Below are 57,671 nucleotides of genomic sequence, written 5' to 3'. Positions count from 1 at the left end.
ATAACAACATTTTTTTGCAAATAAGCAGACATAAGACCCGCCACACCTAAAGCACTGTCCGGTCGAAATGCTAACGGATCCAGAAAATCATCATCTAAACGGCGATAAATTACGTCTACTTTTTGACGCCCACGAATCGTTTTGACAAAAACTTGATCATTTTCTACAAATAAATCCCGATTTGTAACCAGTGGTACATCCATTTCACGTGCTAAAAAAGCATGCTCATAATAAGCACTGTTAAAACGTCCCGGTGTTAGTACCACAATAAAAGGTCTGTCCGCAGGTGAATTCTCCTGCAATATTTCTTTTAAAAGTTTTGGATAATGCTCAATTCCCTGTAAATTATTGGTTGCACATAGCTCTGGCATCAATTCTTGGCTAATTTTTCGGCTTTCGATCATATAAGATACGCCAGAAGGTGTTCTTAAATTATCCTCCAATACAAAAAATTCTCCTTCACCATCACGGATAATATCAATTCCACTAATTTGTGAATAAATTTTACCTTTCAGAGAATGTTTAAGCATATGTGGCTGAAAAGCATCATTCCCCATAATTTGCTCTTCGGGAATGAGCTGTTCTTTCAAAATATGTTGTCCATGATAAATATCATCTAAAAAGTAATTTAAAGCTTTAACACGCTGTGCACAGCCCGAAGCTATTTTCTCCCATTGTTTTTTTTCAATCACCCTTGGAATTAAATCAAAAGGAATTGTTCGCTCTGCACCTTCTTTATCACCATATACGTTAAAAGTAATGCCGTGATAAAGAAAATGTTGCTTCGCTTGAGCATTCAATTCTTTTAATTCATCTAAAGTACGGATACTCAACCATTGCTCAATTTTTTTAGAAGCCGCACCATTTGATGTTACATCGTCAAGCATCTCATTAAAAAACTGTGATTTTAGCTGCTCAAATAGGTTGGTTTGTACGGAAATATGTTCTAAAAAAGAGGTTGGGTTAATGATCGCCTTAGTCGTCTGCTCTTGTATAAAAAAATCATTATCTATATGTAATTCATGCTCTTGTTCTGACATAACCACCTCGTCTTATCATTTATCTATATTTCATTTTTAAATAAGCAATTTCAGTGCCATTTATATATCTTTAATATTTTTACGGTGCTTTGTTATAACTTTCTTCCTCTAAATCTTAACATTGATTGTAAAAGGACCTATAAACCGAATCTGACAAACTTGCTAAATGTGTAAAGATTTTTTATTGTGTTGACACCAAAGCAGTTGGATATAGATGTATTACGCTTATGTCTGTAATAGAAAAAGAAACTTCAAATAGTTTATATCGCCAATGGCAGATTTTATCTCGCCTCCCTACCGGTAAATGGATCGGGACGCGGGAGTTACAGGAAATGCTTGAACGTGAAGGTATTGATATCAGTTTAAGGACTATTCAGCGTGATTTAAACCAAATTGCTCAGCGCTTTCCAATAGAAAGTAATAAGGCTGTACCTCAAGGCTGGCGGTGGCAATCCGACGCACCTATTCAGAGCTTACCGCACATGACCAGCTCTCAGGCTGTAACATTTATGATGGTTGAGGAGCATCTTAAACACTTACTTCCACCAAGTCTGCTTGATGAGATGGGGCCTTGGTTTGATTTGGCTAAACGCAGTCTCTCTACACAAAATAATGTTAGGCAATGGATTAACCGAGTACGCATCGTACCTGCCAGCCAACCTCTTATTCCGCCTGTAGTGGACCGAAATGCTCAACAAGCAATTTATGAAGGTCTACTCCAAGACAAACAAATAGAATGTATTTATCGGGCACGAGTCAATCAGGGAGAAGACAAAACCTATATTTTAAATCCTTTGGCTTTGGTACAAAAAGGTGCGGTAATTTATTTAATTTGCACACGACATGACAAAACTGAAGTTCAAACGTTTGCCTTGCACCGTTTTAAATCAGCAAAAGTCTTAGATAGTCGAGCACTGCATCCTGTCAATTTTGATATTGATCATTATATCGATTCAGGCGCTTTAGGCTTTAGAGTGGACTACAAGCAGCCAACTGAGTCAATTCAACTCACATTAACGATGACAGAGCAAACTGCTAGAACTTTCTATGAAAGTCAGTTAAGTAAAGACCAAACTATAGTTCCACTTGAAGAAAATATTGTAGAAGTTACCGCTACCGTACCTTTTACATCTCAACTGGTGTGGTGGTTACGTAGTTTTGGCAAGAAATTACTACATATCGAGCCTATACAAGTACACAATGCTGTACGAGAAATTGAATCCGAGAGTAAATAGATATAAAAAAGAGAACCATAAGGTTCTCTTTAGATTTTGAATTATAATTTTCTTAATTTTATATTGGCTCTTATATTTATACTTGTTTTCAGATCAATGTGTTCTCCCCCTACAAAACTGACCTGCTCTTTCTTTTGCGCTATTTTGAACATAAGCATTGGCATGCCATTTCATCTCTATTGTAGCGAATTGATTTCATTGTCATGGTTAAAGCCCTCTTGTTTGAACGTGAATTTAATATAACTGGCTGCTTGAAATATGTGAAATAAGAAAAAAAGGAAGCGAAATCTATTTTCTTCCTTAGGAAGTTTTCATATATTTTTGAACAGAAAATAAAAAAGCCCAGTCTTAACTGGGCTTTTTTGCATTTAAAAGATTAAGCTGTTTTCTTAATCATATTATTTTTACGAATTGTGATCATTACAAGTTGAACAGCTGCTGGTGTAACACCAGGAATACGACTTGCTTGAGCTAATGTTTCCGGAAGAACCGTTTTTAATTTCTGGGTAATTTCACGAGATAAACCAGACACTACATCATAATTAAAATCGGTAGGAATTTTGGTCTCTTCAAGACGCTTTAACTGAGCCACATCTTCATGCTGACGGTTAATATAACCTTCGTATTTCACAGCAATTTCGATTTGCTCACCCACGTGCTCCGAAACTTCAGAACCAGTAAGTTCGGCAATTTGACCAAAGTTAATATTAGGGCGTTTAAGCAAATCAATTGCACTACATTCTTTACTTAAGTCAGCACCTGTCATCTCAACGAATTTTTTACCCATAGGGTTATTTGGTGCCGCCCACAAATGTTGTAAACGAGAAGTTTCACGCTCAACCGCTTCCATTTTTTCACAATAAGCAGCCCAACGCACATCATCAACTAAACCAAGTTCACGACCAACAGTCGTTAAACGTTGATCCGCATTGTCTTCACGCAACATCAAACGGTATTCAGCACGTGAGGTAAACATACGGTATGGTTCTTTAGTACCTAAAGTAATGAGGTCATCAACCAATACACCCATGTAAGCTTGGTCACGCTTAGGTGTCCACTCTTCTTGTTCCCACGCACGGCGCGCAGCGTTTAAGCCAGCAAGTAAACCTTGGGCACCTGCTTCTTCGTAACCTGTTGTACCGTTAATTTGGCCAGCAAAATATAACCCGTTAATAGCTTTAGTTTCGAGAGTGAATTTCAAAGCTTGTGGATTGAAATAATCGTATTCAATCGCATAGCCTGGACGCAAAATATGGGCATTTTCCATACCACGAATAGAACGAACCAGCTCGAACTGAACATCAAATGGAAGCGAAGTCGAAATACCATTTGGATAAAGCTCGTGTGTATCTAAACCTTCTGGTTCCAAAAATACTTGATGCGAGTCTTTATCAGCGAAACGGTGAATTTTATCTTCGATTGATGGGCAGTAACGTGGTCCTACACCTTCAATAACACCGGTATACATTGGTGAACGATCTAAACCACCACGAATAATCTCATGGGTTTTTTCATTGGTATGCGTGATATAACAATTTACTTGTTCAGGGTGCATAGAAGCATCACCCATGAACGACATAACCGGAGATGGGAAATCACCCGGCTGCGGAATCATGACTGAAAAATCAACCGAACGTGCATCAATACGTGGTGGTGTACCCGTTTTTAAACGGCCTACAGGTAAATTTAATTCACGTAAACGCTGAGCAAGTGCAATTGAAGGAGGATCACCCGCACGACCACCACTTGATTTTTGTAAACCAACGTGGATTACACCACCCAAGAATGTACCCGTAGTTAACACAACAGTTTTAGCATCAAAGCGAATACCCATTTGGGTAACAACACCTTTAACCGTATCACCTTCAACAATCAGGTCATCAGCCGCTTGCTGGAAAATATCAAGATTTGCTTGATTTTCCAAAGTATCGCGGATGGCAGCTTTATAGCGAACGCGGTCAGCCTGAGCACGTGTTGCACGTACTGCCGCACCTTTACGTGAATTTAAAATACGGAACTGAATACCACCTTTATCGGCAGCTAAAGCCATTGCTCCGCCAAGCGCATCAATTTCACGTACTAAATGTGACTTACCAATACCACCGATTGCTGGGTTACAACTCATTTGACCCAAAGTCTCAATGTTATGGGTCAAAAGCAAAGTCTGTCGTCCCATACGCGCAGCAGCAAGGGCCGCTTCCGTACCTGCGTGACCGCCACCGATAACGATAACATCATAAACTTTAGGGTAGTGCATGAGTACAAAACACCAGAAAAAAAAAGACGGAACATTATAGCAAAATTATCTGTCTATTGATGTACATAATTACAAAATCGTCTTCACATAATTTACGGTACGCCACATGATTTGACATTTTGTTTCATGAACTCAATACAAAGTGAATGTTATTAAAACAAATTCATCTTAGAATAAAAAACGTACAGCACTTCTATAACTTTAAAATTAACGCGACAAGAAGGAATACAAAATGAAAACGACTATGTTAAAAATCTTAACCGCATCTCTACTTTGTTTTTCAGGCGTAACGTTGACCCACGCTGCGACCAATCATACTGCTAAATCGACTCATATGGCTAAATCAAGCAAAACAGCTCATCATGCTGCTGAGTCAGGCAAATCAGAGATGCAAAAACAGCTGAGAGCTTGTACTAAAAAAAGTCAGGGTGAATGGGTAGCTTACAACCATAACGGCGTAATCTTTAATGGTACTTGCCAACCAAATGAAAATGGTAAGTTACAATTTAAGGCCCCTGCTCCTTAATCTGTTTCGACATGAGGTATAGAAGAAGCAATTTATTTGCCGCTAGCCTCCTCAGTATTTTTAAAGTCGGTCCATTAAAGATGGGCCGCTTTCTTTTTTAAAACTGTCTAGTCAGCTACAATGCGCCTTTAAATAAATTTTTAGGTCCTTTTCGTGAAGTGGTTACAAATACACATTACCGTTGATCAAGCACAAGTTGAGTTCACAGAAACACTTTTAATGTCTCTAGGTGCGGTAAGCGTAACTCTGGATGATGCTGAAGATCAGGCTTTATTAGAACCATTACCAGGTGAAACACCTTTATGGAATAAAGTGATTGTGACAGGCATTTATCAACAAGACGAACAAGACCCTATTGATGTCGACACTTTAGAAGCTTTCTTAAAAGCTCAACTTCCAGACGCTCCTATCCGTCATGAAGAACTTGAAGATCAAGTATGGGAACGCGCTTGGATGGACTATTACGAGCCAATTCAAATTGGGGAAAAGTTCTGGATCGTACCTGAATGGCTAGAGCCACCAGAAGCTGATGCAACTAATATTAAGCTAGACCCAGGTCTTGCGTTTGGTACAGGTAACCACGCAAGTACTTTCTTATGCTTACAATGGCTAGGTAAAACTGACGTTAAAGATAAGATCGTCATTGATTATGGTTGTGGTTCAGGCATTTTAGGTGTAGCCGCTTTATTATTAGGCGCTAAAAAAGTATATGCCACTGATATTGACCCTCAGGCTGTTTTAGCAACAAAACAAAATGCTGAACTTAATGGCGTATTAGATCGACTATATGTAGGTCTTCCTGAAGAATTCGATCAAGAGTTTAAACCTCAACAGACAGATGTTTTAGTTGCAAATATTTTAGCGGGTCCACTAATGGCACTTGCGCCGGAGTTTGCAAATTTACTTAAATCTGACGGTGAGTTCGCACTTGCAGGTGTAATTGAAGAGCAAGTTGCTGATGTTTCACGTGTTTATTCTGAATTTTTTGATATATTAGATGTCGAAAAACGCGAAGAAAATTGGTGTCGCATTTCAGGAAAACGCAAATAATAAATTGAGAATATTTTAACTCATGAATGAAAAACAAACCCGCTGCCCTAAATGCTTAACAGTCTATAAAGTGTCTCTTACTCAATTAACTGTTGCTCAGGGTATGGTTTGTTGCCCTAAATGTGATTCGAGCTTTAATGCACTCACCCATCTGATTGATATTGAACAGCCTGTCATGGTTAACTCATCTACATTAGTCAACGGTTCAATGCAAAATAGATATATGACACATTCTCACGTGTTAGATATCTTTGATCAAAAAGTTGAGAATTCAAATATTGATCTTTTAACCTATCTCAACAACTTAAATTATTTTCACAACGAACCTATTAACGCTCTACCAAATCTTAATTTAGCTGAACAAGCATCTTCACAAGAACAAGACAATAATAAAAAGCATAGCTGGTTGTACTACACGCTCTGGAGCTCTGCCAACCTTATTTTAATTTTAGTCTTCACTTTTCAAATTCTCTGGTTTAACCCTAAGCTCATGCATGCAAGCCCAACCGTCAGCCATGCATTTAATTATGTATGTGGAATACTGCACTGCAATAAGTCAGCTGAACAATATCAACTTATTTATATAGAAAAGTTAAAACTCCGCAAAGTTGACACAAGTCATACGCAATTTTCAGGCATATTGCTTAATCAGAATGATAAAAGTATTGAACTTCCAAACCTAAAGTTGAGTTTTGCAACAGAGTCAAACAAAACAGAAGAAATTATATTGACGCCTCAACAATATCTTGTTGAAAACTTACGAGGTATTCAGCGCATTCCCTCGAATACCCCTTTCCGATTCCAATTTGAGCTAAACAGAAGCAAAAAAAGCCTACTAAATTATCGATTAGAAATTGTCCACCCCTAAAATGTAAAAAAAGTGAAAAAAAAATAAAAAAAAATGCAGTTAATTTGCTCACTTTTTCCTAGACAATGGTATGATACGCGCCACGAAAGCTTTGACTCATATACTCCTCGCTCTCAATCCAAAAAAAATACTGTTAAGCATGTGTGCTTTTCTACATTAAGCACATAGCCTAACTTTTTTTGTTTTTGAGGGAGCTGTAACAAATATTTAACTATTGTTACGCTTATTTTTTATTCAATACGAAGAAATATGGCAAGCTAATTGTTCTTATGTTTTAGAGTCACTGTTTTAGGATCTAAAACAGGACTCCGTATTTTTAGACCACATTTATATACTACTTTATCCAAGCTAGTATTTGATTTTCGGATTAACTCGCATGAATAGCAAATCTCCTATTTTTACTGCACAATCTGATGTTGCTCTTCGCATCCACGTGGATCGCGCAGTTCGTCATTATTTTGCACAATTGCAAGGTGAGCAGCCATCTCAGGTATATGACATGGTGCTAGCAGAAATGGAGAAACCTCTTTTATCTGTAGTTCTTGAATATACACGTGGTAATCAGACCCGTGCTGCAGAGATTCTTGGACTCAACCGTGGCACTTTACGCAAAAAGTTAAAAGCTCACGGTTTGATGAGTGAATAAATGATAAAATGCTCACGACGTCGTGGGCATTTTTTTATGCTTATTGGTTTTAATCCGTAGACTTGAAATTGTTGAATTAAACATCATGACTATTAAACGTGCTTTGATTTCTGTATCTGACAAGACAGGAATTGTCGAATTTGCTCAAAACCTTGCAGCTTTAGGGGTAGAACTATTATCTACAGGCGGCACATACAAGTTGCTTAAAGATAATAATATCGCTGTGGTTGAAGTATCTGAACATACTGGCTTCCCTGAAATGATGGATGGTCGTGTTAAGACATTACATCCAAAAATTCATGGCGGTATTCTCGCTCGTCGCGGTTTAGACGAAGCAGTAATGGAAGAACACAACATTGATCCGATTGATCTTGTTGTTGTGAACCTTTATCCATTCGCTGCAACAGTTGCAAAACCTAACTGTTCACTTGCTGATGCTATCGAAAATATCGACATCGGCGGTCCAACAATGGTTCGTGCTGCTGCTAAAAACCACGCTTCTGTCGGTATTGTGGTAAATGCTTCAGATTACGATACAGTTATTACTGAATTAAAAGCTGCTGGTTCACTTTCTTATGAAACACGCTTCGATTTAGCGGTTAAAGCATTTGAACATACAGCTCAATATGACGGCATGATCGCTTCTTACCTAGGCGCTCGCGTTGGTAAGACCGAAGGCGAAGCTGATTTATTCCCTCGTACGTTCAATACTCAATTGAACAAAGCACAAGATTTACGTTACGGTGAAAACCCACATCAATCTGCTGCATTTTACGTTGAAGCAAATGCAAAAGAAGCGTCAGTTTCTACGGCAAAACAGTTACAAGGCAAAGAATTGTCTTATAACAACATTGCAGATACAGATGCTGCACTTGAATGTGTGAAATCATTTGCAAAACCTGCTTGTGTGATTGTAAAACACGCTAATCCTTGTGGTGTTGCTGTTTCTTTAGACGGCATTAAAGCTGCTTATGATTTAGCTTATGCGACTGACCCAGAATCTGCTTTCGGCGGTATTATTGCATTTAACCGTGAGTTAGATGTTGCAACTGCTCAAGCAATTGTAGAGCGTCAATTCGTTGAAGTAATTATTGCTCCAAGTATTGCTGATGGCGTGCTTGAAGTTACTGGCGCTAAGAAAAACGTACGTGTTTTAGTTTGTGGCGAATTACCTGCGATTGACGCACGTACACCACAACTTGACTACAAACGCGTTAATGGCGGTTTATTAGTTCAAGATCAAGACTTAGGTATGATTACTAAAGATGATCTTAAAGTAGTAACCAAATGCGCACCAACTGAACAAGAAATTGATGACCTCATCTTTGCTTGGAAAGTTGCGAAATATGTAAAATCAAATGCAATTGTTTATGCGAAAAACCGCCAAACTATTGGTGTAGGTGCAGGTCAAATGAGCCGTGTTAACTCAGCTCGTATTGCTGCCATTAAAGCTGAACATGCTGGTTTGGTTGTTGAAGGCGCTGTAATGGCATCTGATGCATTCTTCCCGTTCCGTGACGGTATTGATAATGCTGCTAAAGCTGGCATTAAATGCATTATTCAACCAGGTGGCTCTATGCGTGATGAGGAAGTTATTGCAGCAGCTGATGAAGCTGGTATTGCGATGGTCTTCACTGGTATGCGCCACTTCCGCCACTAATTTAAATTTAGTCCTCCCTAACCCTCCTTTCATTCAGGAGGGTTTTCCACAATAATGGAGCTAACTCTCCACCTTGAGGGATATGAGGGGGATGAAAAAGGATTAAAGTTAAGGAACAAATTAAAAATGAATATTTTAGTTTTAGGTAGTGGTGGTCGTGAACATGCTTTAGCATGGAAAATTGCGCAAGATACCAATGTTACTCAAGTTTTGGTTGCACCAGGTAATGCTGGAACTGCAACAGAAGACAAATGTCTTAACGTTCAGCTTGATATTTTAGACAACCCAGCAATCATTGCTTTTGCTAAAGAAAATAATGTTGATCTTATTATTGTTGGTCCAGAAGCACCATTAGTTAATGGTGTGGTAGATGCTGCACGTGAAGCAGGTTTAAAAATTTGGGGACCTACTCAATATGCAGCACAGCTTGAAGGCTCAAAAGCATTTGCTAAACACTTTTTAAAGCGTCACAACATTCCTACTGCTTTCTATGACGTTTTCACTGAAGTAGATGCAGCTAAAGCTTATGTTGAAAAAAATGGTGCACCAATTGTAATTAAAGCTGACGGCCTTGCTGCTGGTAAAGGTGTAATCGTTGCAATGACCAACGAAGAAGCTTTTGCAGCAATTGATGACATGCTTGCGGGCAACAAATTTGGTGATGCTGGTTCACGCGTAGTGATTGAACAGTTCCTTGCAGGTGAAGAAGCCTCTTTCATTTGTATGATTGATGGTAAAAATATTTTACCAATGGCAACTTCACAAGATCACAAGCGTATTTTTGAAGGCGATCAAGGTCCTAACACTGGCGGTATGGGCGCATACTCTCCTGCTCCAGTTGTAACTTCTGACATTTTTGAACGTGTTATGTCTGAAATCATGCACCCAACCGTAGAAGGTATGGCTGCTGACGGACATGTTTACACTGGTTTCTTATATGCTGGCCTAATGATTGATGAGCAAGGTCAACCACGTGTGATCGAGTTTAACTGTCGTTTTGGTGACCCTGAAACCCAACCGATCATGATGCGTTTAAAATCATCTCTTGTTGAATTGGTAGAAGCTGGTATTGCTGGTAAGTTACCAAAAGAAGCTGAATGGGATGAACGCAAGTCAATCGGTATTGTACTCGCAGCAGAAGGCTATCCAGATAGTGTACGCAAAGGCGATGTAATTTCAGGTATCGGACAATCACCTGAAGATACTAAAATTTTCCATGCAGGCACTGCAACTCGTGAAGATGGTCACATCGTGACTTCTGGTGGTCGAGTTCTTTGTGTAACAGCATTAGGCGACAGCGTTCTGGAAGCACAAATTAACGCGCTAGAAGTATGCGGACAAGTTAACTTTACGGGTATGCAATACCGTAGCGACATTGGCTACCGCGCAATCGCACGTGAAAAAGCTTAAAAACTTCACAAGTTTAAAACTTTAATGAAAAGCCTCTATATAGAGGCTTTTCTATCATGTGACACAATATAAGCAAATCGTATAAATCTTTATTATATTTCTAAAGATATCAATAAATAAAAAAGAAGCCCCCTATATCAAGCACACTTTTATTGATATGATTAGCACAACGTTGGAACTGTCAATAAACACTGCTGTTTTAATAATTTTCATAGTGACTTGCTCTACACATTATGACTGTAGAGAGTTTTTAATGTTCTAAGTTTATGAACACTCGTTTGGCTAATGTTTGGGGATTAACTGTTTGGGGAAACAGTTTTTGTTTATAAAACAATTACCCTCTCTTACCGCCAAAATATGCAAGCAAATTATGAAACCCCACCAAAAGATACCAGAGTTTAAACCAGTTGTAATTCCAACTCCTCCCATTTCATATAGATATAGATCAATACTTATTTTTCTATATCTCCTCAATCAGGACTTTTTTAAATGAAAAAGCTGATCAGTCTTTTTTTAAGTATGTCAGTAGTGCTATTGGCAGCATGTGGTAAACAAGAAAGTGCTCCACAAACAAACCAAAACAATGATAGCTCCCAAGTACAAACGGTAGTAATTGCCTCTACAGGTTCAGATGCTGATATTTGGCGTTATATCGCAACGTTGCCTGAAACCCAAGCTGCTGGCTTAAAGTTAGAAGTGAAAAACTTCACAGACTATGTTTCTATGAATGCTGCCATTGCAAACAAAGAAGTAGATCTGAACGCTTTCCAATCTTATGCTTATCTTGTTGCATTTAATAAATCAAACCAAGATAAAATTGCACCAGTTTCTACCACATATCTTGAGCCAATGGGTATCTATTCGAGTAAACACAAAAAAGTTGATGAGCTCGCAGAGGGCGCAATTATTGCAATCCCAAATGATGCTGCCAACGAAGCTCGTGCTTTACTTTTATTACAAACAGCTGGCTTAATCAAACTTAAAGCTGATTTTAACCCAGCTCAAGGCAGTCCAAACGATATCATCGAAAATAGTAAAAAGATCGATATCAAACCAATCCAAATGGCAACTGCATTACGTATTAAAGACGAAGTTGATGCCGTTGTATTAGGTAACACCTTAGCAATGGAAGGTGGTTTGAACGTACTCAAAGATTCTATTTTCTATGAGCCTGTTGATCAAAGCACACGACTTAATGTCAACGTTCTTGCAACTGCTGATTCACGTAAAAATGATGCAGTTTTGCAAAAAGTTGGTCAGCTATATCACAGTGCAGCAGCTAAAAAATATGTAACAGAGCGTTTTGGTGGAACAAAAGTTGACGTAGATCAACCAATCAGCTATCTCTCAGAAGCTAAATAGTAATATAATAGCGGAAACGTGAAACAGGCAAATTCTCTTTGCCTGTTTTTTCTTTCCAGCATAGCTTCTGACGATATGATTCAATTTAAAAACATTTCAAAGCACTATCAGCTCAAAAGTCAAACCATACGCGCACTCGACCAAATCAATTTAGAGATTCCAGAGGGCAGTATTTTTGGCATCATTGGCTATAGTGGTGCAGGTAAAAGTACCTTAATCCGCCTGATCAACCTACTTGAGCGACCAACAGAAGGTCAAATCATTATTAATCAGAAAGATTTCACCGCTTTGGATGCACGCTCATTACGTCAGGAACGTGCAAGTATTGGCATGATTTTTCAGCACTTCAATCTGCTACAAACCAAGACGGTTGCTGAAAATATCGAAATGCCAATGCGACTACTGAATTACAATAAAGTAGAACGTGAAAAGCGCTTAAATGAGTTATTAGAGTTCATTGATCTTAAGCATAAAAAAGATGCTTATCCAGATGAACTTTCTGGCGGACAAAAGCAACGTGTCGGTATTGCCCGTGCTTTGGCAAATCATCCAAAGATTCTTTTATGTGATGAAGCAACCTCTGCCCTAGACCCGCAAACCACCAAGTCAGTTTTAGAACTACTCAAGAAAATTAATCAAGAGCAAAAAATCACGATTGTTATGGTGACCCATGAAATGGATGTCATTGAAACTATTTGTGATCATGTGGCTGTGATGGAAGCAGGTAAAGTCATTGAACAAGGTTCAACGATTGATATCTTTAGTAAACCTCAACATCCAACCACTAAAAACTTCATTCAAACTGTTTTACATCAACAGTTGCCTGTGAATATTTTAAATCAGCTCGAAAACCAACATCATCATAGTATTTACTGTTTACAGTTTTTAGGGCGTTCTGCTCAAGAACCTGTAATTCAGTCACTGATTAAAAAATTCGATATTAGCTTAAATATTTTATTTGCCAACATGACTGAAATTAATGGCACAGTCATTGGTCAAATGTTTGTGCAGCTTTTAGGTGATCCTCAGCTAATTAAACAAGCTATTGAGTTTTTGGAACAAAATGAAGTAGGTGTAGTTCAATCAGGAGATCAAGTATGAGAGATTTAATCGTACAGTGGTTAACTGAACTTACTCAACCTTTCTGGCACAGTTCCCTTTCTATTGATCAGTTCGTAACAGCTTTGCAAGAAACCTTTCATATGGTTTTCTTTGCACTTTTGTTTGGCGGAATTTGGGGATTTATTCAGGGAATTATGTTATTAGTTACCCGTCCAGAAGGCATTTTACCCAATAAAGTGATTTATCATTTACTTAATCCAATTGTAAATGCTTTACGTTCTCTTCCTTTTATTATTTTACTCATTGCAGTGATTCCTCTTACTAAGCTATTAGTAGGTACTTCAATTGGTACGTGGGCAGCTATTGTTCCATTGACTATTTACGTTGGCCCTTACATGGGACGTCTGATTGAAACTTCATTGCTTGAAGTAAATGAAGGGATTATTGAATCTGCTCAAGCGATGGGTGCTACACCTTGGCAAATTATCTCTCGCTTTATTTTGCCTGAAGCACGTAGCTCACTCATTTTAAACCTTACCACAGCGACAATCAGTCTTATTGGTGCAACCGCCATGGCGGGTGCAGTTGGCGCAGGTGGTATTGGTGATTTAGCGATTTCTTATGGTTATCAACGTTTTGATACTAGCGTTGTGATTTTAACAGTCATTATCCTATTGCTATTAGTACAGATTGTACAAACGCTAGGAAACTGGCTCGCCAAGCTCCGTTAAATCATCCATACAAAAAAGCTCTCGTTTAGGGGGCTTTTTTGTTTTATATCACCCTGTTCTTAAAGACAGTTGAGAGCATGGCTCAATACCATTTTCTGGTATGATCAGAATTAGTCATTATTCATTTACTCTTTGGATTTAGTTTCAGGATAAAACAATGCGTTATAGAATTCATTTTATTGATGTGCAGAATGCCCTCCAAAACTATATCTGGATTTTAGAAGATACTGAAACCCAAGAAGCTGTTGCAATCGACCCAACAGAAGCGGAACTGGTAACTCAATTTTGTCAGAACAATCAGTTAAATTTAAAACAAATTTGGCTTACTCATTGGCATAAAGACCATATTGGGGGCGTTGCTGATTTAACGGCTGCCCAAAATATTACTGTGTATGGCCCACGCGATGAGCTCACAAAAATTCCGGGAATTACTCACCCCTTACAACATGACGATCATCTAAAATTTAATGATTTAAAAGTAGAGATTATTGCAACCCCAGGTCATACCTTAGGGCATATTGTCTATTTTATTGAAGAATTAGAAGCTGTATTTTGCGGTGATACCTTATTTGCAATGGGATGTGGTCGATTGTTTGAAGGTACGGCTGAACAAATGTATCACTCATTGAGTCGTTTAGCAGCATTACCAACCCATACAAAAGTATATTGCACGCACGAATATACGCTTTCAAATGCCGAATTTGCCTTAACGGTAGAACCGCATAACCATGCCTTATCAGAACGAGCTGAAGAAGTCCGTGAGCTACGTAAACAAGGATTAATCACCCTACCAAGCACGATTGAACTTGAATTAGCAACCAACCCCTTTCTTCGCGCAGAAAGTGTTGAAGACTTCGCCCACCTGCGTGCTCTTAAAGATAATTTCTAAAATTAAGCTTTTAAAGAAGATACAGGTTCATTTTTAAGAACTGTATCTTTTTGCTTATTACCTGTTGCCTGTAATTATTTTTTACATTTACTCTATTTTTTATTTGTTCATTATTTTAAAAATATCATTGAATTTTTATTTTTTAAAAACCACCACACAAACAGCTCTTTAAATAAAAAGTTATTATTTTTTAGTTACATAACAGACTCATAATTTTATAAAAATGAAATCTTTTATTTCTTTATCTTACTTTTTTTACAAGTTGCAAAATAAAAAAAAGTTTTTCCCCTTTAAAAAATCTAATTAAAACCCTATTAATAAATAAGATGTAATGCCACGGATAGAAGGAGTTCTCACGTGAAAAAGGTTGTTAAAGCTAAAAATTTGATTGCGTTTCGTATTTGGTTAGAAAAGTTAGGGTATTCAGTTAAAAATCTTGCTGACGGGAAAGGTTTTACTTTTAGTTTTAAAAAAGAATATGGTTTGGTGACCTGTGAGTTAGCAGGTAATTCATTAGCTATGCAATTAGGTGAAGAGTTTGAGGATCACTTAAAAGCATAATTTTTCACGACTCGATTTTAATTACAGTAATGTCTTTGTTGAAAGAAAAGTAATGTTGCAGAACTTTAGAATGGCTTAATTAAAATATATTTTTAGTTATTAAAAAAATCTGTAGCAGGGCTACTCTCCCAAATTGCCCTTAGCTACAGATTTTTTTGTAAGGTTAATCTGCTTTAGGGTTCTTTAATGCTTTATCAAGAAGATCTTTATCTAAAGCTTTATCCCAACGTGCCACAACAATTGTTGCACATGCATTACCCACTAGATTTGTTAAAGCACGGCACTCAGACATAAAGCGGTCAATGCCAAGAATTAAAGCCATACCCGCGACAGGAACAGCTGGTACAACCGATAAAGTTGCAGCTAGAGTAATAAAGCCTGCACCAGTCACCCCTGCTGCCCCTTTAGAACTTACCATTGCGACTAAAAGCAATGCAATTTGCTCACTAATTGATAAATCTACATTACAAGCTTGCGCAATAAACAGAGCCGCCATAGTCATATAGATATTCGTACCATCAAGGTTAAATGAATAACCTGTTGGAATGACCAAACCTACAACTGATTTTTCACAACCTGCTTTTTGCATTTTGTCCATTAAAGATGGCAAAGCTGCTTCAGAAGAACTTGTTCCTAAAACCAACCAAAGTTCATCTTTGATATAACGAATTAAATGAATAATTGAAAAACCGTTATAACGAGCTACTGCACCTAAAATTACTAGAATAAATAATACAGCAGTAATGTAGAACGTCATGATTAACAGTAATAAATTACCAATTGATTCGATTCCATACGCACCGATCGTAAAAGCCATTGCACCAAAAGCACCGATTGGGGCAAGCTTCATTAACATACCAACCAAGTAGAAAACTGGAGCTGTTAAGTTATTTAAGAAATCGGTAATTGGACGTGCTCGGTCACCCAAAGCAGCCAAAGAAATACCAAATAGCACCGCTACAAATAACACCTGTAAAATCTCGCCACCAGCCAGAGGACTGACCAATGTTTGCGGGATAATATTCATGAAGAAGTCGGTAATATTTGTTGCGTGCGCCTTTTCAACATAAGTATTTACTTTGTCGTTGACTAAGGTAGCTGGATCAATGTTAAGGCCTTTACCCGGTTGGATAATATTTGCCACAATCATACCAACTACAAGAGCCAAGCTTGAAAAGGTTAAAAAGTAGAGCATAGCCTTACCAGTTACACGGCCAACACGGCTCATGTTTGTCATACTGGCAATGCCTGTAACAACAGTTAAAAAGATGACGGGAGCGATAATCATTTTAACGATCTTGATGAATGCATCACCAAGTGGTTTTAAACTTTCGCCAAGTTCTGGGTAAAAATGACCAATTAAAATGCCCAAAATAATTGCAAAAATGACCTGTACATACAAAATTTGGTGAAATTTCTGTTTTTTCTGTACTGCTTCTTGGTCAAGGGTATTGAAATCCATTATCTAAATACCTTTTCGATGGGGATAAAAAAATAAAATATAAAGCAAGCACCACAAGCTGCTTTAACAAGGAAAAGCCATTGTAAAGAATAAAAAACACCCTGTGTCATAAATTTAAAAAATGTTAAATTCAAAAATCATGCGTTAAATTGTATAGAATACATTTTATTTTTAGGCTTTAAATATCATAAAAATAGTTAATTTTTTAAATAAGCTATTATTTATATTAAAATTTTACAACATAAAAAGTGATAAAACCCACCATAGGTGCTTGTGTATCCACCCCAAGCCAATCATTTAGTAAATAAATGATTTTGTGTAAAACATATGAATTATAAATTATGAAAATTTATTTTAAAAATAATAAGAAAAACTGATATATGATTTCTTAATAAGAAACCGCCTCTATTTCTTGTTAAATATTTAGCCTAATAGGCCGCTATAAATTAATTAAAATTGGGATGAGCCTTAAATAACCGCTCTAATAAAATATGGACATAGTCCAAGCATAAGGTGCGGTCAGTGAATAAGATTCTAAACAGCATTGGAGCAATAACGGCTTCGATAATTTCTTGATTCGATATGGTTGATTCATGACGTAGTCTTGCTCGAGCTTGAATAATATCGAGTTGCTGAATAATTAAGGTTTCGCATTGTCGGGCATTTGAAGATTCAGCTGCATATAAAACATCACGTAGTAAGACCTGTCCTACTTCAGAAGAATACTCTTCAAAATACTGTTCGACCCATGCGGTAACATCAAGTTGAAATGAACCTAAATCTTTTGGCTCCATATCGGGTTTGAGTTCATTTAGAGCAACGTCTGAAAATAATTGATTAATGTCTCCCCAACGGCGATAAATTGTTGAAGGTGTTACTCCTGCCTCCTGAGCAATCATGGGTATGGTGATTTGGCTTTGCTCCAATGTTTTTTGAAGCTCTTTGACTGCTTGATGTACCGCAGTTTGAATTCTTTCACTACGGCCGCCTGGTCGCAACCCAGTAACAACTTTTGCCATTAATCAGCTCTACTTCAATAAAAAATAATTAAAATATTATTTGCATACACAAAATACACTAAAGCTAAGGATTTGCTTTAGTGTAAAAATAATGTATAAAAGCTAAATATTCGCTTTTATGTTATTCATCTTATATGAACAATTCAAGTTCGAAACGGTCTAGATCTGTTTTTCGGTTAGATTCAAGAGTCGCGTTGACCTTAAACACGATCACGCTCATGACATTTATGGCCGCGTCCAGCTCACCGACTCCTCTATATCGCTTGTATCAGCAAGCATGGCAATTTTCGCCTGTTACATTAACCTTAATTTTTGCGACCTACGCGTTTACCTTACTTGCCTCTTTACTCATTATTGGCTCTTTATCTGATTATATTGGACGTCGACCTGTCATTCTTTCGGCAATTTTTCTGCAAATCGTTTCAATGAGCTTTTTCCTTTTTGCCTCAGATGTTTCTATGCTATTTATTGCTCGTGGGCTGCAAGGCATCGCGACCGGACTTGCTGTTTCTGCCATAGGAGCCGCAATTTTAGATTTCAGCAAGCATCAAGGATCCCTGATTAATAGTATTGCTCCAATGGTCGGTATGGCAGCTGGCATCTTTATTACATGTACTATTTTGCAATTCTCAGCTCAACCTTTGCAGCTCGTTTTTGAGCTTTTATGTGTTCTATTTGCATTTCAGCTCATTTTAAGTTTTTTTAATCCTGAAACTGCGCAAAAAAGATCGGGTGCACTTGCTTCTTTAAAACCCAACATGGCTATTCCTCATCAAGCAAGAAGTGCTTTATTAAGCATTAGCCCTATTAACATTGCACTTTGGATGGTCAGTGGTTTTTTCTTATCACTTATGCCCTCTTTACTCGCAAAGATTTTTCAAACCTCTTCTGCATGGCTAAACGGAATTATGTTTATGGCGCTTGCACTTTCAGGTGCAGCCGGCATATTAACCCTAAGAAAATCTACAAATTTTCGTATTTTGCTCACGGGTACCTTATCCATTATTATTGGGGCAACCGTTTTATTTTTAGCGATTAATTTTACAAGTGCAGTGGTTTTATTTTTAGGCTCTATTATTACTGGAGTGGGTTTTGGTACCGCTTTTATGGGAGCAATTCGCACAGTCATGCCGCTTGCGTTACCAGAAGAACGTGCAGGTCTTATGGCCGCATTTTTTGTTGAAAGCTATTTGGCTTTTAGTATTCCGGCAATTCTTGCAGGTTATTTTGTGGGTAAAATTGGACTTATGAACAGTGCTAATATTTATATGAGTTTAATTATTGGCCTTGCTCTGATTGCCCTTGTGATGATTTTTAAAAATATTAAAAGCAAATAATGATTTGTAAAAAAGTCAGCCTCAAATGAAGCTGACTTAAACAATTTAAAACAAATAATACTTAAATAAATAATTTAGCTTCTGATTGCTACATTCATATCTATTCAAATTCGTTAGACTATTTTTAATATCAAGATTCACTCGCAAGATGGGTTTAGATGCGAAATAAGTAAAAGGCTCAAAAGTACGTTTGAGTTATCATTATAAAATATAAGGAAATTTATCATGAATAATTTCATTTTAACAACTTTTGATTGGGTTCCAGAATTACCACGAGGTTTTGTAAGAGATATAAGGATAAGATGGGCATTAGAAGAGGCAAAAATGCCCTATAAAATAAATAGCGTATCTTTTTATGAGCGAGGAGCTGATCATTTTGCTCACCAACCTTTTGGGCAAGTTCCTTGGTTAACAGATGGTGATATTTCAATTTTTGAAAGTGGCGCTATCTTATTTTATCTGGGTGAACGTAGTCGTGTACTTTTACCTACAGATCCGAAACAGCGTAATGAAGTTATAGAATGGTTATTTGCAGCACTTAATTCAGTAGAAATGGCGAGCCTTCCTTGGGCTTTATTAAGATTTTCTAATGCTCAGACAGATACTCCCGCACACAAACAATTTGATGCCTTTCTTCAGTCTCGCCTTCAACATATGGAGTCATTTCTTGCAGAGCGCGAATGGCTAGCTCAGTCATTTTCTATTGCCGATATTGTTATGGCTGACGTATTACGCTTGGTGAATAAATTTGATGGGTTGACAGAATTTCCCCATTGTCTCGCATATGTTCAGAGAGCGACTATACGCCCTTCTTTTCAAAAAGCGCATGCTGACCAAATGGCTCATTTTGCAGCGGCAGATGCCAAGAAGAATGCTTAAACATGTCATTTAAGCATTCTACATTTATTAAGCTAAAACTTAAGATTTACTGATCACGCCAAGGTTTTAAAAACCGCTTTACATACTTTTTAAAAGGCCAAGTAAACTGTTTTACAAAACTATTTGGGATTTTATAGCCAACCGTTCCATATACACTTGCCAAATGACTTGGCATATAGACCGTTTTAAAAATAACATCATAGAGTGGGATAAAAGCAGCATAATTTTTATCAATCGCTGGTTTTTCTGAAGAATGATGCCAATGGTGGAATTCTGGTGTTGCAATAATCCAGCGTAAATATGGAAAGCGAAAACGCACATTGGAATGAATAAAAATAGCGTGAAACGAAATAAAAACTAAATAAGCAAAAACAGCTGAAGTATGAAAACCTAATAGGAAAATTGGTAAAGTCGCAATAAAGCGAGTCATCAGTACTTCTATGACATGTAAACGAGAAGATGCTAACCAATCCATATATTCAGTCGAATGATGAATCGCATGAAAGCGCCATAAGAAATTAACTTCATGCATGGCGCGATGCAACCAATACACCGTAAAATCAACCACAATCAGTAGCTCAATAAATTGCAGCCAAATTGGTTGAGCTTGTACATAAGGTACAATCGGGTTATCAGGCAGGTGCGTAATCCAATATTGAATTGGCATAACCGTTAAAAAGCTGAATAGTTGAATCCCAACATGGCTGACCATGAAATATTTCATATCGGTCACCCAGCCAACTCTTAATATTTTTTGTTCAGGATTTTTAGCAAAAAAGCCTTCAAGCGGAATAAAGACAAACGCTAAAATGAATAAGGTCAGTACAAAATAATCGATACCTGCATAAAACGGTACACTTGGTAAAACGGGTGCTTCAATTACACCGCAACCCAAAACTGCTGCCACAAGTGAAAAACATAGCCCGTAGAACCCATATCGGTTTTGACGAACAATCGCGCTAAATGCACCAAAGCCAGCACTAATCACAATGCTTGTAATCAGGCCATAATAGAAAAGATTATAGTGCTTTGCGTAAAGAGGACGAAGTTCTGGTGTCGTTAATACACTGGGAAATAAAAAACATAAAGCACCAAATAAACAAAGTAAGCTGAGTGACATTGAAATAAAGGCGCTGATTTTCCCTAAACCTGCGTTAAGTTCTAAATTTTCAAATTTTGCTCTTAATTGATCGGTCATAATTCGTATCAACAGTTCTTATTGTGTATGCCGCGAATGCTATCAAAATTTAATAATAAATTGGAAAGAACTTTAACTTCTCAGATCAGATCCATTAACCTGAAAATTAAATTTTAAATATAACTTTCAACACAGATGTTAATGGTTTTATAGAACTTCAAATATTTGGCCAACAGATTTAATCAACCATTTTCTGGCAATAATATCATCGCTACGATTAAACCAATTTAAACTCACCTTAAATGAGTCCATCGAGAAAGGTAATTCAAACATTTGGACATTACCATGAGCTAGATAATGTCGAGCTGCTCTTGACGGTAATGTCACCAACATATCTGAACTCTGCAAAACGCCTTGTAAAACACTAAAATGAGGAACTTCTAAACGGATGCGTCGCTTCAAATCCATTGTTTTTAAATATTGCTCAACTTGGATATGCCCTGTCGATGATTTAATGGCAACATGATCTTCTTGCAAATATTGCTCTAAAGTAAGCTTAGTCTGTAGCCTTGGGTGGTCTGCTCTAGCAATACATACATATCTTTCTTCAAATAGTGTACGTGTTTCTATTTTCGGCATTATTGTCTGCGTACTATTAAAGACAGCCAGATCTAAAAAACCATCAATGAGCCACTGCTCAACCTTATCTGATCGAATCTCTTCAATTTCAATTTGAATATGTGGGGCTGCTTTTTGTAAAAAAGCCATAAGGCTAGGCAAAAGACAAATTTCCCCTGCGTCAGATAGTCCAATTCTGAACGTTTTATTCGAGTTTTCAGGGTGAAATTCATGTGCTTGAGCAATCGCCGATTCAATATTAAAAATCGCTTGATGGAAAATTGGATAGAGTTCATGAGCGACTTTTGTTGGCTCCACTCCTCCTCGACTTCGGGTAAATAACTCATCATTTAACTGACGGCGTAAACGGTTCAAATTATAAGTGACCGAAGGCTGGCTTAAATTTAATTTATCGGCAGCTTTACTAATATGACGAGACTCATAAATACAAACAAAAACTTTAATCAAACCTAAATCCATGGTCTTGATCCTTAAAATACTCTAAACAAAGACTTTAGCTTCTTTATTTAGAGTTTAGTTTGTTTTATCGGAATAAAAAATGCTTAACACTTATGGGGATATGCTTGAATTGAGTAGTACTCGTTTAGTTTTACTGCAAATACTTATGGCGATAACACTCAATGTGGCAAGTACACAAGGAATGGCTAGAGCAATAAAATTATATTCAATTGGTAAATGCAGACTTAAAAGCCAACCACACAAAATCGGTCCCAAAATAGCGCCAATACGCCCTACGCCTAAAGCCATACCAATGCCAGTACTGCGAATTGGGGAAGGATAAAACTGCGCCATATAAGCCAGTAATAAAATTTGCCCTCCAATAGAAGCCGCACCTGCAACAGCAATGCAGAGATATAAAATCACCATAGGTAACGCATAGCTTAATAAGTAAAGTGAAATTGCACCCGCTAAGAACAGCGAACAAATGACTTTACCTAAATGAAAACGATCAGCAAAGAAACCACCTCCAATCGCACCAAGCATTCCGCCTAAATTTAACGCCAGTAAAAATACCAAACTGGTTGATAGGTCGTAGCCTGCTTCTACCATTAACTTTGGTATCCAATTACCTAGGGCATACACCATAAGTAAAGCCATAAAAACACTGAGCCAAAAGAAGACGGTAACCAGAGCACGATTTTCGGTAAACAAGGCAACCAAAGGACGAGCAGCAACTTGTTGGTTTTCCTGATGTAAAACAATATTGGTCTGGACACTTATATTTTGTTCCGGAGCTAACTGTTGAAGTAAATGTCGTACCTCATCCCACTTCTTCTGGCGAATTAAATAATCAATCGATTCAGGTAAATACTTCCAAATAATCGGTAATAGAACCAACGGAATGCCTGCCAAAATAAACATGATTTGCCAACCAAAATTAGGCACCAACCACATGCCTAAAAGTGCCGAGCCCATACCACCAATGGCGTAACCACTAAACATCAGTGAAACTAAGGTAGATCTTAACTTTTTGGGGGCATATTCTGTCATTAGGGCAATAACGTTGGGCATTACACCACCTAAACCTAAGCCCGCAATGAAACGGTAAATTGCAAACGCTTTTGGACTATCGGCAAGACCGCATAACACAGTAAAACCACTAAAAATCATGATGCATAACATAATAAGGCGTTTACGACTAAAGCCATAAGATTCTAATTTGTCCGCTAAACTTCCAAACAGCATTGCACCAAACATCATGCCAAACAGTGCAACACTACCTAAAAGCCCAGCAGTCATACTATCTAACTGCCAGTGCTGCATGAGCTTAGGCAATGCAACACCGTAAATGACCAGATCATATCCATCAAAAATAATAATAAGTGCACTCAGCAAAATCACTCGCCAATGCAATGGCGTTAACTTTGCCTCATCAATCAATTGATTTGCATTTAGTTTTTCCATAATTGCTTTCCTTAGCAAATTGTTTATAAAGCATCACATGATTTAAATAGTTGCGATTCCTAGCTGTTTTAATTGTTGCTGTGCATCCGTAACATCTTGCTCTAAATCGTGTTGCCACAACCAGTCAAAACGATGTTCAAGGTGCTCGCCAATTTCTGCAAACGTTGAGTACTGAGTTGAATAGCACTCATAAATTTCGCCAGACTCACGAGAGGTTTGTTGAACACGGCAAGCTCGTTTTAAACGCAGCTTTTCATAAATTGAAGACACATCGGTTAGCTGATCTACTTGTAAGTTTTTTGTCGCCAGTAAGGCAGCAAGGATTAAAGCATCTTCGAGACCTTGCCCTGCTCCAGCACCTTGATGAGGTAACATAGCATGTGCGGCATCACCCATAAGAATCACGTGACCCGAGGCACTTTGATAAGTCGAAAGCTCCTCAATTTCATGTAAGGCCCAAATGGTAGGCTCTTCAATTAAACCGAGTAATGTTTGGCAGCTTTCGCTCCAGTCTGAAAAATCGGAAAGCATTTGAGCTTTATCGACAGGGCGTGTCCATGGTGTATCTGTTGGTAGTACCGTATCTTCACGATTTGAGCAAAAGGCAACAATATTGATTTGCTCACCCTTACGAATTGGGAACGTCAAAATATGCTTATCTTTGCCCAATAACATTTGTGGAATATCAGCTAAGTCTGTATCACCATCTATTTGCTGCAAAGCTGCTTTAAATGAAGCATGTGAAATGATGCCACGATATGCCCAAGTTCCTGAAAAGCGTGGATGAACAGGCGGCAAAGCATGGGTAGCTAAAACATGTTGGCGAGCAACAGAGCGAATACCATCAGCCCCAATCAAATAATCACATTCGTGCCGACTACCATCACTAAAATGCAAAATCACCACATCATCATGTTCTTCAATCGCCTCAAGGCGTTTAGAAAAGTGGACATTTTGCGTAGGCATGTGAGGAATAATGGCATCTAGAAAGTCTGCACGATGAACAGAAGACTGCCCTACACCTGCCGCTACCGATGCAGATAAATATTCATCGGTATAACCATTTCGCCATTGAAACCAAACATCTTGAAATGGTGCAGATACCTTATCTGCAATTGCGTGATATTCATTGGCTAAACCTAGCAGTTCGATCGCTTTAACTGCATTGGCACCAAAAGAAATCCCTGCCCCAATTTCAGAAAACTGAGGTGCAGATTCAAACATTTGGACATCTAAATGAGCGTGTTTACTTAAATTACTTGCCAATGCCAGACCAGCAATACCGCCACCAACCACGGCAATTCGAATATGTGTATTCATGTGTTTTATCCTTAAACATCATTGTTGTTTTCACATATTCATTTTTGAGAAGTTGGCTTATAAAGTCCAATTAGTATTTTTTTCGTTCAATTATTTAAAAATTAAATAATAGCCAGTTGGACGAGCCTCTATAAAGCTTAAAGGCCGTCCATGCTAATAAATGATCGTTAATAAACTTTATGGTGTGCCTGGCGGGGTTCCAATAGCATATTTCATTGGAGCTTCATAAGTCGTTTCAGCAACTGGTGAAACACGCCAAATCGTATTGCCCACGTCATCTGCAACTAACACGGCACCTGAAAAATCAACTGCTACACCTACAGGGCGCCCATAAGCTTTGCCTTTGTCACTTAAAAAGCCTGTTAAAACATCTTGTGGAGGACCAGATGGTTGACCACTTCTAAATGGAACATAAACTACTTTATAACCACTGTGCGGTTTACGGTTCCATGAACCATGCTGACCAATGAATGCGCCACCACGATATTGTGGCATGAGTTCAGCTGCATAGAATGCAAGACCTAAAGAGGCTGTGTGATTACCTAGTGCATAGTCAGGTTTAAGTGCACGTGCGACCAGTTCAGGATTTTGTGGTTTTACTCGTACATCTACATGTTGACCATAGTAGCTATAAGGCCAGCCATAAAAAGCACCGTCTTGAACCGACGTCATATAGTCAGGTACTAAATCACTGCCAATTTCATCGCGCTCATTAACAACCGTCCAAAGTTTGCCGCTTTGAGGTTGCCAAGCCATACCATTTGGATTACGCAGTCCCGTTGCAAATGGGCGTGACTGACCACTTGCAATATCAAACTCCATAATTTGTGCGCGACCTTTTTCTTTTTCCATACCATTTTCAGCAACATTACTGTTAGAACCGACAGTAATGTACAGCTTACTCCCTGCTGGGTTAGCGATCACATTTTTGGTCCAGTGGTGATTTAAAGGACCACCCGGTAAGTCCAATACTTTGGTTCCACTTGCTGTAATTTGAGTTTCGCCCTCTTGATAAGGAAAACGCACAAGTGCATCTGTATTGGCGATATATAAATTATTACCTACTAATGCCATACCAAACGGTGAGTTCAAATCTTTGAGAAATACCGTTTTCTGATCGGCAATCCCGTCTCCATTGGTGTCTCGAAGCAAACTAATACGATTGGCACTCGGATGAGATGATCCTGCACGCTTCATCACAAAAGTCATAATTTTACCCTTAATCCCTTTACCGTCTTCTGGTTTAGGTGGGGCATCTGTTTCAGCAACCAATACATCACCATTGGGTAACACATAAAGCCAACGCGGATGTTCAAGCCCTTTTGCAAATGCTTTTACTTTCAAACCTTCTGCTGGTGTTGGCATAACACCACTCGGCCAGCCTTCTGCTGGTGCTATATTTACGATTGGAAATAAACTTGATTTAGGTTCGGGCAATTTTGGTTCAGGTCCATAGCTCTCGGTTATAGGAGATTGAGAGGATGAAGCACATCCAGCTAATGTAATTAAAACCGTAGTGCCGAAAATTGGCAGTAAAAAACGTGTAAGCATGGTTTATCTCCATTTATTTTTTGTCGTCATGGAAATAGCGTAATTTATGTTTGCAATTAAACAAGCAACTTTAATGGAGTCTTTTGTTTATGGCTTGAAAAAAACCTTCTTTATCTTTTGGCGAAATCATCACTGATATAACTTCTCCATTTTTCATATAATAAATTTTGAGTCGATCTAATGAGAGCGCTGGAGATGAAAGTGGATTATGAGTAGGTTGTATTTGAGTAATATCTTTAATATTAATTTTCCATCGGAATACCAAGCTCTTAATAATTAATGTGTCGTTTTCTACTACGTAATAAGTGTTAAAAATTGGAAGCCAAATGATAAAAATAATTAAACTATAAATAATGAGATGCGGAAAATTTGAAGCTAAAGAATAATGATGATTTGCTTCATAAATTTTCATAATGATATTGGCAGTAATAACAATAAATATTAATAAAAGCCACCAATCAATTTTTGATCTAAATTTCAAAAGTTATCTTCCTTTCTTCATTTCATTGATAAAATTTATCTTCTATTACATAATTTTTTATTCTAAAGCAAAACTCACCGCCTCTTTTGCATGAATGGTAGTCGTATCAAATAAAGGAACCGAGAATTTAAGCTCACCAATCAACATACAAATTTCGGTACAACCCAAGATAATTCCTTCTGCTCCATCAGTTATGAGCGCCTCTACAATAGTCTCATATTTTTGCTGTGATTCTGGATTGATCACACCTAAACAAAGTTCTTCATAAATAATACGATGTACTATCTTTCTGTCGGCTTCATTTGGAATCATCACGTCAATTCCATGCTCCTGTAATCGAGCCTTATAAAAATCTTGCTCCATTGTAAAAGCTGTTCCCAAGAGTGCGACTTTACTAATGTCTTGACTCACAATTTCTTTTGCTGTGGCATCAGCAATGTGTATAAAAGGAACTGTAATAGCATCCTCAATCTGCGGTGCAATTTTATGCATGGTGTTCGTACACACCAAAATACAATCTGCCCCTGCTTTTTCTAAATTTAGCGCCTGCTCAGCTAAATATGCGCCAGCTTCTTGCCATAAGCCTTTCGCTTGCAACGCTGCGATTTCTTCAAAATCAACACTATTAATAATGACCTTAGCAGAATGTAATTTTCCTAATTTACCGTGAACCATTTTATTAATTTGTTGATAATAAAGCGCTGTAGATTCCCAACTCATTCCGCCTAATAAACCAATTGTTTTCATTATTTAAACTTCCTATTTATTCAAATGTAATCTATATCTCTTATGAGTAAAGCGCAGCTAGAATAAAATTGCTTTCTTAATACTAAAATTTGTGGAGTCCAGAGAAACTTCTAACTTCAATAGATCTAATAAAGGGTCTTTCTAAAAGAAAAAACTAACCTCTAAACGTCAATCTAAAAACATAAGAATTCACGCAAACTTCACGACCAGCTCTTTAATTTAATCTTATAAAGTTGGCTCGGATATAGACATGAAAATTATAACCACAGCCCTAGGGCTGATTACCTTGGTAGGTTTAACAGCGTGTAAAAGTGTGCCTAGCTATTCAGGTGACTATGCTAAAGCTGAACAAAAGATTACTGGAATAACATTAAATGACGAGCAGGCATTAGATATCGGTAATCGTTTTGTTGCCGCATTTAATACACTTGGCACCCCTTCTTTTGTAAGCAATGCTGGCAATCTCTACGCTGATCAGCTCTATATCAACGATACACTCTCGCAGTTCTCTCAAAAGAAAGATCTCATTAAGCATTTTGAAGGCATGAATGCTCGAGTAAGTAATGTCACTGTAAAACTCATTAGTGCAACTCACCATCAAGATACAGCCTACATCCATTGGTACATGACCTATGACTTTAAAATGCTAGGCCGCTCAAAAACAATGGCTTCTTATGGAATGAGTCAAATTAAAATTAATGAACAGCAAAAAATTATTTTCCAGCAAGATTATTGGGATCCGGCGAATGGCCTTTACCGTTCTTTACCAATCTTTGGAGGAGTCTATAAATGGATATTACCGTTCAAAAAAGTCGAGTCTTAATATTTCTGGGAATTTTGATCGTATCTCAAGCTAACGCGGCTGAACTGAAAAAATGTAGTTCAGCACCTTTGATGGTCACGAGTAAGAAAGTGGGAAATGTCAGTTACTTTGCTGAAGATTGCTTAAAAAATTGGCAGAGTCAAAGCATCAAAATGGACTTTAGCTATAACCGCGATATTCCCGAGTGGGCATTTAAGCGCGCAGCAACCCATTATTTGAAAAAGAATATTAGTGGATTTGATGCAAAATCTCCGCTTAATCATATTAATGAACTTTATAGACCCATCAAAAATGGAGACTTATATAGTTTGTATTACCAGCACGAAAATCAAAAACTAGAACTAAAATTAAACCAGAAGCTACTCGGTTCTTTAAGCAATCCGAATGCAAATCAATATTTTAAAATCTGGTTTGGTAGCGAACCATTTAATGCTAAATTAAAACAACAATTATTAAATTAATGGCTTAATAAAATCTTATGGGTAATCATTTTATCCTCATGGTTGAGGACCATTTTGAACTTGCAGCAACAGTCTGCGAATTTCTTGAAGTGCATGGTTATATCATCGATCATGCGCGTAATTTAGATGCTGCACGGACTTTTCTCAAATCGCAGCATTATCATCTTTTGCTGCTCGATATAAACTTACCGGACGGCTCAGGTTATGACCTATGCAACTGGCTACGCACCGAACAAGGCGTTGATATTCCTGTCCTTATGCTGACAGCAAGAGATACTTTAGATGACAAGATTAAAGGTTTTACCGCTGGAACAGATGATTATTTAGTAAAACCCTTTGATTTTAATGAATTAGTGATGCGGATTCGTGCATTAATTAAAAGAGCAGCTGGCGAAGTCACTCATCATAAAATTCAGATTCATGATTTAATTCTTGATAGCGCAACCCAAACAGTTATTCGTGCCGGAAATAATATCGAATTGCCGCCTATTCAATTTAAATTATTAAAAATTTTGATGCGTCAGTCGCCAAAAGTGGTGACCAAACAAGAACTGATGATGGAGTTATGGGGCGATGAAGAACCAGAAAGTGATGCATTACGCAGTCATATCTATAATTTAAGAAAAATGGTTGATAAACCTTTTGACCCTAAGCTATTACATACAGTGGCAGGCGTCGGTTTAAAAATTGCTGTAGAAAGTTCTGCAAGTTAACTCAAATAGACCACAACAATTAAACCTGTTGCCTGTTCTAAGTCCAACTCAGGATGAGTAGCTAAATAGTACTGCCGATCAAACAACTCCACTCGCCATCCTAATTGTTTGCAAAGCTTTTGCACCAATTGCAAGCCAATACCATGGCCTTTAACTTTTAAAGAAAGCTGAGAGTCGCTGAGCTCTTGAACCTTAACATCGTTAGGTAGAGAAATTCCAATTCCATTATCCGCAATAATCAGGCTGTTTTTTTGTTGAATAATGTCGATTTCTGAGCCTTGAGAATAATTCAGCGCATTACGTAAAATATTGCTTAAAACCATTTTAGTCATAGAGGGATATAACCAGCGCGGCTGTTCAGAAAGGTCGGGTTGAATATGAATATGTATCCCCTTACTCTCACTCACTGCTTGTAAACTTTCGACTAGATCCTTCACAATTCTAGATAAAAAATTCTTTTCAGACGGTAAGCTTTTTACTGTATTACGTGCAATCGCCAGTAAGGTATCAACTAATAACTGCATATCCTCAATCGTATTATGAAGACGAACTAAGGCTTTATCATCTCCATATCTCGCCTGACAAAGTTGCACATTACCTTTCAAAATGGTTAACGGAGTACGTAGCTCATGGCTCACATCTCCCGTAAACTCCCTTTCACGTCGAATAAAATCACTTAAAACTTGATGATATTTTTCCAAAGCTTGTTTGAGATATTCTGCTTCCATGTTGCCATTGGTATTAATATCTCTAAAAGGAGATGCTTGGGTATCTTGATGTGCCCAATCGATATTTTCCAAAGCATTTGCCAAGCGTGTAATTGGGGAAAAATAGCGTCTGGCTTTTCGATTTGACCACCATAAGAAGCTATATAGCACAGACAAACTAAACATGAGCGGAGCCAGCCCAAATAGCCAGATCAGCTTATTGACATTGCTCTCGCCAAATACCAACAGAACATGTTGACCATTATGCTCACCATAGACTGTCATTCGCTCTTTACCATCAACGAATACTCGGTGCACCCCACTTTCTAAACGCATGCCTCGAAAAGGTTGAGGTGCAATCTCTGTATTCCACCGATATCCATATAAATTTTTCGTATCCGGTAAATCTGCATTTGGGTCACGTTCTATGCGTAACCAGTAATGCTCCATTTCTTGCTCTAAAGCGGTTTTAAGTAAAGAGCCTTTAATGACCCATGCACTACAAGCCAACCCGACCACGATCGATAATGCAATCAGGCCAATCTGCAACCAATAATATCGATTGAACATTTTGGCTAATGGATGACTAGATTTGCCATCATGTCGAGTTCTTATCATATCTTTATCGCCGAGGTAGGCTCTAGAAATTACAATGATCTCTTTCTAAATAAAAAGTGACCAATTACCCATTCTTGTCCTTGCTCAAAACCAAACAGCTCAGCACAAGCCATGAAGAAAATACGCCAACGTTGCCACCAAATATTGGCATCTTTTCCATAGATTTTTTTAAACAGAGGCTTCAATTCAACTTCTTGATTATCCATATTATCAAGCCAAGCATTTGCGGTTCTCATATAGTGCTCACCCGACCACTGCCACTGTTGAGCCAATTCTAAATGCTCTTGAAAATGCAAAAAAGTTGACGTCGCAGGCATTAAACCGCCAGTAAAGAAATACTTGGACATCCAATCATAATCTGATTTTACTTCAAAAGGATAATGTAAAAAGCGATGGCAAAAAATATGACACCAAAGTAGCCCATCTGCCTTTAACCATCCCTGAATTTTCTCAAAAAGACGTTGATAGTTACGAACGTGTTCAAACATTTCAACCGATACAACCCGATCAAATTGATCTTGGTCTAATTCGAGCACATTCACATCACATGTGAGCACTTCAAGATTCGTTAAACCCTTCAACTTTGCTTGCCCAAGAATATGCTTTTTCTGGGTTGCAGAGTTTGAAACAGCAGTAATCTGTGAGCGCGGATAGTTTTCTGCCATCCATAATGTTAGAGAACCCCATCCACAGCCTAGCTCTAAAATGTGTTGACCGTTTTTAAGTTGTGCTCTTTCACAGTAAAGCTGAAGTGCGAGCTCCTCTGCTTGATCTAAAGTTGTTGTTTTAGTCGGAAAATAGCAAGCACTATATTTGAGTCTTTTTCCAAGCACTGCCTGAAAAAACTCAGTCGGCAATTCATAGTGCTGCTCATTTGCTTTGTCTGTTTCAACGGCGATTTCGCTCCGTTTCAGCATATTAAGCACATCCATATAGCGCTGTGCCCCTTGTTCAGGGTCATAACGCCCTTCTTGAATTAAGCGTTTTTTGCTTAAAGCACGAATTGCTGCCCGAATTGCATGATCTGGAATCACACCACTTTCAACAATTTTTAAAGACTGATGAACAATAAAATCCATATGCGCACCTATTTTTTGGGTTTTCGCGGAATAAACATTGATGTTTTTTGTTGATAATCAAGATAATTTTGGCCGCGGCTTTTAATTGCTTGTTTTTCACTAAATGGAATACCCGTGACGTAGTATAAAAATAGCCACATCAGTAACGGATAAATCCACAATAAATACTGGCCCGCAGCTAAACCAATGATTGGATAGGCAAACCAGTGTAACCATTCAAAAAAATAATTTGGGTGACGTGAGTAACGCCATAAACCCTGATCCATCGTTTTGCCATGATGTTCCGGATTTAATTTAAATCGGTATAACTGCTGATCAGCGAGCTGCTCTCCAATAAAGGCAATCACCATGATGACAGCAGCAATCACTAAAGCGATTTTATATCCACCACTCCATTCAATTGCTTCTACATTGAGTAGCGTCCACATCGGAAAAAAGAACAAAAGCACCAAAAGAGTTTGAAAAATAATAAATAATAAAAAGCCAAAGTGCTGGAACTTACCCATCGACTTACGCATGTTCGCGTAACGACCATCTTCTTTTTGTTCGGATTGATAACGTCTTAACAAATGCCAAAATAATCTTAAAAACCATAAGCCGCTAAAAATGCCGATAAAAAGTCTTACTTCAACTGGAGCAACTGAAATGAGTAATGAAGACACAATAATGTTCAGTGCCAGACAGAAACTCCATGCGGCATCTACAATTCCAGCTCGACCATTTACTGTGGCAAGTAGCCAGCTCAGCAACATGATCATTAAATCTAGAATCAGTAAATTCCAAAACATGAGCAGTCTCCTTGCTTGATGTGTTTGAGTTAGTAACTGGTACTTTCAAACAACAAGTGAACATTGCTTATCACACCTTCTTTGAAACCACCCTCGCAATAACATAAATAGAAATCCCACATGCGAATGAAGTTTTCATCAAAACCCAGAGCCAATACTTCCTCTCGTGCGATTAAAAACCGTGCTCGCCAGTGATGAATTGTTTTTGCATAACTTAAACCGATGTCATTTAAATGCTTTAGCCTTAAACCACTTTCAGAGGCGGTTTGAGTCAATACGCTCACGCTAGGAATAAAGCTACCAGGGAAAATATAACGCTTAATATAATCGACTGTATTTAATGCTTTTTTATAACGGAAATCTTCAATGGTGATGGCTTGAATAAATGCTAAACCTTTCGGTTTTAACAGCGCTTTACACTGATCAAAATATGTTGATAAATATTGTGCACCTACGGCCTCAACCATTTCAATTGAAACCAACTTATCGAACTTCCCTTCGAGCAAGCGGTAGTCTTTTAATTGCACATCAATTCGATGTGCCAACCCAGCTTCACTTACGCGAGTAACGGCTTCATCGTATTGAGCTTGTGAAATGGTAATGGTGGTCACTCTACAGCCGTAATGTTGGGCTGCATAAATTGCAAAACCACCCCACCCACTTCCAATTTCAACCAAATGATCCATCGGTTTTAAATCTAACTTTTTACAGATGAGCTCTTTTTTAAAATCAGATGCGTCTTCGAGTGACATGTTTTCACTTTCAAAAACAGCACTCGAATACATTAACGACGGATCTAAAAATAATTCAAAAAAGTCATTACTTAAGTCATAGTGCTCAGCAATATTTTTACGGCTCCCGCTTATAGAATTTTTTCTATTTTTATACCAACCCTTCAGAAAAAACTGGCTCGCCTGTGCAATAACATTCTGGTTAAACTGGTCTAATACATCTCGATTACGTGCCAATATCTGAACCAACTCTACAAGTTGTTCGCTGCTCCAATCACCACGGATATAGCCTTCAGCTGCTCCTAAAACACCATTTTTTAAAATGAGATCCATCAGCAAAGGATTGCGAACTTCAATCACAGCATGTAAGTCTGAAACCTCGCCAACCGTACCACTCCATGCACCCTGAAAAGTGATCTGTCCATGACGTAGTTTGAGAAGACTCTTAAGCAGTAACGGTAGTGAGTCATCTTCACCATAAAGAAATGTTTTTATCATGTCTTATCTACCTTGATCTTTTTAGGATGACGATAAAATGGAACTTTTTTTCGCCACAACTTAAATGCCTCTAAATATATTGAAAACAACATTTTAAAAGGGGCTAGGCTGTTCATAAGAGCATATCGATACTGCTGTGAAGGAAATGTGATGGGCACAAGTTCAAACCGCATAGTTGCATCAAACACTTGTTTTTGCTCTTCAAAGAGCTGCATCTGAATGACATTTTGTTGGTCTGAAAAACTAAATCGCCAGCGGTAAGTCAACTGCATGGGCATAAACGGCGAGACGTGAAATGATTTTTCAAAGTTAAAATCAAAACTCTGATAACCGCCCACATTACTTTGTTGTTTTGTGCAGTCGTGTATATAAACTTTTCGTTCATTCCAAGGAGTGTTGGTGATTTCACTTACAATAAATATAGGTTTCCCAGTTTTACCTAAAACAAAATAAAAGACCACAGAGTTAAACCTAAAACCGAGACAACGAGGTAAAGCCAACACTCTGATTTGCCACTCTGGCCTAAAATGTGAGTTACTATTTTCCAATATCGCTTTCTCTACTTTCTCCCTTATAGAACCGCGATACATATTTAAAAAATCATTTTTAGATAGTTTTAGTACATTCCAATGATTGGTTGACCAAAGTGGGCAATCTTTTGCAATCTCATTTAATTGATCTGGATCGAACCATAAGTAATTTAAGGTCGATGTGAATTGATGCTGTTTGGGGCTATAGCGTCGGTGACGAATAAGTGTAGGAGCTATAGCAAGTTTATTTAATAACATTTGAAAAGCTCCTTATCTATTTTTATAAATGTAGAAGTTGCTCTACAACACGTGCTGCACTACGGGCACCATCTTCATGGAAACCCCATCCCCAGTACGCTCCACAAAACGAAGTCCGATTTTGTCCGTTAATTTCTTGCCAACGTGATTGAGTTTGAATCGCTTTTGTATCAAATACAGGATGACGATATTGGCGTTCAACCAAGATGTCTTCGGCTTTAATTTGCATATTCGGATTTAAAGTAGAAAAAACTTGAGTATTACAGGATAAATTCTGCAAATTATTCATCCAGTAGGTAAAACCATAATGTATGTCGGACTCATTGCTTTGAACTTGCGATGTTGGGGTTACACGTACATGCCAACTTGCCCATTGCAAACGGCTTTTAGGCATAATTGAAGTGTCACGGTGAACTACCATTCGATTATCTTGATAGCTAAATTGACTTAATATTTCTCGTTCAAGCGAAGAACTATCTTTTAATAGACTTAAACTGTCATCGGCATGGCTTGCGAAAATCACCCAGTCATATTGTGTTTGCCCCTCAGTCGTTTCGATAAACGCAGTTTCATATGAACGGCTCACACTTTTTACTTCTGCAAGTTTCCACTCAATGGATGGACAGTTTTGTTGAATAGCATGTATATAACTTGCTGAACCGTGTTTAACCGTTTGCCATTGCGGCCGCTCTTTTAGCTGTAGCATGCGGTGATGCTGAAAAAAGCTCACGACAAATCGATATGGAATCTGACCTACCTGCTCAACTGGAGCCGACCATAATGCCCCGCACATCGGATAAAGATGCTCATAGCGGAACTCATGGCTATATTTGTGTAGGTCCAAATATTCTTCAATAGATAAATTAGGGTCAAAATCTGCTACATCAATATTTTTATTATCATCATAAAAACGCAGCAAATCTGAGAGCATTTGTAGAAATTTACGGTTTAGAAAGTTCTGAGGACGGGCAAAGAGCGACCATTTTTTTGAGGGGTTATATTGAAGCCCACTGACCAGATTATTCACCGAAAAACTCATGTCGCTGCTTTGAGTTTCAACTCCCAATTTTTTAAGCATGTCGGTAAATAACGGATAGTTGTAGTCATTAAACACAATAAAACCACTATCTACCGAAACTTTAGAACCCTCTATATCCAACTCATGAGTGTCAGTATGACCACCAAAATAGTTATTTTTTTCATATACGGTAACTTGATGTTGTTCTGACAATTTCCATGCAGCATAAAGTCCCGATATACCCGAACCCACAATGGCAATTTTCATAACACTTCCCCATTTTCAATTTTTTCTATCGGTAGATCTTTAATCTTTTTATATTGATAAACCTTCGCTGGTACTGGCTTTAGTGCCCACACCAAACCAAATAAAGACATCAGTTTGAGCACATAAAAGGTGATATCAATCTGCCACCAATAAAAACCTTGACGCACACTACCCGCATAAAAGTGATGGTTGTTGTGCCAGCCTTCACCTAGGGTGATTACAGAAAGTAGGAAGTTATTACGACTATCATCTGGGGTATTAAACTCTCGTGAACCATAACGATGTGCGAGTGAATTAATACATAAAGTTGCATGTGTTAACAGAACGGTAGAAATCACAAATCCCCACACCAAAAGCTGTAAGCCATTGGTTCTCAGCTCAGGTAAATGTTGCGCAAGCCACGAACCAAAACCATAAATTGCCAAAGCTGTAAAAATCACAATAGGCAAACTAAATCGGTCAAGCCAAATCAGCTCAGGATATTTCAACCAGTCTTTAATCACTTTTTTACGAGTGGCAAAATTTTGCTCATTTAAAAACCAGCCTACATGGGAATACCAAAAGCCTGCTTTAGCTGAATGTGGGTCCTGATCGGTGTCGGTAAAGTGATGGTGATAACGGTGATGCGCTGCCCACCATAACGGTCCACGCTGTGCACTCATGGTTCCGATCAGTATAAAAATGAACTGGACAATACGTGATGTTTGAAAAGTTTTATGTGAAAGATAGCGGTGAAAAAAAGCAGTAATTGCAAACATGCGAAGAAAGTAAAACCCCAGCATGAAGACAACTGCAAACCAAGATACGCCCACCCAAAACACAGCTAAACAAGCGATATGCAATAAAATAAAAGGAATTATTCTTAACCATTGAATTTTCTTTTCAATGACATATTCGCCAGAAGTACCCACTTGCGCATTTTCTGAATCTGACCAGCTATCGATCCAGCGCAGAAAAAATTTAGACATTGATTCTTCCTGATCTAAAGCATTTCTTTTGGTTCTAATTTAGAAAATGCGCAATGAATTTTATGTGAAGTTCATACGATTACGAGATAAATATAAGAATATATATAACCAGCAACTTCACTATTTAGACTGTGTTGTCTTAACAAGTTTAGAAACATCGTAGCCATAGCTTTTTGCGATTTGCAGATAAGACTGATATGTCGCCTCATCAATTTGGGGACTACGAGAAAGAATCCATAAATATTTCTGGCTTGGGCCGCCCACTAAAGCGACCTGATAATCTTGGTCAACTCTTAAAACCCAATAATCGCCTTTGGTAAAAGGAATCCATCTTAGGCCAGAAGGCAAAAAGCTCACTTTTAATTTACTGTTGCCCTCATTTTGCGAATAGGCCACACCTTCAGATGAAATCATTTTGCCGTCTTTGTTGGTACAACTATTTAAAACACCAACGGTTTTGTCCGCGTTAATGGAATAGTTTGCAGTTGTATGGGCTACACAATTACGCTGAAAAAACATAGGTAAATGCGCAATCTCATACCACTTACCTGCGTATTTATTAATATCAATAGATTCAACAGCCACTGGTTTCGTATTTGTGTCGGCAAAGGTGCTCAAAGGAAGCATTAAGCTAACCGCTGCAAGACTGCTGCTGATGACAAGTGACTTAAATAATAATTTCATGACGACCCTCTTCTATTTATTTCATATGTTTAAACATACGCCAGAGGGTTGTGAACAAAGTGTGAATTTTAAAAATTAAGGAACATGAATAAGGATTTAATTGTATTTCTTTGGAGCATCGGCAATTGGAAAATCAAGCTCAAAACATACACCTTCGAACGTGTTATAAACTCGATATGAACCATGATGTAGATCCATAATTGAAGCGACAATCGATAACCCCAATCCACCTGTCTGGTTCTCATCACTTCGACTTGAGTGGCATTGGTAAAATCTTTCAAAGACATATTCGAGTTGATGATCTGCAATTGAAACACCTCCCGTTACCACAGTTAGGCTGACCCATTGCGTATGCTCAATCATCTTATGTTTAGTTGCGATATAAATAGTTCGGTTATTGCCACCGTGAACCAACGCATTTAAAACAAGGTTGTAGACTGCTCTTTGAAATAACTCCGGATCTGCAAATAACTTTTGAGCTTCTAGGTTAAGACTAAAATGACACTCTTGTTCCTCGGCTTGATATTCAAAAATCTGGCATAGCCTATCTATAACATCTTGGACGTCTATTTCTTGTTTGTTTACAAGAACCATTTTCTGATCGGCTCTTGCTAAAAAAAGCATGCTATCAATCATGCGTTTTAATCTGTGGTAATCATCCAAATGAGACACCAACAAATCTTCATATTGCTCAACTGAGCGTTCGCCAGTTAAAGCAATCTCGGTTTGCCCAATCAGATTATTTAAAGGCGTACGGAACTCATGAGCAATATCCTCAGAAAAACGGTTGAGCTGCGTATAACCCTTTTCAATACGCTCCAGCATGTGATTTATATCTTTTGAAAGCAGCTCAACTTCTAAAGGCGACTTTGATAGGTTTAATCTTTTCTGTAGCTGATTTACGTTAATAGAATGCGTCTGCTTGCGAAGCTGTTGTAGTGACTTTAACCCCCAATGGCACGCTAAAATGCAAAGCACAAAGATTGCGAAGATGCCTCCTACCACATACATCAACAGGTTCTTTTGAAAAGGCAAAAGAATATTAATGCGTTCAGACCATTGTTTGCCTGCAATGAGCAGATAAGGCTCGTGATTAATTTTTATGGTTTTCCAAGCAACTCGCGTTGGATATTCATGATTAGCTAAGTCCTGAAATTGAAGACTGTTGCGCTGTGCAAATTGAGGTAACTGAATATGGAGCGGATTAATATTAATTAAAGCTTTGTCTTTATGAATGAGCAGAAACAAGTTGTCTTGGTTGCCGAGCATATTTTGGTAAAGCTTAGGCCGCGCAATAATTTGCTCTACATTTTCACTATCTTGTAGCAAAATTTCCAAGCGGTTAATTCTGTCTGCTAAAGCTTTATCTTGTTGCTTTAATAAAATTTGGTTAATGCCTAAATAGGTCATAAAGCCGACTGAACATAAAATCAAGGCAGAACAAAGCGTGACCAATAGCGTAATACGGACTTCAAGCGAACGTAGAAATTTAAAGTTCATAAGCTAACCGAAATTTTATAGCCCAAGCCACGGATTGTATGAATGAGTTTTAATTCATACCCTTCATCAATTTTGCTTCGTAAACGGCGTACTGCCACATCAATAAAGTTGGTATCGGTATCAAAGTTAATATTCCAGACTTCAGAACCAATTTGTCTGCGCGTCACGATTTGCTCTTTGTTGAGCAATAGATAGCGCAATAAATTAAATTCAGTCTTGCTCAGCTCAATTAAGTTGCCACTACGCCATATTTTATGACCGACCAAGTCCATTTTTAAATCGCTGATAGACAGCTCATTTTCTTGCAGATATTGCTGTCTTCTTAACAGACTTTTAATACGTGCCAACAGTTCGATATAAGAAAAAGGTTTAGCCAAGTAATCATCTGCACCCAACTCTAAACCTTTGACTCTATCCATCACCTGATCTTTTGCCGTTAAGAAAATCACCGGAATTTTGGAGAACTGGCGTAATACTTGTAATACGCTCCAGCCATCTATGTCAGGCAACATGACATCAAGAATAAGCAAGTCATATTGATCTCTCTTTAGCATTTCCAAACCTTGAAGCCCTAAGTGAATGCACTCCGCTTGGTATCCAGATTCTTTTAATCCTTTGACCAAATAAGTGGCGATCTTGATCTCGTCTTCAATAATAAGGATACGCATTTTGTAGAGACTCATTTGAAAGATGACAACTTTGTAATGTGATTGTCATGCTTGGAATTATTCAATTTGTTTAAGATTTTCAAAGCGACATAGAGGCAATCATCATGAACAAATTAAACTGGCTGATGCTAACAGTCACGCTATTGGGTAATAGTACTTTTGCACAGCCCCCTGCTTTGAATCAAGTCTATTCATTAGATCTTAAAACGGCACACATGCTAGCCGACAGTGCGAAAGAGGCATGCAAAAAACTAAATCAAAACATCGCAGTGGTTGTTGTTGACCGTGGTGGTAACCCTTTAACTGCCGAACGGCATGAGGTAGTTGGTCCGCATAATTTAATGGCTGCTGAAAAAAAGGCCTATACGGCGTTATCTACCAAAACATCGACCTTAGTTTTAAGCCAAAACAGTAACCAAAACCCAGATGCAAAAAATTTAACCACCGTAGCAAATTTACTTTTGTTAGGCGGCGGCATACCTGTCCGTTTTGAGAATCAAGTGATCGGAGCGATTGGGGTTGCAGGTGCTGGCGGCGCACAAAATGACAATCAATGCGCAAGCAAAGCCATTGAAACCATTTTCCATTCATAAGGAGTTCACCATGACTAAATCATTTATTGCTTTATCTTCGTTATTTATAGCTTCAGCTACATTTGCACAAACTAATCCACTAAGTGTGCATGTGTTAAATCTAGAAACGGGTTTGCCCTCTTCTCAGGTTGAAGTTGTTTTAGAAAAAAACACAAATAACCAGTGGGTTAAACTCAACCAGCAAGTAACCGATTCTAATGGTCGTATTACTGCGCTCTATCCAGAAAATAAAAAACTAGAGCAAGGTGTTTATAAAGTTACCTTTAAAACTGAAGACTGGTTCAAAAAGAATAAACAACAAACTTTTTTTGCCGAAGTACCCGTTATTTTTAAAGTGGCTGGAAGCGTAAATCACTACCATATTCCTTTACTGCTTAGCCCTTATGGTTATTCAACCTATCGAGGTAATTAAAATAAAAACCCCTTTATTTGTTCTGTACAAATAAAGGGGTTGATTCAAAGCGATTCGTTTTACGAACAAACCCCATTGCTAATCACCGATTTTTTGTTTGAATCGAGCGCCACAATTGAAGAAGAAACCGTATTAATAATTTGGCTCATGGCCTCACTTGAAGCACTCACAATGGCTTCCATTTTTTTAGCTTTTTGATCAATAGGTTGCTTAAAAGCAATTCTGCAATTCAGCTGGCTTCCTGCATAAGTGATTACTTTTGCATTAGCTGACTCTAATTGAGTGGGTGGTATTTGACGCTTCACCACCCAAGACACAGCAATATTAATATTGCTGTGATCTACAATATCAAAATGAGAAAAGTCTGTAGAAACTCGATATAACGGTTGATTGTTTCCAGCAAGCCCACTGCTATAACTGTCAATTGCCCCTAGCTTTTGTTGTAAACCCGCAGACAAGGTATCGCGTAATTGCGTACCCATGGTCGATGTCCAGCGTTCATTGTTTAACACCGTAGACTTACCACTACTGTCTTGTAATACCAAAGGTGCACGGTCTAATCGGTCTGGAATCCCGACTGGCAAGACCTCAATTACCTGCACAGTTGAACTGGTGACCGGAGTGACTTTAGGTGTAAGCGTATAGTAGTTTGGTGTTGGCGAACTCGAACATGCGGTTATGGCAACTGCCGTTAAAAACAAGCCACTCCCAAGCAGCCATTTGGCTGCTTTAGAATGTTGAAAAGATCGATTGTTTTTATTTTTCATCATCGGCCTCTGGGGTCTTACCACGAATAATTGATTCAGGGTGTTGTTCAATATAGTCTGACATTAATTGTAAAGAGGCAGCGGCACGGGTCATTTGCTGCAATGCTTTACGTACGTCTTGTTGCAACGGTGCATCGCTCGACAAAATAGACTCAGATGACCTTACAGTTTTACGAACGTCATCTAAGGTTGCTTGTAAACCAGGTGCAACTTTGCCATCTAACTGTTTAACCAGCTTGTCGGTAGACTCAATGGCTGTGTTCATATTGTTAAGTGTTTTACGCACATCTTGCCCAATTTCAACTAACGGGAATTTCGTTAACTTGTCAGCAATCTGAGAAACTTGTGCTTGTAAACCACTCAGTTCAGTTGGTGTAGTTGGAATCACTACACGGTCATCACTCAAGATTTGTAATGTAGCTGGTTTAGCTTTAGGGAACTTGTCTAGGGCAATATAGTTTTGTCCAGTAAGAAGGTTTCCGGTTCTCATTTGAGCACGCCAACCATGTTCAATAAAATCTTTGAAAATTTCACTGTTCGGGTTAAGTGCCTGACCATTTTCAACTCGTGAAGGATAGATAACTGCCTCAACACGCATACGAATCTGTTTATAGTGGTCATAAAACTCGGCATTTATTGATTTAACATTACCAATTTCAATGCCCATGAAATCAATTGGTGCCCCAACAGATAACCCGCGTAATGAATGATCAAAATACATAATCACGCCACGTGGTTGACCATCAGGTTCTTTTAATGCTTCACCTTTTGAGTCCCAAAGATTAAAACGACTATTGTTAGCGGCTGTAGTCGCGTGCGAGCTTTCAGGGTAACCAAAAGCAATCCCCCCTGCGACAATACTTGCCAGCGACTGAGTATCCAAATTAAAGCCTGAAGCATTTAAGGTCACATCAATCCCACTCGCCTGCCAAAAACGTGCATCGGTGGTTACAAACTTGTCATACGGCGCGCGGATAAACGTTTGTAGTTCAACATTTTTACCATCATCGGACAATTTATAGGCTGTAATTTGCCCTACATTAATTCGACGATAATAAATTGGAGAACCTATATCCAACGAACCAAGATCATCTGCATTTAAGAAAAATACTTTTCCGGGAACATCTGAAGATATGACTGGTGGTACTTCTAAACCAGTAAATTCAAACTTATCCTCTTCTGATTTTCCGCCATCCACTTCAATATATGAACCTGACAATAAGGTGTCTATTCCAGAAACTCCACCCGTCCCAATACGTGGTCGCACGACCCAAAACCGTGAATCTTTAGCAGCAAAGTTACTCGCACCTTTACGCAAATCAATTCTGGCAATAACGTGTGAACGGTCATCTGAAAGATCAATCTGCCGTACTACACCAATATCCACCTGTTTATAACGGACTGTTGTTTTGCCAGCGACTAACCCCTCGGCCGTTCTAAAAGACACATCAATTGTAGGGCCATGAGACAGTAACGCTTTTACAGCTAATGAAAGCGCGATTAAAAGAGCAATTAATGGAATAAGCCAGATTAATAAAGGCTTCCACCGACTTTTCTTTTCTTGGGGTTCTGGTAAATCATTCATGCTATCCAGTTCAACATCTGTATCACGATGATCTGAGTTACCAGTGGTTATTTCATTTTCAGACATACTCATTGTTCTTTTATTGACTGGGATTAATAGAATCATTATTCAAAGGCGAATGTTCTGCCTGAATAATTGTTGTTTTTTCAGAAGCAACAGAAGACGGTTTGTTTGTATTTTGAGATGCATAGAAGTTATCCCAAATAATACGTGGGTCAAAACTAAGTGATGCGAACATGGTTAACACCACAACCGCGCCAAAAGCGATCGAACCTGGCCCTGCTAAAATTGTAGCAAGCGATTGAATCTGAATGAGGGCTGTTAAAAGTGCCACCACAAAAACATCAATCATTGACCAGCGCCCAATAAACTCGACAATTCGATATAATTTAACGCATTGTTCTGGTACGAACTTCCAACCGGCTGAAGACTGTAGATATACCGCAAATAATAAAAAATACAAAATCAGCAGTTTCAGCATCGGAATAAAAATACTGGCCATAAAAATGACGACTGAAACCAAATAGTCTCCACTTTGCCAAAAGTAAATTACCCCACTCATGATCGTATCTTGCTGGCTACCTAAAAGTGAGTCAGTCACCGTCATTGGAAGTACATTGGCTGGAATATAGAGGATTGTCGCAGCCACGACTAAGGCAAAGGTTCGATTTAAACTCGCTGGTTTACGTGCATGCAGCACGCTATTACATCTAATACAACGTAAAACTTGATGGCTTTTATCTCGTCGTCTTTTTTCATTTTGAGAAGAATTTACGACTCCACAGCAATGACACACAATTAATGAGAGATCTTTGGCTCGTGGATATTGAGTCAAGTTCACACCAGTCTTTACGGTTTTTCCTGAGGTCACATTTTTTATTGTTTTCATGGCAGTGACCTATCAATTTCGTTCCATATATCACTCACTTTTATTGAAGTAATATAAACCAACAATATGCTTAAGACCGCGAATGCCCATAAAGCAATCTCGGGAATCACCAAGACCATTCCAACTAACTTTACAAGCGTGACCAAAATTCCGATTAAGAACACCTCAACCATTCCCCACACTCTCATAAAGAAAAGTGTCCGTAAGGCCATCACCAAAAACGTTGGCCTCTTTTTCAATACGCTCACTGTACCGAGCACATAGGTAAGTAATAAAAGATAGGAAAGCGGCACAATAAAAGTGGTGATTAAGATGAGTACACCAACAAAAGCCCGATCATAATGAAACATCACCCAGACAGCCCCCAGTAAGGTCGTCTCAGATGTGTTTCCTTGTAATTCAATTTTTACAATAGGAAAGCTATTGGCAAGAATAAAGACAATTAAGGCAGTTAAGATCAAAGCTAGCAATGTTGAAAAAGGTTTGGTGTGCCGATAGAGTTCTGCACCACAGCAAACACAATAAGCTCTTTTTCCATAAGCAAGCGGAGCTCTACGATAGACTGTATCGCACTCCTCACAACCTGCTAATTCTTTAAGCTTCATAGTGATACTCTGAAATTTATAGTTTGTATTACATTCTTCAACGAACGTGTTTTACCTAAAAACAATGACTCCTAACACGCAGCAAATATCATTCCAAAAATTTAACTTATAGCATTGGTATATCAACATTCAGGTTAAGAAAGATAGAAGAAAAATGAAAATTTTGATTATTTTACTGCTACCCAAAATAATTTATAGAGAACCTCTTTGCTACTAAGTTAAATGAAAATATAAATTAAACCAAAGACTATCTAATAAAATTCAACTTTTTAGACAGAAAAATTATTGAAGATGCTGTTCAATATATTTTTGAAATTGCTGAACAATATAACCAGATTCTAATTTTGAACTGGAATAAAGCCCAAACGATAAAGATTTAAGTTGAGGTAATTCTGCACTTTTTAAAATCTTGATATCTGAAGGTATTTGAAATAAAGATCTTAAACTGATTCCAATGCCTGCACGTACCGCAGGCCACAAAGCTTGAACTGAATTGCACTCATAGGCAATGTGCCATTCCAAGTCCTTCTCTTCAAGCGCCTGAATTGCCATTTGTCTTAGAATACAAGGCTGCTGTAATACAACTAATGGAATCGAAGATCCAGTTTCAAGAATCTGCTGGATGTGTGGATGAGAACAAAATAACCACTCTGTTTCTACATTCTGCAATTCATAAAAAATTTCACGGGCTTCATCTTGTTGCCAGATGAGTGCCAAATCCAGCTCCTGTTTTTGTACTTTTTCTAATAAATTAAGATTTCGATCGACCTGAATTTGAAACTGTACTTTAGGATATTGCAACATGAACTGAGCAATTAATTGTTGTAGCGTACCTTCAGCAAAATCTTCTTGTAATCCAAAGCGAATAACCCCTGTCGCTTGAGTCTGGTGAAGTTGTAAAAGTACCCTATCATTCATTGCCAACACACTTTTTGCATGACTAAATAATAATTCACCGCTCGGTGTTAACTCTAACAATCTTCCGTTTTTTCTTAATAATTGGCAGCCAGTCTGCTGCTCTAATTTTTTTAATTGAGCACTAATCGCAGCTGGAGAACGACATAGGTTTTGAGCAGCTAAATAAAAACTACCTAGCTCTATACCTTTTACAAATGCCCGTAAGGCATCTAAATCAAGGTTAGTGGGTACTTTCTCATAATCATTCATAAAAACTGAACTATAGGTTCAAAAAGTTTTGATTTTTTAAAATATAACAAACTGCCATAGTCGCTACAACATCCCCCAACGCAGAGTTTTAAGATGTTTAGAAAAATTGATATCAACAATTTAGAAAGTGTCGCTCCCAAACTTTATGAGCTCGGCAAAGATTATTTGTTTGCAGATATCTGGCAAAGACCAATCCTTGATACTCAAACACGCTGTTTCATTACAATCTCGGCGCTTATTTTGCAGGGTCGCTATTCACAGCTCGAATGGCATATCAAAAATGCCCTAAGCCAAGGGATCTCTAAGGAACAAATTATTGAGGTTACTACCCATCTTGCTTTCTATGCAGGACTACCCACCGCTATTTCAGCACTTGAACATATGCCAGAGGAGATATGGTCATGCCCATGATTCGTTTTACAACCAGCTATCCATATACAGATTTAGAAAAAGCGCAAATATCTAAAGTTGTGCAAACTTGTATGGAAAACTATTTCGATACACCAAAAAATGATTGTTTTCATATTTTTGAACAAATACCGCAAGAACAGGTTTTTGTTGACCCTGATTATTGGGTTAAAACCGCACGTACTGAAAAGTTCATCTTGCTTTATATCACCTCAGGCAAGCCCCGAACGGCACAACAAAAATCAGATTTAATGCTGCATGTTACAGCACAGCTTAAACAGAGTTTTGATGTACCAGAACAAGATGTCATGTTTGTAATTGTGCAAAATAGTGCAGAAGATTGGTGTTTTGGTCATGCACAGCGCGCTGATCTTTATTTAAAAAGCTTGAATTCACCATAAAAAATACAAGCCCAATGCATTATTTTAGTGAGATATTTAAATTAAGATCTAAAAAAAAGCTCCTTAAATAAGGAGCTTTTCATTCGCCAATTCTTAATTAACCATAGTTAAAAAATAGTTTAATAATCTATCTCGATCATCTACCTGATTTTCCCCTAAAAGCTGAACCATAGCGCCATCAATCACAAATAAAAATAGGTGAGCATCTTCAATTGAAGCCGTAACTTTTAACGTTAAAAGTAGTTTATAAATTTCATCAATGAACCAATTTCGATAGTCAATTACGACCTTATAGGCGGTTGGATAAAGCTTTTCAATTTCAAAAATTGCTTTAAATGGCAAATGGTAAAAGCCCTCTAAATCTGCATGTAAATAGAAAATTTTCTTAAGCTTATCTAACAACATGAGTTCACGATATGAATGAATAGTTGAAAACACCTCGTCTTTTAATGCATCTTTTTGAAAAGTGAGACACATCTCGATGAGCTTTTCTTTGGAGTGAAAATCATTATAAAAAGTGGATTTGGAAATTCTGGCTTCAGCAATAATTCGGTCGACACCTACATTATGAAAGCCATGTTGATTAAATAGATCTCTTGCCGCATGGAGCACTCTTAATGCTCTAAATGAATTTTCTAAATTTGGCATAAACATTCTGCTCAAAGATAAATTTTTGTTGTATATAAAAGAGATAGAAAGGCCTTCACTCTTAAAATGAGTGCTAAAAACAGGCATGCGAAAGCTGCACAAAAAGGATGCGCTAACCTATCTCAAGCTTTATTGTTGATATGATTTTTTAGTCGTAACGATCTAAAGGCTAAACCTATAAGTGTTTAAACCGTTTTAAAGACCAGTTAAGCGGTATGGATAGAGAGAGCTTGGCAAAGGCCAAAAAATAAGAAGAAATAGTACGCATGAGCGAACTCCTATATGCATAAAATTTCTACCAATCACTGCTAAATGATGGTGGCAGAACGAAAGGGGGTTAGCAGACTGGGCATATAGAACCAGCACGCACAAGGCGTCCCCCTTCCGTCCTACCGCTACGAAGGGGGACGAACGAGTTCGCCACCAAAAAATTGCTTTTTTGATGTGCTATACGCTCTCGGTCTGCTAAAACCGGCTGGCGATGTAGGCCAGCAGGCAAAGGATAATCGGCAGGATTTAGCGTGTCAATGTGATATTGAATAGAAAATGGTTAAATAATTATTGTTTTTCATTCAATTAGATACTTTAACTAATCATTAATTAAGCTGAATGATAGTTCTGCTAAACATTTAGAAAAATTTTGTTTTAAAGGATATATTTAGCTATATTTTTTATTCATTATAGGCAAACACATTGCAAATCTATAATGTAATTATTATAGATGGTGGTAAAACGAAAGAGGGTTGACAGACCAATCATCTAGCAGCTGGCACGCATAAAGCGTCCCCCTTTCGCCCTACCATAATGAATATGAAATTATATACATTTTAAACTCTTAAAGTCATTTCCATGAAAAATATTAATATCTTCAAATTTATAAACCTTGTGCTGACCTTTTTATGGATTTATCAAGGCCTCGTTCCGAAATTTCTATTTCTTAATTCTGATGAAATCTTTGTGTGGCAATGGCTAGGACTCTCACTTGAACATGCAAAACTTGCAGGCCATGCAAGTGGAATAGCAGAAATTATTTTTGGTTTATGTTTTCTCTTTACTGCACATAAATATATTCATTATTTAAGTATTTTGGGTTTGTTTGGGCTGCTTCTTTTAATTGGTTTTTTAATACCCTCTACCCTGATCTTGCCCTACAACCCTATCGTAATGAATCTTTCGATGATAAGTTTATCTATTGTCTACCTCATCTTATTAAGTGAACAAAATTAACTTACAGCCATTCATGTAACTATTTTTAAAGATTTTATATAGAGAGTGCAATGAGTTTACCCAAAACTGAAGTTTGCAGTGTGGTCATTACAGGCAGTACAAAAGGTATTGGTTTAGCCCTTGCCCATGCTTTTTTAGATCTTGGATGTTCTGTTGTCATTGCTGGACGAAATCCAGAGCACCTTAAGCAGGCTCTTTCTCATTTAGAAACTCATTTCAATAAAGAAAAATTCATTGGCCTGTGTTGCGATGTGACTCAAATTTCTGATGTGCAAACCCTATGGGATGGTTCAATTGAGCGCTTCGGGCAAGTCGATGTATGGATTAATAACGCAGGAAGCTGCCACCCAACGAAAGACTTTATCGACCTTCAGCCAGAAGAGTTAAACGCGGCAGTTTCAACTAATATTTTAGGCACAATGTTGGGCTCGCAAGTGGCTTTAAAGGGAATGCTCAAACAAGGTTATGGTCAAATCTTTAACATGGAAGGTTGGGGAAGCAACGGCGAATGGAGTGCAGGCATGACGCCTTATGCAACCACCAAACGAGCCGTAAGCTATTTCAGTAAAGCACTTTATAAAGAAACAAAATCGACGCCTATTTTAACTGGCACACTCAGCCCGGGCATGGTTGCAACAGACCTGTTAGTTTCTTCTTGGACCAATGGCAACATCCAAAACTGGAAAAAGATGAAACGGTTATTTTTCTTTGTGATTGACCCGCCAGAAATTGTTTGTGCGTATTTAGCAAAACAAATTATTGAAAATAAAAAAGCCAACCGACGCATCGCTTGGATCACGCCGTGGAAACTTTTTCTTAGATTTTTACAACCTTATTACTGGCGCAGAAACCCAGTTAAAGGCACAGCCTTAGAGCATTTGTAGTCGGGCTTATAATGTGACTAAAAATCTAATCTCACTCAGTTAAGATGGTTTGATTAGCAGGCGCATCAGGTTTATTGTTCAGTAAAAGTTCTTCTATCTAAAGAGAGCTTTTACTGAACAATATACTCATCAAGAATCGTTATCTGAGCTATCTTCTTTATTTAAAATCCGCCCTTCCCGTTTTGGTCGAATCAATGGTGCTGTTGGTCGAGGATGCGTATGTGTATATTGCATACCTACTCCCGCATTTACATCATCTGCTGCGATTTCAGTTTCAAAGCGCTCATTATCAAGATCTCGAATTTCCTCAGTAATTCTTTCTACTTCGTCTTCATCCACACCAAGTTCTTGTAAAATTACTCCCCCAAATTTAATCGCAGATTCAAACGTTTCACGGATCATGAAGTCTACTTTTTGTTTGACTAAATGCAGTGAGTGCTCGCGGTCATATGAACGGACTAATAATTTTGCCAAAGGAAATTCATGAGTGACAAGTTCCACAATTCTATTGGTTGTTTCTTTACTGTCCACACACACCACAATCGCTTGTGCTGTTGCAGCACCAGAAGCATGTAGAATATCTAAGCGACAGCCATCGCCATAATAAATTTTAAACCCAAATTTTTCCGCGTTTCGAATCATGTCCGTATTATTATCAATAATGGTGACATCTACGCCTCTTGCCAATAATAATTGACTGGTGACCTGTCCAAAGCGTCCAAATCCAATCATTAAAACGCTACCGCTTAAACCCTCGGCAATATTGACGTTTTCTAATGAAACATTCGCTTTAAATTGAGTAAACCGTTTAAAAATAATACCGACAATTGGAGTCAACACCATTGAAAGCACAACAATAGCGGTAAGATTAGATTTAATTGTGCTGTCGATTACTTGTGCACTTAACGCAGCAGAGAAAAGTACAAAGGCAAATTCTCCACCCTGAGCCATCAGTAAGGCACGGTCCAACGCTTCAGTATGAGGGCTTTTCGTTATTCGAGCGACAATATAAATCATGAGCGCTTTGGCAAGCATCAGTGCAATTACACCACTGACAATGAGCTGCCAGTTTTGAGCAACCACTGATAAATCCAATGACATGCCAACCCCAAGGAAAAACAGGCCCAGCAAGATTCCTCGAAACGGTTCAATATCAGCTTCAATTTGATGTCTAAACGTTGATTCAGATAAAAGTACACCAGCTAAGAAAGCCCCCATCGCCATGGACAAACCGCTGACTTGCATGAGCAGCGCCGCACCCAACACAACCAATAAGGCGGCGGCTGTCATCACTTCTCGGGCTTTAGCCGCAGCCAAGAGTCTAAATAATGGGTTAAGTAACCAATAACCTGCCGCAATAAGACCTGCAATTGCGATTAAACCAATGCCTATATTTTCTAAACGTACAGATGTGCTTTCGACCACATGATTAGGTGCCATAAAAGCAACAATAGCGAGCAATGGTACAATCAGTAAATCTTCAAATAATAAGATGGCTACAATTTTTTGCCCACGCGGCTGAGTCAAGTCACCCCGATCGCCCAATAGCTGCATCACAATAGCAGTCGACGTTAATACAAACCCTGCTGCACCAATAAAAGCAACTTGCCATGTAAAACCAAATAACAGTCCAACACCAGTCAAAGCCAGTGCACAAATGATGATCTGTAGTGTGCCAAGGCCAAAAATCTCGCGTCTAAGACTCCATAGGTGTGATGGCTGCATTTCCAAACCAATCAGAAATAGGTACATCACAATTCCCAACTCAGCAATATGTAAAATTGCGGTGGAATCTTGGAAAAAAGCGAAACCGAATGGGCCAATAATCAGACCTGCAATTAAATAACCTAATACTGAACCTAAACCAATACGTTTAAAAATAGGAACTGCAATTACAGCCGCTGCCAATAAAACCACAGGGGCAACCAAGCTAATTGAATGTGCTTCTGCGCTCATACATTTCTCATTTTATTTATCTGCAATTTATTCTATGTGAAACTATGTTTAAGGGCGATTATTAGTTTTGAGAAAAAGAATCCATAAAAAAAGCCCTGACGGGCTTTTTTTGATTAAACAACGAATTTCAACATGAGCTGAATAACCGTTGCATTAATTAAATCGACAAAGAATGCACCACAAAGCGGAACAATTAAAAATGCCTTATGCGATGGACCATACATATTGGTAATGGCCTGCATATTAGCAACTGCTGTTGGCGTTGCACCCATACCAAAACCACAATGCCCTGCTGACAAGACCGCTGCATCATAGTTTTTACCCATAACACGGAAGGTCACAAAAGCAGCATATAACGCCATCGTAATGGTTTGGGCACCTAAAATTACGACAAGCGGCCCAGCCAAATCTGCAAGCTGCCAAAGCTTTAATGAAAGCAATGCCATTGCTAAATAAAGTGATAATGATGCATTACCAAAAACATCAATCGCGCGGTCAAAAATATCAATTTTTAAGACGCTTTCTAAAATGTTTCTTAAAATTACACCGCCACCCAGTGCCCAAACGAAGGTTGGTAACTCAAACCAAGTTCCCTTACTAAAGCCAGTCATAAATTCAGCAAATGCCAAACACGCTGCAAACATACCTAAGGTAGTAATTGCATTGTCAGCTGTGATTAAACGAACTTGATGAGGGTTTTCAAATGGTGCAAGGTCATCAGAATTTTGTTCAACATGACCATCACGCTGTTGGATTTCAGCATTAGTTTTTGGTTGAGCAAGGCTATAACGATTGATAAGCAATTTCGCTAATGGGCCACCAATCACACCACCAATAATTAAACCAAAAGTCGCACTCGCCATCCCTAAAGCGAGAGCACCCTGAATACCATGTTGAGTTTCTAAAATTTCACCCCAAGCTCCGGCTGTACCGTGACCACCTGTTAAGGTAATTGAACCGGCAATTAAGCCAATGAGTGGATCAAGACCAAGTAACGTCGCAAGACTCATGCCTACCGCATTTTGCACAACAATGAAAGACGCTACGCAGACTAAGAAGATAACCAAAGCCATACCGCCTTCTTTAAGCTTCATAAAATTGGCACTTAAACCAATCGAAGCAAAGAATACGAGCATAAAGCTGGTTTGTAATTCGCTACTAAAAACAATGCTATATCCCCATATGGTATGGACAAGTAGCGAGACGACCGCAGCAACTAAACCGCCTGCTACAGGTTCGGGAATATTGTAGCGTTTTAAAAAATCAATTCGATTAACAAGAAAGCGGCCCAATAATAAAACGATGACCGCCGAAATTAGTGTATAAAAACCATTAAAAACAAATTCCATATATACTACTTTCTAATTACATTCCTAACGGATTGTAAAATAATTATATTTTATTTTTTAATATGTAAAAAAAACACAAATAAACTTTACAAAATTACCCTAGCAATCAATTTTCACAATTCTTAAGAAAAACTTAAATTTTTAAATATTTTATACAAAATTACACCATACAATTAATTTAGTTATTTAATTTCAAATATTTAACTTCAAATGTTATTAATTAGAAATAATTACCCCTTGATACCTTAAACAGAAAATCCTGTCTTTTAAGTCACTGAACTTAGCTCTCATTCCCTTTAATATTCTTAAAAGACCAGCTCGTTATTGTTCTGGGCAACATCTTTATAGGTTTTATGTTCAATGAGTTTATTGCTTAAAGTTCGACAGAACGTTCCACAGCTACAGTCCATTAAAAAATCTCTTCAGACACGTGCTGGTCAAAAAATACCTCACATGCTGATCAATGCATCGGATCTATTTTTTAGAGGCCCTCAAATTGCGTTGTCAGGAAAAACGCCCTTTGACGTGATTTATAAGCATGAAATTATTAGCTTACGACATTATAGAAATGAGACGAATACTTCTACAACTAAACACCGCGTACCGTTAGTTATCGTTCCGCCGCTAGCAGTTAATATGCTTATTTATGATTTGTTTCCCACACGCAGCTTTGTCCGCTTCTTTTTAGCACAAGGTTTTGATGTGTATTTGATTGACTGGGGTGTGCCCACCCGACACCAAGCAAAATACAATTTTGGCACCTACATTAAAGTCTTTATGCCTGAAATGTTAAAGCAGGTCCGCTTGCACAGTGGTCAGCAACAGCTTTCTTTACACGGTTGGAGTTTGGGCGGTGCACTTTCACTCTGCTATACCGCATTATTTAAAGACAAAGATATTAAAAACTTAATTATTTTAGCTTCCCCTATCGATACACATAAAGCCGGATATATGGGCAAACTCTATGGCAGCTTAACCAAACCTGCACAATGGGTTCGCAAACATACGCCGTTTCGTATTCGCGACCATGTGCCAAGTGAAGCGTTTCATATTCATGGATGGCAAAACACGCTAGGTTTTAAATTAACGGACCCAATTGGAAATTTAAAAACGTATTGGGAACTTTTTAAAAACCTCGATAACCGAGAGTTTATTATTGATCACGCAACTTCTAGTTCATTTATCGATAACATGCTGGCGTATCCGGGTGGAGTCATGCGTGACATCATCCTTCATTTCTGGATTGATAATGAACTCTCCAATGGCGTAATTAAATTCGGCGAACTTACAGCCTATCTAAAAGATATTGAATGTTCAGTGTTAGCACTGGGTGGTAGTACGGACATTATTGTGACCGCGGATGCTGTTAAACCACTCATGGATTTAATTAGCAGCCAAGATAAAACATTTAAGGTCGTACCAGGTGGACACATGGGTGTTGTTTCCGGAAGCCAAGCACCTACGGCGGTTTGGCCTCAAATAAGTAATTGGTTAGTTGAGCGTTCAGACTGATCAATTAAAAGTAATAAAGCCAGCGTAAATGTTCTATGCTGGTGAATAATTCATCTTAATTTTTAAAGATTTTGCACAAATCTTCTAGAACTACACTCACCTCTTTTGTACCGTTCTAAGGGCTAAACTTAAAAATTTATGGGTGGATTGTTATGGGTAACTGGGTGGATATTTCAAAAGATACCAATACAGGTATTGAAACAATCCGTGCCCATTTTACTGGTCATGCTTATGATCCCCACTGGCATTCGAGCTATTTAATAGGTGTAACTGAATCCGGCATTCAACAATTTCACTGTCGTAAAAAGCAAATCAATAGTCATGCGGGACAAGTCTTTATGCTTGAACCAGAAGAAATCCATGATGGACATGCTCCTGCGTCTGATGGCTTTACCTACCAAATGCTCTACCTACATCCAGATTGGTTGAAACAACGTATCCAAGGTTTATTTCATAATAGCCCTGATCACTACGAGTTAGTGATTGATGCACCATTAAAGTCAGATGAACAGCTCGCGATTATTACTTCTCAAGCATTCCAGCATCTGCACTATAAAGAAATGAATATTGTTAAAGATAATAGTCTAGACCTACTTATTCAGTATATCGCACAAGGGAAATGGTTAAAAAAAGCTCACCAATCATCTTCTACTCACACACCTCGAATCGCACACCAAATCCGAGACATTTTGCATGATCATCTATTTGAAGATATAGGGCTTGAAGACATCGCTAGCATGATAGGCTTAGACAGATACCATATTCACCGCATTTTTAAAGCAACTTTTCATTTAGCACCTCATCAATATCTCATTCAACTCAGACTTACACGAGCGCGTGATTTACTCGCCAGAAGCATATCTCCCGCACAAGTTGCTTCAGATTTATGCTTTGCTGACCAAAGTCATTTAAGTCGCTGGTTTAAGCGTTGCTATGGATTAACACCTGCGGCCTATAGAAAAATCTGCACAAATCTTCAAGATTAAAAATCTTAATTATTTCATCTTATCTCTCCCTATTAACTCAAGTAGACAAGATGGAAAACCTCACTGCATTTTCATTATTTGCTATTGTTGCCTCAATTACTCCCGGTCCAACTAATTTTATAATTTTAAGTTTAAGTAGCCGTTATAAAATTTCTAAAACTATTCCTGTCATTTTAGGCTCTTGCATCGGGGCTGCTCTACTTGTGCTCATCGTTGGCATTGGGCTAGGTTCAACCCTTCTGGCTTACCCAATTATTCAAAAAATAATGACATTGATTGGTTTAATCTGGCTCACCTCGTTGGCTTGGAAATTATATAGCTATCACCCCACTACTCATTTAGAACAAGATAAACAACAGACTCCTATAGGTTTTAAGGCTGGCTTTTTTATGCAAGCAATTAATCCTAAAACATGGATGATGGCTTTTGCAGTGATTAGTGTCTACACAAAACAAGGGCAAGATATCTGGATAAATGTCTCAATTTTATCCTGCATTTTTTTAGTTATAGCTATTCCTTGCCTATACATGTGGGCCTTAGCGGGTAGGCTAAGTAATCGATTATTTTCACAAACAAAACATATGAACATTTTTAATAAAGTGATGGCACTAACATTACTCATCTCAGTATGGTTGCCAACCCTATCTACTTTTTAATGTATAAATTAGGTCATATAAATTTTTATTATTAATTTTCTATATTAAAAACTACGTACTCTTATAATTTCATAAAATAACTTTTTTACTGAATACTCATTTAATGACCTAATATTTTTTATTTTGAGAAAGATGCCTCCTAAAACACATGTTACTTTTTGTTATTTATGTAAAACTCACATCAACAAAAAAATCAAATAACCATTTGTTAAATATGAATTTCATGTAAATCTTATTTTGTAAATTTTGTCTATTTTTTGAACAAACGTAGGTAATTTCTCACAACCATGTAAGCCAAAACCTACAACATAAGCAATTGTTTTTCCTATAATTAATTTCAGTACATATAAGCACTCTTTACTATTAAATAGAAAGCTGAATATTAATGAAGAGATCTGGAGAATCGGTAACATTATCTTTATTAATATAAAAACTCCTAATAATAGAAAAAGAATCTCAAAAAATTAATATGTACTATCTTTCCTCTGGAAACAGAGGAAAGATAACTTTTAGTCATCAGATAGGATATAGAAAATGTTTATTGCAAAAAATATATTTGTATATTTACTATCAATGTTAGCTTTATGCTTACTGATTATTTTCTTTAACTACCTAGGAATGAACGAAACAACCAACCTTCTGCTCTCTTCTGCACTTTTTGGAATATTTATTACTTGGTATTTCAAAGGTAGCGGACTATGTCTCGCCTTATTTAGCTTTTTTTACTGGGCAATGTTTGTTATTAGCCAAAGTTTAGAAGTGATATCAATGCTCGCAAGTTCAATTATTGTCTATCTTGTTATGACTAAAATCATTCCTAAACTCAAGACCCTCCATATTTGTGATAGCCAAACAGCTAGAAAGGGTTCACCCCACGCTTAACCATTCCTACTTTCTTAACCGTATTCATCTTGGTTTGATCAGCAATCAATAATTCATTTAAGAAATTTTTTAAATTCTGCTCATCAAGGCGAATGGGATTAAAACTAGTTTCTCCCATACTTAAAAAGAAAGATTCAATATTTGTATTACGCTGTACATATTTCATCGACCAACGCTGAAAAGAATTCTTCTCAATGGAATATGTACATAGCCATTTAACATTGTAGTGTCTTTGATCATTTTTAATCTTTTCAAATAATCTTTCCACTAGCTCTTGTTCTCCTTCTAAGCATTGAAAGAAAGCATTATCAGCATAATAGAGCACACCACAAATTTGATTAAAATCATTGAAATTTCGAGCTTCTGTCAAGATATCACGTAAATCTTGCAGTAAGTCTTCATTTTTTTCGTTTCGTTGGCTGGCATAACACAGTCGAACGTTCATTAACAATTCCGTGAAATATAAAATTTCTTTATCTGAAGATTCTTCAATCTAACATATATCTATTCCTGATAATTTATATTTCTTCCCTATGCTAAGCATTAAACAAATGGCTGATTTTAGAGATAAGAGATAAGAGATAAGAGATAAGAGATAAGAGATAAGAGATAAGAGATAAGAGATAAGAGATAAGAGATAAGAGATAAGAGATAAGAG

At 37.9% G+C, this 57,671-nt stretch carries 57 protein-coding genes (1 of these 57 running past the window's edge); 27 read left to right on the top strand and 30 right to left on the bottom strand.

Annotation, left to right across the window (positions count from 1 at the left end; genetic code table 11):
* Positions 1 to 1,040: the 5' portion of a circularly permuted type 2 ATP-grasp protein gene (locus tag BMW38_RS06590; protein WP_092706745.1), read on the bottom strand. 511 nt of this gene lie to the left of the window's left edge; only the first 1,040 of its 1,551 coding nucleotides appear in the window; the start codon lies at positions 1,038 to 1,040; its stop codon lies off the left edge, out of view.
* Positions 1,041 to 1,267: 227 nt separating this feature from the next.
* Between BMW38_RS06590 and BMW38_RS19480 the strand changes: the two genes are divergently transcribed.
* Positions 1,268 to 2,275, top strand: coding sequence for a helix-turn-helix transcriptional regulator (locus BMW38_RS19480; protein ID WP_199964430.1), 1,008 nt, complete (start codon positions 1,268 to 1,270; stop codon positions 2,273 to 2,275).
* Positions 2,276 to 2,651: 376 nt separating this feature from the next.
* On the opposite strand, the gene mnmG is transcribed toward BMW38_RS19480, so the two are convergent.
* Complete coding sequence (mnmG, locus tag BMW38_RS06580) at positions 2,652 to 4,532, bottom strand: tRNA uridine-5-carboxymethylaminomethyl(34) synthesis enzyme MnmG (RefSeq protein ID WP_092706743.1); 1,881 nt, start codon at positions 4,530 to 4,532, stop codon at positions 2,652 to 2,654.
* 232 nt (positions 4,533 to 4,764) lie between these two features.
* On the opposite strand from mnmG, the gene BMW38_RS06575 reads away from it, so the two are divergent.
* From BMW38_RS06575 to BMW38_RS06520, 11 genes are all read left to right on the top strand, one after another.
* Positions 4,765 to 5,058, top strand: coding sequence for a hypothetical protein (locus BMW38_RS06575; protein ID WP_092706741.1), 294 nt, complete (start codon positions 4,765 to 4,767; stop codon positions 5,056 to 5,058).
* Positions 5,059 to 5,211: 153 nt separating this feature from the next.
* Complete coding sequence (gene prmA / locus BMW38_RS06570; protein WP_092706739.1) at positions 5,212 to 6,108, top strand: 50S ribosomal protein L11 methyltransferase; 897 nt, start codon at positions 5,212 to 5,214, stop codon at positions 6,106 to 6,108.
* A 22-nt stretch (positions 6,109 to 6,130) separates the two neighbouring features.
* Entirely contained in the window at positions 6,131 to 6,976 is an 846-nt protein-coding gene (locus BMW38_RS06565; RefSeq protein WP_092706737.1) for a zinc-ribbon and DUF3426 domain-containing protein, read from the top strand.
* Positions 6,977 to 7,352: 376 nt separating this feature from the next.
* Positions 7,353 to 7,622, top strand: coding sequence for a DNA-binding transcriptional regulator Fis (gene fis / locus BMW38_RS06560; protein WP_001086304.1), 270 nt, complete (start codon positions 7,353 to 7,355; stop codon positions 7,620 to 7,622).
* 85 nt (positions 7,623 to 7,707) lie between these two features.
* Entirely contained in the window at positions 7,708 to 9,282 is a 1,575-nt protein-coding gene (gene purH, locus BMW38_RS06555; protein ID WP_092707137.1) for a bifunctional phosphoribosylaminoimidazolecarboxamide formyltransferase/IMP cyclohydrolase, read from the top strand.
* A gap of 126 nt (positions 9,283 to 9,408) precedes the next feature.
* Positions 9,409 to 10,692 (top strand): phosphoribosylamine--glycine ligase, encoded by a 1,284-nt coding sequence (gene purD / locus BMW38_RS06550; RefSeq protein ID WP_092706734.1) that lies wholly within the window; start codon positions 9,409 to 9,411, stop codon positions 10,690 to 10,692.
* A 489-nt stretch (positions 10,693 to 11,181) separates the two neighbouring features.
* Positions 11,182 to 12,054, top strand: a complete 873-nt coding sequence (locus BMW38_RS06540) for a MetQ/NlpA family ABC transporter substrate-binding protein (RefSeq protein WP_004643345.1) — start codon at positions 11,182 to 11,184, stop codon at positions 12,052 to 12,054.
* 75 nt (positions 12,055 to 12,129) lie between these two features.
* The gene (locus tag BMW38_RS06535; RefSeq protein ID WP_003652515.1) at positions 12,130 to 13,155 is read left to right on the top strand and encodes a methionine ABC transporter ATP-binding protein; all 1,026 of its coding nucleotides are present in this window, start codon (positions 12,130 to 12,132) and stop codon (positions 13,153 to 13,155) included.
* Positions 13,152 to 13,847 carry a methionine ABC transporter permease gene (locus BMW38_RS06530; RefSeq protein WP_092706732.1) on the top strand — a complete coding sequence of 232 codons (696 nt, stop codon included), beginning with the start codon at positions 13,152 to 13,154 and terminating at the stop codon, positions 13,845 to 13,847. The genes BMW38_RS06535 and BMW38_RS06530 overlap by 4 nt, the downstream gene beginning before the upstream one ends.
* A gap of 157 nt (positions 13,848 to 14,004) precedes the next feature.
* Positions 14,005 to 14,736, top strand: a complete 732-nt coding sequence (gene gloB / locus BMW38_RS06525) for a hydroxyacylglutathione hydrolase (RefSeq protein ID WP_092706730.1) — start codon at positions 14,005 to 14,007, stop codon at positions 14,734 to 14,736.
* Positions 14,737 to 15,093: 357 nt separating this feature from the next.
* Positions 15,094 to 15,297, top strand: a complete 204-nt coding sequence (locus BMW38_RS06520) for a hypothetical protein (RefSeq protein ID WP_003652518.1) — start codon at positions 15,094 to 15,096, stop codon at positions 15,295 to 15,297.
* Positions 15,298 to 15,460: 163 nt separating this feature from the next.
* Here the strand turns inward: BMW38_RS06520 and BMW38_RS06515 are convergent, their stop codons facing one another.
* Together BMW38_RS06515 and BMW38_RS06510 are read right to left on the bottom strand one after the other, a co-directional pair.
* Positions 15,461 to 16,759, bottom strand: a complete 1,299-nt coding sequence (locus BMW38_RS06515) for a dicarboxylate/amino acid:cation symporter (protein ID WP_003652519.1) — start codon at positions 16,757 to 16,759, stop codon at positions 15,461 to 15,463.
* Positions 16,760 to 17,205: 446 nt separating this feature from the next.
* A complete protein-coding gene (locus tag BMW38_RS06510; protein ID WP_092706728.1) occupies positions 17,206 to 17,778 on the bottom strand; it encodes a TetR/AcrR family transcriptional regulator in 573 nt (190 codons plus the stop codon).
* A gap of 134 nt (positions 17,779 to 17,912) precedes the next feature.
* On the opposite strand from BMW38_RS06510, the gene BMW38_RS06505 reads away from it, so the two are divergent.
* The gene (locus tag BMW38_RS06505) at positions 17,913 to 19,115 is read left to right on the top strand and encodes an MFS transporter (RefSeq protein WP_213031112.1); all 1,203 of its coding nucleotides are present in this window, start codon (positions 17,913 to 17,915) and stop codon (positions 19,113 to 19,115) included.
* Between the two features lie 225 nt (positions 19,116 to 19,340).
* Entirely contained in the window at positions 19,341 to 19,994 is a 654-nt protein-coding gene (locus BMW38_RS06500; protein ID WP_092706724.1) for a glutathione S-transferase family protein, read from the top strand.
* A gap of 46 nt (positions 19,995 to 20,040) precedes the next feature.
* Here the strand turns inward: BMW38_RS06500 and BMW38_RS06495 are convergent, their stop codons facing one another.
* From BMW38_RS06495 to BMW38_RS06465, 7 genes are all read right to left on the bottom strand, one after another.
* Positions 20,041 to 21,192, bottom strand: coding sequence for a sterol desaturase family protein (locus BMW38_RS06495; protein ID WP_092706722.1), 1,152 nt, complete (start codon positions 21,190 to 21,192; stop codon positions 20,041 to 20,043).
* Positions 21,193 to 21,339: 147 nt separating this feature from the next.
* Positions 21,340 to 22,230 carry a LysR family transcriptional regulator gene (locus BMW38_RS06490; protein ID WP_092706720.1) on the bottom strand — a complete coding sequence of 297 codons (891 nt, stop codon included), beginning with the start codon at positions 22,228 to 22,230 and terminating at the stop codon, positions 21,340 to 21,342.
* Between the two features lie 90 nt (positions 22,231 to 22,320).
* Positions 22,321 to 23,676: an MFS transporter gene (locus BMW38_RS06485; RefSeq protein WP_092706717.1), complete on the bottom strand. Its 1,356-nt coding sequence runs from the start codon at positions 23,674 to 23,676 to the stop codon at positions 22,321 to 22,323.
* A gap of 42 nt (positions 23,677 to 23,718) precedes the next feature.
* The gene (gene salA, locus BMW38_RS06480; protein WP_092706715.1) at positions 23,719 to 24,996 is read right to left on the bottom strand and encodes a salicylate 1-monooxygenase; all 1,278 of its coding nucleotides are present in this window, start codon (positions 24,994 to 24,996) and stop codon (positions 23,719 to 23,721) included.
* Positions 24,997 to 25,173: 177 nt separating this feature from the next.
* Entirely contained in the window at positions 25,174 to 26,547 is a 1,374-nt protein-coding gene (locus BMW38_RS06475; RefSeq protein WP_092706713.1) for a PQQ-dependent sugar dehydrogenase, read from the bottom strand.
* Positions 26,548 to 26,617: 70 nt separating this feature from the next.
* Complete coding sequence (locus BMW38_RS06470; RefSeq protein WP_092706711.1) at positions 26,618 to 27,028, bottom strand: PH domain-containing protein; 411 nt, start codon at positions 27,026 to 27,028, stop codon at positions 26,618 to 26,620.
* A 57-nt stretch (positions 27,029 to 27,085) separates the two neighbouring features.
* Positions 27,086 to 27,775, bottom strand: a complete 690-nt coding sequence (locus tag BMW38_RS06465; protein ID WP_092706709.1) for an aspartate/glutamate racemase family protein — start codon at positions 27,773 to 27,775, stop codon at positions 27,086 to 27,088.
* 250 nt (positions 27,776 to 28,025) lie between these two features.
* Here BMW38_RS06465 and BMW38_RS06460 point away from each other — a divergent pair, with 250 nt between their 5' ends.
* The 3 genes from BMW38_RS06460 to BMW38_RS06450 are packed head-to-tail and all read left to right on the top strand — an operon-like array spanning position 28,026 to position 29,772.
* On the top strand, positions 28,026 to 28,598 hold the full coding sequence (locus BMW38_RS06460) for a nuclear transport factor 2 family protein (protein ID WP_213031111.1): 573 nt from the start codon (positions 28,026 to 28,028) through the stop codon (positions 28,596 to 28,598).
* Positions 28,565 to 29,059, top strand: a complete 495-nt coding sequence (locus BMW38_RS06455; protein WP_092706707.1) for a chalcone isomerase family protein — start codon at positions 28,565 to 28,567, stop codon at positions 29,057 to 29,059. Before BMW38_RS06460 ends, BMW38_RS06455 begins: the two co-directional genes overlap by 34 nt.
* Before the next feature lie 17 nt (positions 29,060 to 29,076).
* Positions 29,077 to 29,772: a response regulator transcription factor gene (locus BMW38_RS06450; protein WP_092706705.1), complete on the top strand. Its 696-nt coding sequence runs from the start codon at positions 29,077 to 29,079 to the stop codon at positions 29,770 to 29,772.
* Here BMW38_RS06450 and BMW38_RS06445 read toward each other — a convergent pair.
* The 10 genes from BMW38_RS06445 to BMW38_RS06400 all read right to left on the bottom strand — a co-directional run bounded on the left by BMW38_RS06445 (position 29,769) and on the right by BMW38_RS06400 (position 40,086).
* The gene (locus BMW38_RS06445) at positions 29,769 to 31,097 is read right to left on the bottom strand and encodes a sensor histidine kinase (RefSeq protein WP_092706703.1); all 1,329 of its coding nucleotides are present in this window, start codon (positions 31,095 to 31,097) and stop codon (positions 29,769 to 29,771) included. The genes BMW38_RS06450 and BMW38_RS06445 overlap by 4 nt on opposite strands.
* Positions 31,098 to 31,126: 29 nt before the next feature.
* A complete protein-coding gene (locus BMW38_RS06440) occupies positions 31,127 to 32,176 on the bottom strand; it encodes an SAM-dependent methyltransferase (protein WP_005046228.1) in 1,050 nt (349 codons plus the stop codon).
* An 8-nt stretch (positions 32,177 to 32,184) separates the two neighbouring features.
* On the bottom strand, positions 32,185 to 32,964 hold the full coding sequence (locus tag BMW38_RS06435) for a DUF1295 domain-containing protein (protein WP_092706701.1): 780 nt from the start codon (positions 32,962 to 32,964) through the stop codon (positions 32,185 to 32,187).
* Between the two features lie 29 nt (positions 32,965 to 32,993).
* On the bottom strand, positions 32,994 to 34,193 hold the full coding sequence (locus BMW38_RS06430; RefSeq protein ID WP_092706699.1) for an SAM-dependent methyltransferase: 1,200 nt from the start codon (positions 34,191 to 34,193) through the stop codon (positions 32,994 to 32,996).
* Positions 34,190 to 34,981 (bottom strand): DUF1365 domain-containing protein, encoded by a 792-nt coding sequence (locus BMW38_RS06425; protein ID WP_092706697.1) that lies wholly within the window; start codon positions 34,979 to 34,981, stop codon positions 34,190 to 34,192. The genes BMW38_RS06430 and BMW38_RS06425 overlap by 4 nt, the downstream gene beginning before the upstream one ends.
* A 22-nt stretch (positions 34,982 to 35,003) precedes the next feature.
* Positions 35,004 to 36,266: an NAD(P)/FAD-dependent oxidoreductase gene (locus tag BMW38_RS06420; RefSeq protein WP_092706695.1), complete on the bottom strand. Its 1,263-nt coding sequence runs from the start codon at positions 36,264 to 36,266 to the stop codon at positions 35,004 to 35,006.
* Positions 36,263 to 37,234 (bottom strand): acyl-CoA desaturase, encoded by a 972-nt coding sequence (locus BMW38_RS06415; RefSeq protein ID WP_092706693.1) that lies wholly within the window; start codon positions 37,232 to 37,234, stop codon positions 36,263 to 36,265. Before BMW38_RS06415 ends, BMW38_RS06420 begins: the two co-directional genes overlap by 4 nt.
* Before the next feature lie 120 nt (positions 37,235 to 37,354).
* Positions 37,355 to 37,918 (bottom strand): lipocalin family protein, encoded by a 564-nt coding sequence (locus BMW38_RS06410; RefSeq protein ID WP_092706691.1) that lies wholly within the window; start codon positions 37,916 to 37,918, stop codon positions 37,355 to 37,357.
* 96 nt (positions 37,919 to 38,014) lie between these two features.
* Complete coding sequence (locus BMW38_RS06405) at positions 38,015 to 39,418, bottom strand: heavy metal sensor histidine kinase (protein ID WP_092706689.1); 1,404 nt, start codon at positions 39,416 to 39,418, stop codon at positions 38,015 to 38,017.
* Complete coding sequence (locus BMW38_RS06400) at positions 39,415 to 40,086, bottom strand: heavy metal response regulator transcription factor (protein ID WP_092706686.1); 672 nt, start codon at positions 40,084 to 40,086, stop codon at positions 39,415 to 39,417. Before BMW38_RS06400 ends, BMW38_RS06405 begins: the two co-directional genes overlap by 4 nt.
* 104 nt (positions 40,087 to 40,190) lie before the next feature.
* On the opposite strand from BMW38_RS06400, the gene BMW38_RS06395 reads away from it, so the two are divergent.
* Both BMW38_RS06395 and uraH read left to right on the top strand, forming a co-directional pair.
* Positions 40,191 to 40,679 carry a GlcG/HbpS family heme-binding protein gene (locus tag BMW38_RS06395; protein ID WP_092706684.1) on the top strand — a complete coding sequence of 163 codons (489 nt, stop codon included), beginning with the start codon at positions 40,191 to 40,193 and terminating at the stop codon, positions 40,677 to 40,679.
* Positions 40,680 to 40,689: 10 nt separating this feature from the next.
* Positions 40,690 to 41,091, top strand: a complete 402-nt coding sequence (uraH, locus tag BMW38_RS06390) for a hydroxyisourate hydrolase (RefSeq protein ID WP_092706682.1) — start codon at positions 40,690 to 40,692, stop codon at positions 41,089 to 41,091.
* A 59-nt stretch (positions 41,092 to 41,150) separates the two neighbouring features.
* Here the strand turns inward: uraH and BMW38_RS06385 are convergent, their stop codons facing one another.
* The 5 genes from BMW38_RS06385 to BMW38_RS06365 form a co-directional block, all read right to left on the bottom strand.
* Entirely contained in the window at positions 41,151 to 41,858 is a 708-nt protein-coding gene (locus tag BMW38_RS06385; RefSeq protein ID WP_092706680.1) for a PqiC family protein, read from the bottom strand.
* Positions 41,848 to 43,515: a PqiB family protein gene (locus BMW38_RS06380; protein ID WP_092706678.1), complete on the bottom strand. Its 1,668-nt coding sequence runs from the start codon at positions 43,513 to 43,515 to the stop codon at positions 41,848 to 41,850. The genes BMW38_RS06385 and BMW38_RS06380 overlap by 11 nt, the downstream gene beginning before the upstream one ends.
* Before the next feature lie 7 nt (positions 43,516 to 43,522).
* Positions 43,523 to 44,332, bottom strand: a complete 810-nt coding sequence (locus BMW38_RS06375) for a paraquat-inducible protein A (protein WP_092706676.1) — start codon at positions 44,330 to 44,332, stop codon at positions 43,523 to 43,525.
* Complete coding sequence (locus BMW38_RS06370; RefSeq protein WP_092706674.1) at positions 44,329 to 44,937, bottom strand: paraquat-inducible protein A; 609 nt, start codon at positions 44,935 to 44,937, stop codon at positions 44,329 to 44,331. The genes BMW38_RS06375 and BMW38_RS06370 overlap by 4 nt, the downstream gene beginning before the upstream one ends.
* Before the next feature lie 282 nt (positions 44,938 to 45,219).
* Entirely contained in the window at positions 45,220 to 46,104 is an 885-nt protein-coding gene (locus tag BMW38_RS06365; protein WP_092706672.1) for a LysR substrate-binding domain-containing protein, read from the bottom strand.
* A gap of 93 nt (positions 46,105 to 46,197) precedes the next feature.
* On the opposite strand from BMW38_RS06365, the gene BMW38_RS06360 reads away from it, so the two are divergent.
* Positions 46,198 to 46,515, top strand: coding sequence for a carboxymuconolactone decarboxylase family protein (locus BMW38_RS06360; RefSeq protein ID WP_092706670.1), 318 nt, complete (start codon positions 46,198 to 46,200; stop codon positions 46,513 to 46,515).
* Positions 46,506 to 46,913, top strand: coding sequence for a tautomerase family protein (locus BMW38_RS06355; protein ID WP_092706668.1), 408 nt, complete (start codon positions 46,506 to 46,508; stop codon positions 46,911 to 46,913). The genes BMW38_RS06360 and BMW38_RS06355 overlap by 10 nt, the downstream gene beginning before the upstream one ends.
* 93 nt (positions 46,914 to 47,006) lie before the next feature.
* Here BMW38_RS06355 and BMW38_RS06350 read toward each other — a convergent pair whose 3' ends face one another.
* Positions 47,007 to 47,561: a TetR/AcrR family transcriptional regulator gene (locus tag BMW38_RS06350; protein ID WP_092707133.1), complete on the bottom strand. Its 555-nt coding sequence runs from the start codon at positions 47,559 to 47,561 to the stop codon at positions 47,007 to 47,009.
* An 849-nt stretch (positions 47,562 to 48,410) separates the two neighbouring features.
* Here BMW38_RS06350 and BMW38_RS06340 point away from each other — a divergent pair.
* Positions 48,411 to 48,788 (top strand): DoxX-like family protein, encoded by a 378-nt coding sequence (locus tag BMW38_RS06340; RefSeq protein WP_092706666.1) that lies wholly within the window; start codon positions 48,411 to 48,413, stop codon positions 48,786 to 48,788.
* A gap of 50 nt (positions 48,789 to 48,838) precedes the next feature.
* Positions 48,839 to 49,672: an SDR family NAD(P)-dependent oxidoreductase gene (locus BMW38_RS06335; protein WP_092706664.1), complete on the top strand. Its 834-nt coding sequence runs from the start codon at positions 48,839 to 48,841 to the stop codon at positions 49,670 to 49,672.
* A gap of 129 nt (positions 49,673 to 49,801) precedes the next feature.
* Here BMW38_RS06335 and BMW38_RS06330 read toward each other — a convergent pair whose 3' ends face one another.
* Complete coding sequence (locus BMW38_RS06330; protein ID WP_092706662.1) at positions 49,802 to 51,628, bottom strand: monovalent cation:proton antiporter-2 (CPA2) family protein; 1,827 nt, start codon at positions 51,626 to 51,628, stop codon at positions 49,802 to 49,804.
* Between the two features lie 113 nt (positions 51,629 to 51,741).
* Positions 51,742 to 52,977 (bottom strand): sodium/glutamate symporter, encoded by a 1,236-nt coding sequence (gene gltS, locus BMW38_RS06325; protein ID WP_003650798.1) that lies wholly within the window; start codon positions 52,975 to 52,977, stop codon positions 51,742 to 51,744.
* Between the two features lie 360 nt (positions 52,978 to 53,337).
* On the opposite strand from gltS, the gene BMW38_RS06320 reads away from it, so the two are divergent.
* The 4 genes from BMW38_RS06320 to BMW38_RS06300 all read left to right on the top strand — a co-directional run bounded on the left by BMW38_RS06320 (position 53,338) and on the right by BMW38_RS06300 (position 57,013).
* Positions 53,338 to 54,489: an alpha/beta fold hydrolase gene (locus BMW38_RS06320; protein WP_092706660.1), complete on the top strand. Its 1,152-nt coding sequence runs from the start codon at positions 53,338 to 53,340 to the stop codon at positions 54,487 to 54,489.
* A gap of 152 nt (positions 54,490 to 54,641) precedes the next feature.
* Positions 54,642 to 55,475: an AraC family transcriptional regulator gene (locus BMW38_RS06315; RefSeq protein ID WP_092706658.1), complete on the top strand. Its 834-nt coding sequence runs from the start codon at positions 54,642 to 54,644 to the stop codon at positions 55,473 to 55,475.
* Between the two features lie 50 nt (positions 55,476 to 55,525).
* Positions 55,526 to 56,131 carry a LysE family translocator gene (locus BMW38_RS06310; RefSeq protein ID WP_092706656.1) on the top strand — a complete coding sequence of 202 codons (606 nt, stop codon included), beginning with the start codon at positions 55,526 to 55,528 and terminating at the stop codon, positions 56,129 to 56,131.
* A 534-nt stretch (positions 56,132 to 56,665) separates the two neighbouring features.
* The gene (locus BMW38_RS06300; protein ID WP_092706652.1) at positions 56,666 to 57,013 is read left to right on the top strand and encodes a hypothetical protein; all 348 of its coding nucleotides are present in this window, start codon (positions 56,666 to 56,668) and stop codon (positions 57,011 to 57,013) included.
* Here BMW38_RS06300 and BMW38_RS06295 read toward each other — a convergent pair.
* Entirely contained in the window at positions 56,988 to 57,458 is a 471-nt protein-coding gene (locus BMW38_RS06295) for an AnBLUF65 family BLUF photoreceptors (RefSeq protein WP_092706650.1), read from the bottom strand. The genes BMW38_RS06300 and BMW38_RS06295 overlap by 26 nt on opposite strands.
* Between the last annotated feature and the right edge of the window lie 213 nt (positions 57,459 to 57,671).

It is taken from the genome of Acinetobacter sp. yr461 (assembly GCF_900110445.1).
Taxonomy (GTDB): Bacteria; Pseudomonadota; Gammaproteobacteria; order Pseudomonadales; family Moraxellaceae; genus Acinetobacter; species Acinetobacter calcoaceticus.
Note: the sequence above shows the minus strand (reverse complement) of the source record. Positions and strands in the feature narration are given on the sequence as shown.

Bases quoted from the DNA above. Each gene is read 5' to 3' on its own strand.
- BMW38_RS06340 (WP_092706666.1), top strand. From the start codon at position 48,411: ATGAAAAATATTAATATCTTCAAATTTATAAACCTTGTGCTGACCTTT.
- BMW38_RS06315 (WP_092706658.1), top strand. From the start codon at position 54,642: ATGGGTAACTGGGTGGATATTTCAAAAGATACCAATACAGGTATTGAA.
- BMW38_RS06565 (WP_092706737.1), top strand. From the start codon at position 6,131: ATGAATGAAAAACAAACCCGCTGCCCTAAATGCTTAACAGTCTATAAA.
- fis (WP_001086304.1), top strand. From the start codon at position 7,353: ATGAATAGCAAATCTCCTATTTTTACTGCACAATCTGATGTTGCTCTT.
- BMW38_RS06460 (WP_213031111.1), top strand. From the start codon at position 28,026: ATGAAAATTATAACCACAGCCCTAGGGCTGATTACCTTGGTAGGTTTA.
- BMW38_RS06435 (WP_092706701.1), bottom strand. From the start codon at position 32,964: ATGTTTTGGAATTTACTGATTCTAGATTTAATGATCATGTTGCTGAGC.
- BMW38_RS06405 (WP_092706689.1), bottom strand. From the start codon at position 39,418: ATGAACTTTAAATTTCTACGTTCGCTTGAAGTCCGTATTACGCTATTG.
- BMW38_RS06575 (WP_092706741.1), top strand. From the start codon at position 4,765: ATGAAAACGACTATGTTAAAAATCTTAACCGCATCTCTACTTTGTTTT.
- BMW38_RS06430 (WP_092706699.1), bottom strand. From the start codon at position 34,193: ATGATAAAAACATTTCTTTATGGTGAAGATGACTCACTACCGTTACTG.
- BMW38_RS06455 (WP_092706707.1), top strand. From the start codon at position 28,565: ATGGATATTACCGTTCAAAAAAGTCGAGTCTTAATATTTCTGGGAATT.
- BMW38_RS06350 (WP_092707133.1), bottom strand. From the start codon at position 47,561: ATGCCAAATTTAGAAAATTCATTTAGAGCATTAAGAGTGCTCCATGCG.
- gltS (WP_003650798.1), bottom strand. From the start codon at position 52,977: ATGGAATTTGTTTTTAATGGTTTTTATACACTAATTTCGGCGGTCATC.
- BMW38_RS06335 (WP_092706664.1), top strand. From the start codon at position 48,839: ATGAGTTTACCCAAAACTGAAGTTTGCAGTGTGGTCATTACAGGCAGT.
- purH (WP_092707137.1), top strand. From the start codon at position 7,708: ATGACTATTAAACGTGCTTTGATTTCTGTATCTGACAAGACAGGAATT.
- BMW38_RS06300 (WP_092706652.1), top strand. From the start codon at position 56,666: ATGTTTATTGCAAAAAATATATTTGTATATTTACTATCAATGTTAGCT.
- BMW38_RS06475 (WP_092706713.1), bottom strand. From the start codon at position 26,547: ATGCTTACACGTTTTTTACTGCCAATTTTCGGCACTACGGTTTTAATT.
- BMW38_RS06380 (WP_092706678.1), bottom strand. From the start codon at position 43,515: ATGAGTATGTCTGAAAATGAAATAACCACTGGTAACTCAGATCATCGT.
- BMW38_RS06385 (WP_092706680.1), bottom strand. From the start codon at position 41,858: ATGAAAAATAAAAACAATCGATCTTTTCAACATTCTAAAGCAGCCAAA.
- BMW38_RS06365 (WP_092706672.1), bottom strand. From the start codon at position 46,104: ATGAATGATTATGAGAAAGTACCCACTAACCTTGATTTAGATGCCTTA.
- BMW38_RS06535 (WP_003652515.1), top strand. From the start codon at position 12,130: ATGATTCAATTTAAAAACATTTCAAAGCACTATCAGCTCAAAAGTCAA.
- BMW38_RS06395 (WP_092706684.1), top strand. From the start codon at position 40,191: ATGAACAAATTAAACTGGCTGATGCTAACAGTCACGCTATTGGGTAAT.
- BMW38_RS06440 (WP_005046228.1), bottom strand. From the start codon at position 32,176: ATGGATTTTATTGTTCATCAGTCTTTAAAAATTGTTGAAAGTGGTGTG.
- uraH (WP_092706682.1), top strand. From the start codon at position 40,690: ATGACTAAATCATTTATTGCTTTATCTTCGTTATTTATAGCTTCAGCT.
- BMW38_RS06500 (WP_092706724.1), top strand. From the start codon at position 19,341: ATGAATAATTTCATTTTAACAACTTTTGATTGGGTTCCAGAATTACCA.
- purD (WP_092706734.1), top strand. From the start codon at position 9,409: ATGAATATTTTAGTTTTAGGTAGTGGTGGTCGTGAACATGCTTTAGCA.
- BMW38_RS06445 (WP_092706703.1), bottom strand. From the start codon at position 31,097: ATGATAAGAACTCGACATGATGGCAAATCTAGTCATCCATTAGCCAAA.
- BMW38_RS06375 (WP_092706676.1), bottom strand. From the start codon at position 44,332: ATGAAAACAATAAAAAATGTGACCTCAGGAAAAACCGTAAAGACTGGT.
- BMW38_RS06510 (WP_092706728.1), bottom strand. From the start codon at position 17,778: ATGGCAAAAGTTGTTACTGGGTTGCGACCAGGCGGCCGTAGTGAAAGA.
- BMW38_RS06370 (WP_092706674.1), bottom strand. From the start codon at position 44,937: ATGAAGCTTAAAGAATTAGCAGGTTGTGAGGAGTGCGATACAGTCTAT.
- BMW38_RS06485 (WP_092706717.1), bottom strand. From the start codon at position 23,676: ATGGAAAAACTAAATGCAAATCAATTGATTGATGAGGCAAAGTTAACG.
- BMW38_RS06355 (WP_092706668.1), top strand. From the start codon at position 46,506: ATGCCCATGATTCGTTTTACAACCAGCTATCCATATACAGATTTAGAA.
- BMW38_RS06310 (WP_092706656.1), top strand. From the start codon at position 55,526: ATGGAAAACCTCACTGCATTTTCATTATTTGCTATTGTTGCCTCAATT.
- BMW38_RS06295 (WP_092706650.1), bottom strand. From the start codon at position 57,458: ATGAACGTTCGACTGTGTTATGCCAGCCAACGAAACGAAAAAAATGAA.
- BMW38_RS06530 (WP_092706732.1), top strand. From the start codon at position 13,152: ATGAGAGATTTAATCGTACAGTGGTTAACTGAACTTACTCAACCTTTC.
- BMW38_RS06420 (WP_092706695.1), bottom strand. From the start codon at position 36,266: ATGAAAATTGCCATTGTGGGTTCGGGTATATCGGGACTTTATGCTGCA.
- BMW38_RS06490 (WP_092706720.1), bottom strand. From the start codon at position 22,230: ATGGATTTAGGTTTGATTAAAGTTTTTGTTTGTATTTATGAGTCTCGT.
- BMW38_RS06415 (WP_092706693.1), bottom strand. From the start codon at position 37,234: ATGTCTAAATTTTTTCTGCGCTGGATCGATAGCTGGTCAGATTCAGAA.
- BMW38_RS06465 (WP_092706709.1), bottom strand. From the start codon at position 27,775: ATGAAAACAATTGGTTTATTAGGCGGAATGAGTTGGGAATCTACAGCG.
- BMW38_RS06505 (WP_213031112.1), top strand. From the start codon at position 17,913: ATGAACAATTCAAGTTCGAAACGGTCTAGATCTGTTTTTCGGTTAGAT.
- BMW38_RS06410 (WP_092706691.1), bottom strand. From the start codon at position 37,918: ATGAAATTATTATTTAAGTCACTTGTCATCAGCAGCAGTCTTGCAGCG.
- BMW38_RS06425 (WP_092706697.1), bottom strand. From the start codon at position 34,981: ATGTTATTAAATAAACTTGCTATAGCTCCTACACTTATTCGTCACCGA.
- BMW38_RS06495 (WP_092706722.1), bottom strand. From the start codon at position 21,192: ATGACCGATCAATTAAGAGCAAAATTTGAAAATTTAGAACTTAACGCA.
- BMW38_RS06450 (WP_092706705.1), top strand. From the start codon at position 29,077: ATGGGTAATCATTTTATCCTCATGGTTGAGGACCATTTTGAACTTGCA.
- BMW38_RS06540 (WP_004643345.1), top strand. From the start codon at position 11,182: ATGAAAAAGCTGATCAGTCTTTTTTTAAGTATGTCAGTAGTGCTATTG.
- BMW38_RS06330 (WP_092706662.1), bottom strand. From the start codon at position 51,628: ATGAGCGCAGAAGCACATTCAATTAGCTTGGTTGCCCCTGTGGTTTTA.
- salA (WP_092706715.1), bottom strand. From the start codon at position 24,996: ATGAATACACATATTCGAATTGCCGTGGTTGGTGGCGGTATTGCTGGT.
- mnmG (WP_092706743.1), bottom strand. From the start codon at position 4,532: ATGCACTACCCTAAAGTTTATGATGTTATCGTTATCGGTGGCGGTCAC.
- BMW38_RS06400 (WP_092706686.1), bottom strand. From the start codon at position 40,086: ATGCGTATCCTTATTATTGAAGACGAGATCAAGATCGCCACTTATTTG.
- BMW38_RS06515 (WP_003652519.1), bottom strand. From the start codon at position 16,759: ATGGATTTCAATACCCTTGACCAAGAAGCAGTACAGAAAAAACAGAAA.
- BMW38_RS06360 (WP_092706670.1), top strand. From the start codon at position 46,198: ATGTTTAGAAAAATTGATATCAACAATTTAGAAAGTGTCGCTCCCAAA.
- gloB (WP_092706730.1), top strand. From the start codon at position 14,005: ATGCGTTATAGAATTCATTTTATTGATGTGCAGAATGCCCTCCAAAAC.
- BMW38_RS06320 (WP_092706660.1), top strand. From the start codon at position 53,338: ATGAGTTTATTGCTTAAAGTTCGACAGAACGTTCCACAGCTACAGTCC.
- BMW38_RS19480 (WP_199964430.1), top strand. From the start codon at position 1,268: ATGTCTGTAATAGAAAAAGAAACTTCAAATAGTTTATATCGCCAATGG.